The sequence below is a fragment of the Devosia sp. genome, assembly GCF_028290435.1.
GTDB lineage: Bacteria > Pseudomonadota > Alphaproteobacteria > Rhizobiales > Devosiaceae > Devosia.
On sequence record NZ_JAQGJV010000074.1, the window covers coordinates 168,426 to 224,960 of the forward strand.

Annotated in this window: 55 protein-coding genes (2 of these 55 running past the window's edge); 41 read left to right on the plus strand and 14 right to left on the minus strand. The window is 63.0% G+C overall.

What is annotated here, in order from left to right; translation table 11 throughout:
* Window positions 1-258 carry the 3' end of a LysR substrate-binding domain-containing protein gene (locus JWP26_RS16150; RefSeq protein WP_299729930.1) on the plus strand. The gene continues 642 nt to the left of window position 1, outside the view, so the window shows 258 of its 900 coding nt (coding positions 643-900); the start codon falls outside the window, past its left edge; the stop codon is at window positions 256-258.
* Here the strand turns inward: JWP26_RS16150 and JWP26_RS16155 are convergent, their stop codons facing one another.
* On the minus strand, window positions 259-1,137 hold the full coding sequence (locus JWP26_RS16155) for a LysR family transcriptional regulator (protein WP_299729933.1): 879 nt from the start codon (window positions 1,135-1,137) through the stop codon (window positions 259-261).
* A gap of 94 nt (window positions 1,138-1,231) precedes the next feature.
* Between JWP26_RS16155 and JWP26_RS16160 the strand changes: the two genes are divergently transcribed.
* Window positions 1,232-2,728 (plus strand): CoA-acylating methylmalonate-semialdehyde dehydrogenase, encoded by a 1,497-nt coding sequence (locus JWP26_RS16160; protein WP_299729936.1) that lies wholly within the window; start codon window positions 1,232-1,234, stop codon window positions 2,726-2,728.
* Window positions 2,729-2,985: 257 nt separating this feature from the next.
* Here the strand turns inward: JWP26_RS16160 and rhaI are convergent, their stop codons facing one another.
* Together rhaI and JWP26_RS16170 are read right to left on the minus strand one after the other, a co-directional pair.
* Window positions 2,986-4,275: an L-rhamnose catabolism isomerase gene (gene rhaI / locus JWP26_RS16165; protein WP_299729939.1), complete on the minus strand. Its 1,290-nt coding sequence runs from the start codon at window positions 4,273-4,275 to the stop codon at window positions 2,986-2,988.
* 154 nt (window positions 4,276-4,429) lie between these two features.
* Window positions 4,430-6,529, minus strand: coding sequence for a bifunctional rhamnulose-1-phosphate aldolase/short-chain dehydrogenase (locus JWP26_RS16170; protein WP_299729942.1), 2,100 nt, complete (start codon window positions 6,527-6,529; stop codon window positions 4,430-4,432).
* A gap of 181 nt (window positions 6,530-6,710) precedes the next feature.
* Here JWP26_RS16170 and JWP26_RS16175 point away from each other — a divergent pair, with 181 nt between their 5' ends.
* The 5 genes from JWP26_RS16175 to JWP26_RS16195 all read left to right on the plus strand — a co-directional run bounded on the left by JWP26_RS16175 (window position 6,711) and on the right by JWP26_RS16195 (window position 12,220).
* Window positions 6,711-7,514, plus strand: coding sequence for a DeoR/GlpR family DNA-binding transcription regulator (locus JWP26_RS16175; protein ID WP_299729945.1), 804 nt, complete (start codon window positions 6,711-6,713; stop codon window positions 7,512-7,514).
* Window positions 7,515-7,550: 36 nt separating this feature from the next.
* Complete coding sequence (gene rhaS / locus JWP26_RS16180; RefSeq protein WP_299729948.1) at window positions 7,551-8,537, plus strand: rhamnose ABC transporter substrate-binding protein; 987 nt, start codon at window positions 7,551-7,553, stop codon at window positions 8,535-8,537.
* A gap of 208 nt (window positions 8,538-8,745) precedes the next feature.
* Window positions 8,746-10,251 carry a sugar ABC transporter ATP-binding protein gene (locus JWP26_RS16185; RefSeq protein ID WP_299729951.1) on the plus strand — a complete coding sequence of 502 codons (1,506 nt, stop codon included), beginning with the start codon at window positions 8,746-8,748 and terminating at the stop codon, window positions 10,249-10,251.
* Window positions 10,248-11,225: an ABC transporter permease gene (locus JWP26_RS16190; RefSeq protein ID WP_299729954.1), complete on the plus strand. Its 978-nt coding sequence runs from the start codon at window positions 10,248-10,250 to the stop codon at window positions 11,223-11,225. Before JWP26_RS16185 ends, JWP26_RS16190 begins: the two co-directional genes overlap by 4 nt.
* Window positions 11,222-12,220: an ABC transporter permease gene (locus JWP26_RS16195; protein WP_299729957.1), complete on the plus strand. Its 999-nt coding sequence runs from the start codon at window positions 11,222-11,224 to the stop codon at window positions 12,218-12,220. The genes JWP26_RS16190 and JWP26_RS16195 overlap by 4 nt, the downstream gene beginning before the upstream one ends.
* A gap of 154 nt (window positions 12,221-12,374) precedes the next feature.
* Here JWP26_RS16195 and JWP26_RS16200 read toward each other — a convergent pair whose 3' ends face one another.
* Both JWP26_RS16200 and JWP26_RS16205 read right to left on the minus strand, forming a co-directional pair.
* Window positions 12,375-13,646 carry a DUF3422 domain-containing protein gene (locus JWP26_RS16200; protein WP_299729960.1) on the minus strand — a complete coding sequence of 424 codons (1,272 nt, stop codon included), beginning with the start codon at window positions 13,644-13,646 and terminating at the stop codon, window positions 12,375-12,377.
* Between the two features lie 110 nt (window positions 13,647-13,756).
* Window positions 13,757-14,872: a LysR family transcriptional regulator gene (locus JWP26_RS16205; RefSeq protein ID WP_299729963.1), complete on the minus strand. Its 1,116-nt coding sequence runs from the start codon at window positions 14,870-14,872 to the stop codon at window positions 13,757-13,759.
* Between the two features lie 104 nt (window positions 14,873-14,976).
* Between JWP26_RS16205 and JWP26_RS16210 the strand changes: the two genes are divergently transcribed.
* From JWP26_RS16210 to JWP26_RS16255, 10 genes are all read left to right on the plus strand, one after another.
* Complete coding sequence (locus JWP26_RS16210; protein ID WP_299729966.1) at window positions 14,977-16,536, plus strand: aromatic amino acid ammonia-lyase; 1,560 nt, start codon at window positions 14,977-14,979, stop codon at window positions 16,534-16,536.
* Between the two features lie 82 nt (window positions 16,537-16,618).
* On the plus strand, window positions 16,619-17,539 hold the full coding sequence (locus tag JWP26_RS16215; protein WP_299729969.1) for an ABC transporter substrate-binding protein: 921 nt from the start codon (window positions 16,619-16,621) through the stop codon (window positions 17,537-17,539).
* A 185-nt stretch (window positions 17,540-17,724) separates the two neighbouring features.
* Complete coding sequence (locus tag JWP26_RS16220) at window positions 17,725-18,912, plus strand: ABC transporter permease (protein ID WP_299729973.1); 1,188 nt, start codon at window positions 17,725-17,727, stop codon at window positions 18,910-18,912.
* A complete protein-coding gene (locus JWP26_RS16225; RefSeq protein WP_299729976.1) occupies window positions 18,909-19,844 on the plus strand; it encodes an ABC transporter ATP-binding protein in 936 nt (311 codons plus the stop codon). The genes JWP26_RS16220 and JWP26_RS16225 overlap by 4 nt, the downstream gene beginning before the upstream one ends.
* Complete coding sequence (locus JWP26_RS16230; protein WP_299729979.1) at window positions 19,841-20,593, plus strand: ABC transporter permease; 753 nt, start codon at window positions 19,841-19,843, stop codon at window positions 20,591-20,593. The genes JWP26_RS16225 and JWP26_RS16230 overlap by 4 nt, the downstream gene beginning before the upstream one ends.
* A 258-nt stretch (window positions 20,594-20,851) precedes the next feature.
* Entirely contained in the window at window positions 20,852-22,213 is a 1,362-nt protein-coding gene (locus JWP26_RS16235; protein WP_299729982.1) for an amidohydrolase family protein, read from the plus strand.
* A gap of 103 nt (window positions 22,214-22,316) precedes the next feature.
* The gene (locus JWP26_RS16240; protein WP_299729985.1) at window positions 22,317-23,570 is read left to right on the plus strand and encodes a Zn-dependent hydrolase; all 1,254 of its coding nucleotides are present in this window, start codon (window positions 22,317-22,319) and stop codon (window positions 23,568-23,570) included.
* Window position 23,571: 1 nt separating this feature from the next.
* On the plus strand, window positions 23,572-24,672 hold the full coding sequence (locus JWP26_RS16245; RefSeq protein ID WP_299729988.1) for a DUF917 domain-containing protein: 1,101 nt from the start codon (window positions 23,572-23,574) through the stop codon (window positions 24,670-24,672).
* A 1-nt stretch (window position 24,673) separates the two neighbouring features.
* Window positions 24,674-25,006 carry a TfoX/Sxy family protein gene (locus JWP26_RS16250; protein ID WP_299729991.1) on the plus strand — a complete coding sequence of 111 codons (333 nt, stop codon included), beginning with the start codon at window positions 24,674-24,676 and terminating at the stop codon, window positions 25,004-25,006.
* Window positions 25,007-25,039: 33 nt separating this feature from the next.
* Entirely contained in the window at window positions 25,040-26,701 is a 1,662-nt protein-coding gene (locus JWP26_RS16255; RefSeq protein ID WP_299729994.1) for a urocanate hydratase, read from the plus strand.
* A gap of 6 nt (window positions 26,702-26,707) precedes the next feature.
* On the opposite strand, the gene JWP26_RS16260 is transcribed toward JWP26_RS16255, so the two are convergent.
* Window positions 26,708-27,565 carry an NAD(P)-dependent oxidoreductase gene (locus tag JWP26_RS16260; protein ID WP_299729997.1) on the minus strand — a complete coding sequence of 286 codons (858 nt, stop codon included), beginning with the start codon at window positions 27,563-27,565 and terminating at the stop codon, window positions 26,708-26,710.
* 220 nt (window positions 27,566-27,785) lie between these two features.
* Between JWP26_RS16260 and JWP26_RS16265 the strand changes: the two genes are divergently transcribed.
* The 4 genes from JWP26_RS16265 (at window position 27,786) to JWP26_RS16280 (ending at window position 31,008) form a co-directional block, all read left to right on the plus strand.
* Entirely contained in the window at window positions 27,786-28,208 is a 423-nt protein-coding gene (locus JWP26_RS16265) for a hypothetical protein (RefSeq protein WP_299730000.1), read from the plus strand.
* A gap of 123 nt (window positions 28,209-28,331) precedes the next feature.
* Entirely contained in the window at window positions 28,332-28,673 is a 342-nt protein-coding gene (locus JWP26_RS16270; protein WP_299730003.1) for an SH3 domain-containing protein, read from the plus strand.
* Window positions 28,674-28,859: 186 nt separating this feature from the next.
* Window positions 28,860-29,864 carry an asparaginase gene (locus tag JWP26_RS16275; protein WP_299730006.1) on the plus strand — a complete coding sequence of 335 codons (1,005 nt, stop codon included), beginning with the start codon at window positions 28,860-28,862 and terminating at the stop codon, window positions 29,862-29,864.
* A 109-nt stretch (window positions 29,865-29,973) separates the two neighbouring features.
* A complete protein-coding gene (locus JWP26_RS16280; RefSeq protein ID WP_299730009.1) occupies window positions 29,974-31,008 on the plus strand; it encodes a nucleotidyltransferase domain-containing protein in 1,035 nt (344 codons plus the stop codon).
* 19 nt (window positions 31,009-31,027) lie between these two features.
* Here JWP26_RS16280 and JWP26_RS16285 read toward each other — a convergent pair whose 3' ends face one another.
* On the minus strand, window positions 31,028-32,374 hold the full coding sequence (locus tag JWP26_RS16285; RefSeq protein WP_299730012.1) for a TIGR03808 family TAT-translocated repetitive protein: 1,347 nt from the start codon (window positions 32,372-32,374) through the stop codon (window positions 31,028-31,030).
* A 155-nt stretch (window positions 32,375-32,529) separates the two neighbouring features.
* Here JWP26_RS16285 and JWP26_RS16290 point away from each other — a divergent pair, with 155 nt between their 5' ends.
* From JWP26_RS16290 to JWP26_RS16300, 3 genes are all read left to right on the plus strand, one after another.
* On the plus strand, window positions 32,530-34,038 hold the full coding sequence (locus tag JWP26_RS16290; RefSeq protein ID WP_299730015.1) for a helicase HerA-like domain-containing protein: 1,509 nt from the start codon (window positions 32,530-32,532) through the stop codon (window positions 34,036-34,038).
* Between the two features lie 8 nt (window positions 34,039-34,046).
* Window positions 34,047-34,592: an LOG family protein gene (locus JWP26_RS16295; protein ID WP_299730018.1), complete on the plus strand. Its 546-nt coding sequence runs from the start codon at window positions 34,047-34,049 to the stop codon at window positions 34,590-34,592.
* 108 nt (window positions 34,593-34,700) lie between these two features.
* The gene (locus JWP26_RS16300; RefSeq protein ID WP_299730351.1) at window positions 34,701-35,138 is read left to right on the plus strand and encodes a DUF5680 domain-containing protein; all 438 of its coding nucleotides are present in this window, start codon (window positions 34,701-34,703) and stop codon (window positions 35,136-35,138) included.
* A gap of 18 nt (window positions 35,139-35,156) precedes the next feature.
* Here the strand turns inward: JWP26_RS16300 and JWP26_RS16305 are convergent, their stop codons facing one another.
* Window positions 35,157-35,852 (minus strand): YafY family protein, encoded by a 696-nt coding sequence (locus JWP26_RS16305; RefSeq protein WP_299730021.1) that lies wholly within the window; start codon window positions 35,850-35,852, stop codon window positions 35,157-35,159.
* A 72-nt stretch (window positions 35,853-35,924) separates the two neighbouring features.
* On the opposite strand from JWP26_RS16305, the gene JWP26_RS16310 reads away from it, so the two are divergent.
* Window positions 35,925-36,347, plus strand: coding sequence for a VOC family protein (locus tag JWP26_RS16310; protein ID WP_299730024.1), 423 nt, complete (start codon window positions 35,925-35,927; stop codon window positions 36,345-36,347).
* A gap of 54 nt (window positions 36,348-36,401) precedes the next feature.
* On the opposite strand, the gene JWP26_RS16315 is transcribed toward JWP26_RS16310, so the two are convergent.
* Both JWP26_RS16315 and JWP26_RS16320 read right to left on the minus strand, forming a co-directional pair.
* Complete coding sequence (locus tag JWP26_RS16315; protein WP_299730026.1) at window positions 36,402-36,947, minus strand: response regulator; 546 nt, start codon at window positions 36,945-36,947, stop codon at window positions 36,402-36,404.
* A 120-nt stretch (window positions 36,948-37,067) separates the two neighbouring features.
* A complete protein-coding gene (locus tag JWP26_RS16320) occupies window positions 37,068-39,137 on the minus strand; it encodes a S9 family peptidase (RefSeq protein WP_299730028.1) in 2,070 nt (689 codons plus the stop codon).
* A gap of 131 nt (window positions 39,138-39,268) precedes the next feature.
* Between JWP26_RS16320 and JWP26_RS16325 the strand changes: the two genes are divergently transcribed.
* From JWP26_RS16325 to JWP26_RS16375, 11 genes are all read left to right on the plus strand, one after another.
* Window positions 39,269-39,568 (plus strand): hypothetical protein, encoded by a 300-nt coding sequence (locus JWP26_RS16325; RefSeq protein ID WP_299730031.1) that lies wholly within the window; start codon window positions 39,269-39,271, stop codon window positions 39,566-39,568.
* A gap of 162 nt (window positions 39,569-39,730) precedes the next feature.
* Complete coding sequence (mbhE, locus tag JWP26_RS16330) at window positions 39,731-42,091, plus strand: hydrogen gas-evolving membrane-bound hydrogenase subunit E (protein ID WP_299730034.1); 2,361 nt, start codon at window positions 39,731-39,733, stop codon at window positions 42,089-42,091.
* Window positions 42,088-42,504 carry an MnhB domain-containing protein gene (locus JWP26_RS16335; RefSeq protein ID WP_299730037.1) on the plus strand — a complete coding sequence of 139 codons (417 nt, stop codon included), beginning with the start codon at window positions 42,088-42,090 and terminating at the stop codon, window positions 42,502-42,504. The genes mbhE and JWP26_RS16335 overlap by 4 nt, the downstream gene beginning before the upstream one ends.
* A complete protein-coding gene (locus tag JWP26_RS16340) occupies window positions 42,501-42,878 on the plus strand; it encodes a Na+/H+ antiporter subunit C (protein ID WP_299730040.1) in 378 nt (125 codons plus the stop codon). Before JWP26_RS16335 ends, JWP26_RS16340 begins: the two co-directional genes overlap by 4 nt.
* 70 nt (window positions 42,879-42,948) lie before the next feature.
* Complete coding sequence (locus tag JWP26_RS16345; RefSeq protein ID WP_299730043.1) at window positions 42,949-44,478, plus strand: proton-conducting transporter membrane subunit; 1,530 nt, start codon at window positions 42,949-42,951, stop codon at window positions 44,476-44,478.
* The gene (locus JWP26_RS16350) at window positions 44,475-44,954 is read left to right on the plus strand and encodes a Na+/H+ antiporter subunit E (RefSeq protein ID WP_299730046.1); all 480 of its coding nucleotides are present in this window, start codon (window positions 44,475-44,477) and stop codon (window positions 44,952-44,954) included. The genes JWP26_RS16345 and JWP26_RS16350 overlap by 4 nt, the downstream gene beginning before the upstream one ends.
* Window positions 44,951-45,265, plus strand: coding sequence for a cation:proton antiporter (locus JWP26_RS16355; RefSeq protein ID WP_299730049.1), 315 nt, complete (start codon window positions 44,951-44,953; stop codon window positions 45,263-45,265). Before JWP26_RS16350 ends, JWP26_RS16355 begins: the two co-directional genes overlap by 4 nt.
* Window positions 45,265-45,615, plus strand: coding sequence for a monovalent cation/H(+) antiporter subunit G (gene mnhG / locus JWP26_RS16360; protein WP_299730354.1), 351 nt, complete (start codon window positions 45,265-45,267; stop codon window positions 45,613-45,615). The genes JWP26_RS16355 and mnhG overlap by 1 nt, the downstream gene beginning before the upstream one ends.
* 125 nt (window positions 45,616-45,740) lie before the next feature.
* Window positions 45,741-46,163, plus strand: a complete 423-nt coding sequence (locus JWP26_RS16365) for a MucR family transcriptional regulator (protein ID WP_299730052.1) — start codon at window positions 45,741-45,743, stop codon at window positions 46,161-46,163.
* A 213-nt stretch (window positions 46,164-46,376) separates the two neighbouring features.
* Window positions 46,377-46,763, plus strand: a complete 387-nt coding sequence (locus JWP26_RS16370; protein ID WP_299730055.1) for a helix-turn-helix domain-containing protein — start codon at window positions 46,377-46,379, stop codon at window positions 46,761-46,763.
* Window positions 46,750-47,508: a DUF6456 domain-containing protein gene (locus tag JWP26_RS16375; protein WP_299730058.1), complete on the plus strand. Its 759-nt coding sequence runs from the start codon at window positions 46,750-46,752 to the stop codon at window positions 47,506-47,508. The genes JWP26_RS16370 and JWP26_RS16375 overlap by 14 nt, the downstream gene beginning before the upstream one ends.
* 7 nt (window positions 47,509-47,515) lie before the next feature.
* Here the strand turns inward: JWP26_RS16375 and JWP26_RS16380 are convergent, their stop codons facing one another.
* Complete coding sequence (locus tag JWP26_RS16380; RefSeq protein WP_299730061.1) at window positions 47,516-47,941, minus strand: SufE family protein; 426 nt, start codon at window positions 47,939-47,941, stop codon at window positions 47,516-47,518.
* Window positions 47,942-47,966: 25 nt separating this feature from the next.
* Entirely contained in the window at window positions 47,967-48,686 is a 720-nt protein-coding gene (locus tag JWP26_RS16385) for an MnmC family methyltransferase (protein WP_299730357.1), read from the minus strand.
* A gap of 224 nt (window positions 48,687-48,910) precedes the next feature.
* On the opposite strand from JWP26_RS16385, the gene JWP26_RS16390 reads away from it, so the two are divergent.
* Together JWP26_RS16390 and JWP26_RS16395 are read left to right on the plus strand one after the other, a co-directional pair.
* Window positions 48,911-50,257: a PQQ-dependent sugar dehydrogenase gene (locus JWP26_RS16390; RefSeq protein WP_299730063.1), complete on the plus strand. Its 1,347-nt coding sequence runs from the start codon at window positions 48,911-48,913 to the stop codon at window positions 50,255-50,257.
* 184 nt (window positions 50,258-50,441) lie between these two features.
* Window positions 50,442-51,791, plus strand: a complete 1,350-nt coding sequence (locus JWP26_RS16395) for a hypothetical protein (RefSeq protein ID WP_299730065.1) — start codon at window positions 50,442-50,444, stop codon at window positions 51,789-51,791.
* Between the two features lie 61 nt (window positions 51,792-51,852).
* Here JWP26_RS16395 and JWP26_RS16400 read toward each other — a convergent pair whose 3' ends face one another.
* Window positions 51,853-52,389, minus strand: a complete 537-nt coding sequence (locus tag JWP26_RS16400; protein WP_299730067.1) for a hypothetical protein — start codon at window positions 52,387-52,389, stop codon at window positions 51,853-51,855.
* A gap of 465 nt (window positions 52,390-52,854) precedes the next feature.
* Window positions 52,855-53,151, minus strand: a complete 297-nt coding sequence (locus tag JWP26_RS16405; RefSeq protein ID WP_299730069.1) for a hypothetical protein — start codon at window positions 53,149-53,151, stop codon at window positions 52,855-52,857.
* 376 nt (window positions 53,152-53,527) lie between these two features.
* On the opposite strand from JWP26_RS16405, the gene JWP26_RS16410 reads away from it, so the two are divergent.
* The 3 genes in view from JWP26_RS16410 to JWP26_RS16420 are tightly spaced (each overlapping or abutting the next) and all read left to right on the plus strand, a layout consistent with a single transcriptional unit that may run on beyond the window.
* Window positions 53,528-55,303, plus strand: a complete 1,776-nt coding sequence (locus tag JWP26_RS16410) for a PAS domain-containing sensor histidine kinase (RefSeq protein ID WP_299730072.1) — start codon at window positions 53,528-53,530, stop codon at window positions 55,301-55,303.
* Window positions 55,300-56,460 carry a peptidoglycan-binding protein gene (locus JWP26_RS16415; RefSeq protein ID WP_299730075.1) on the plus strand — a complete coding sequence of 387 codons (1,161 nt, stop codon included), beginning with the start codon at window positions 55,300-55,302 and terminating at the stop codon, window positions 56,458-56,460. The genes JWP26_RS16410 and JWP26_RS16415 overlap by 4 nt, the downstream gene beginning before the upstream one ends.
* Window positions 56,460-56,535 carry the beginning of a DUF1491 family protein gene (locus JWP26_RS16420; protein ID WP_299730078.1) on the plus strand. The gene runs 263 nt beyond the window's last position, so the window shows 76 of its 339 coding nt (coding positions 1-76); the start codon lies at window positions 56,460-56,462; the stop codon falls past the right edge of the window. Before JWP26_RS16415 ends, JWP26_RS16420 begins: the two co-directional genes overlap by 1 nt.

Below are 56,535 nucleotides of genomic sequence, written 5' to 3' on the forward strand. Positions count from 1 at the left end.
CGGCCGATCAGCCTCCTCGGATCGCAGAACCTGGAGGCGGCGGCAGCCGTTGCGGGGCGCGGTATTGCCATGCTGTCTGCTGGGTTTTACCGCGATGAACTGGCCTCCGGGCGCCTCATCCAGCCCTTCGACCTGCTGGCCACCGATGGCCACGGCTATTATCTGGTCTACCCCGAGACTCGCCGCAACTCCCCCAAGATTCGCGCCTTCCGCGATTGGATCGTGGCGGCCACCGCGCCGTTGCGCGGGGAGGGCTGATTAAGCGAAAATCGCCCGCTCTCGCGCCACAACTTCGCTCAGGAATTCGGCCACGACAGCCACCCTGCGAATCATCCGCAAATCCTCGTGCACCACGGTCCAATAGCTGCGCTTGAGCGTGTGCTCGGGCAGCACCGGCACCAGCGCGTCATCGCCCCGCGCCATGAACCCGTGCAGGATGCCGATGCCCGCGCCCGCTCGCACCGCTTCGGTCTGCCCCATGGCCGACGACACGGCGATGCTGGAGCGCCAGCCCTTGAGGAACTCGGCGGTGTAGTCGAGCGATGCGGTGAACAACAAATCCTCCACATACCCCACCAGCCGATGGCGCCCCAGATCGGCCAGCGTTTCCGGCGCGCCATGCCGCGCCAGGTAATCCGTCGAAGCATAAAGCCCCAGCCGATAATCAGTTAGTTTGAGCGCCACCAGCCGCCCTTCGCTCGGTCGCTCCAGCGTCACCGCGATATCGGCCTCCCGCCGCGACAGCGAGAACGTGCGCGGCACCGGCACCAGTTCGATGCGCAGCCCCTGATGCCGCTCGACCAGTTCCCCAATGCGCGGCGCCAGAAACGCCACCCCGAACCCGTCCGGCGCCCCAACCCGCACAGTCCCCGCAATACCGCTATCCGCCCCCGCCGCCTCACGCGCCGCCAGCATCTCGCTTTCGATGCGCTCCGCATGGATGAGGAATTTCTCGCCTTCCGACGACAGGTCGCTGCCATTGGTCTTGCGCACGAACAGCCGCGCCCCCAGCGCCTCCTCCAGTGCTGTCAGCCGCCGCGCCACAGTGGCATGGTTGAGCGCCAGCGCCTTGGCGGCCCCCAGAATCTGCCCTTGCCGCGCCACGGCGAGGAAAATCCGCACATCGTCCCAATTCATTGCGCTACACTTTCCGCACAACCGATGGAAAATATATCGTGTTGCTCCGCAAAATTTATAGCGGCATGACTGCTCCCCAACAAGAGGAGAGCGCATGCGCACGATCGGCCATTTCATCGACGGCGTCGAAACCACCGGCAACAGCGCCGAGTACCAGGACGTGTTCAATCCGGCGACCGGCGAAGTGCAGGCCCGCGTGGCGCTCGCCACGCAGGCTGATCTCGACGCCACCGTCGCCTCGGCGCTCGCCGCCCAGCCCGCCTGGGCCGCCACCAATCCGCAGCGCCGCGCCCGCGTCTTCTTCAACTTCGTCGCCCTGCTCAATCGCGACATTGACGCCTTGGCCGAACTGCTCAGTGCTGAACACGGCAAGACCTTCGATGACGCCAAGGGCGACATCATGCGCGGCCTCGAAGTCGCCGAATTCGTCACCGGCGGTCCGCACCTGCTCAAGGGCGAATTCACCGAAGGCGCCGGCCCGGGCATCGACATGTATTCCATGCGCCAGCCGGTCGGCGTCGGCGCCGGCATCACCCCGTTCAATTTCCCCGCGATGATCCCACTTTGGATGCTCGCGCCCGCGATCATGGCCGGCAATGCCTTCATCCTGAAGCCGTCGGAGCGCGACCCCTCCGTGCCCGTCAAGCTAGCCGAACTCATGCTCGAAGCCGGCCTGCCCAAGGGCGTTCTCAACGTCGTGCAGGGCGGTAAGCCGACCGTCGACGGCATCCTCGCCCATGAGGGCATCGACGCCGTTTCATTCGTCGGTTCCACCCCAATTGCCCGCTACGTCTACGCAACCGCTGCCGCCCACGGCAAGCGCGTCCAGGCCTTTGGCGGCGCCAAGAACCACATGATCATCATGCCTGATGCCGATATGGAAAAAGCCGCCGATGCCCTGATGGGCGCCGGCTACGGCGCTGCCGGCGAACGCTGCATGGCCGTCTCGGTCGCCGTCCCCGTGGGCGACGCCACCGCCGACAAGATCATCGCCGCTTTGCGCCCGCGCATCGAAAAGCTCAAGGTCGGCCCCGCGACCGACAGGGCCACTGAAATGGGTCCGCTGATCACCGCCGCCGCCAAGGAGCGCGTGCTCGGCCTCATCGACAAAGGCGTGGAGCAGGGCGCCATCCTTGCCGTCGACGGCCGCGGCCTCTCGCTACAGGGCTATGAAAACGGCTACTTCGTCGGCGCCACGCTGTTCGACCACGTCACCGCCGATATGGACATCTACAAGGAAGAAATCTTCGGCCCCGTCCTCTCGGTCGTCCGCGCCAAGACCTATGATGAAGCCCTCAAGCTGACCATGGACAACCCCTACGGCAATGGCACCGCCATCTTCACCCGCGACGGCGACGCCGCCCGCGACTTCGCCACCCGCGTCAATGTGGGCATGGTGGGCATCAATGTGCCCGTCCCGGTCCCGGTCGCCTATCACAGCTTCGGCGGCTGGAAGGCCAGCTCGTTCGGGGATTTGAACCAGTACGGCACCGACTCGATCCGCTTCTGGACCCGGGTGAAGACGGTGACCGCGCGCTGGCCCTTGGGCATCAAGGACGGGGCTGAGTTCCAGTTCCCGGTGATGAAGTAACAGGCTTCGCCCGGCAGGCTCAACACACTCGGTGTCACCCCGGCGAAGGCCGGGGCCCATCCCGAGATCAATCGGCAAGCCGTCAGGTCGCGGCATCTCAAGCGCTTAAGCCGGCGTTTGTGAGACACCCCCTCCCAGCCTCCCCCATCAAGGGGGAGGTGTCTGCTGGTGGGCGGGACTCCGATTGAGTTCAACGGGTGGAGAGAAACCTCCCCCTTGATGGGGGAGGTAGTAGGGGTGATCTGCTGAGCGCAGGATCAGACGATCCCGCTCGACCCAGCCTCAACCGCCGGCCGGATTTCCCCGACCTTCGCCCGATACCCAGCCTGCCGATACGCCGCCACCGGATCGATGGCCCCACCGGCCTCCAGCCGCGCCATCGCCAAAATCGGCTCCACGTCCGTGCGGAACGCCTGCTTCAGCGTCTGCGTCGCCGCCAGCGCGTCATTGCCGACCTGATACCCTTCCAACGCCTTGCGATCCACGATCAGCGACTGCGCATAAGCCCGCTGCACTTCCGTCGCCGACAGCATCAGCGACTCGATCGGATCAGTCACATTGTGCGACTGGTCCAGCATGTGCGCCGGGTTGAAATCCGCATACCGATTCTCAGCATCCACCAACTCGTTGAACACCAAGAACAGCCGATACGGATCGATCGAACCCGCATCCAGATCGTCATCGCCATACTTGCTGTCGTTGAAGTGGAACCCACCGAGTTTCCCAAACTGAGCCAGCCGCGCCACGATCATCTCGATGTTCACATTCGGCGCGTGGTGCCCCAGATCGACCAGGCAGAACGCCTTGTCGCCCAGTTCCTTGGCGATCAGGTAATTGGTGCCCCAATCCTGCACGACCGTCGAATAGAACGCCGGCTCATACATTTTGTGTTCGGTATAAAGCCGCCAATCGTCCGGCAGCTCGGCATAGATCGACTTCATCGCCTCGAGATAGAACTCGAATTGCTTGGTGAAATTGACCTGGCCGGGGAAGTTGGAGCCGTCGCCGATCCACACCGTCAGCGCCTTGGAGCCGATGGTCTGGCCGATCTCGATGCATTCCAGATTATGCTCGATCGCCTGGCTGCGCGTCCCTTTTTGATAAGCCGCCAGCGAGCCGAACTTGTAGCTCTGCAACTGCCCCTTGGCGTCGGCAAACGTGTTGGAATTCATTGCGTCGAACCCGAGGCCAAACCGCGACGCCGCCTGCTTGAGACGATTGGGATCAGCCTTGTCCCACGGAATATGCAACGACACGGTCTTGGTCGCCTGCGTCAGCTGCGCGATGACGGCGCAATCCTCGATCTTGTCAAAAATATCGCGCGGCTCGCCAATGCCCGGGAAGCGTGCAAACCGTGTCCCGCCCGTGCCCACGCCCCATGAGGGCACGGCAACGGAAAACGCCGCGATCTTGGCCTTGATCTCGTCAATGGCCACACCGCGACGGTCGAGCCGCTCGCCCAGCGTGTCATAATCGACATTGAGGTCAGCCAAGCGCTCGGCATTGCTGGCTTCGACGATGGATTGCTCGATGATGGTATCGGTCATGTGTTTCCTCCTAAGAACACCCCCACCCGTCTCGGCTTTGCCGATCCACCCTCTCCCCGACGGGGAGAGGAATAGAAAGCGCCGGGACCCTTTCCTCTCCCCGTCTGGGAGAGGGGGGCGCGTAGCGCCGGGTGAGCGTGTCTGCCCCCTCTTCTTACCGCGTGAACGACTGGGCGTTGCCCGCGTCCACATTGATGATGTTGCCCGTCGACTTGGCCGACATGTCCGAGGCCAGGAAGTAGATTGCCTCGGCGATATCTTCCGGGAATACCGAGCGCTTGAGCAGCGAGCGCTGGCGATACATTTCTTCGAGGCCATCCTTGTCGGTCTTGTAGGTCGATGCCCGCTGCTCAAGCCACTCGCCGGCCCAGATCTTGGAGCCGCGCAGCACCGCGTCCGGGTTCACCGTATTGACGCGGATTTGCTCGCCGGCGCCTTCCAGCGCCAGGCAGCGCGCCAGATGGATTTCGGCCGCCTTGGCGGTGCAATAGGCCGCCGCATTCGGCGAAGCGGCCAGACCATTCTTGGACGCCACGAACACCACATTGCCGCCGATCTTCTGGGCGCGGAACAGGCGGAAGGCTTCACGGCTCACGAGGAAATAGCCCGTGGACAGGATGTCCATGTTCTTGTTCCACAGCTCCAGCGTGGTGTCCTCGATCGGTGCCGATGAGGCCAACCCGGCGTTGGACACGAGAATATCCAGCCCGCCGAATTCTACTACCGCATGGGCGAAGCCCGAGATCACCGCGTCTTCCTTGGTCACGTTGATATTGACGGGGCGGACGAAGTCGGCACCAAACGCCTTGCCCAGCTCCTCATTGGCCGCAGCCAACGCCGTCTCGTCGATATCGGCCAGCACCACGCAGGCACCCTCGCGCAACAACCGCGCCGCGGTGGCCTTGCCGATACCGCCAGCGCCGCCGGTGACCAGCGCAATCTGCCCCGCCAGCGACTTCGGCTTGGGCATGCGGGCGAGCTTTGCCTCTTCAAGCAGCCAATATTCGATATCGAACGCTTCCTGCTCCTGCAGGCCCTGATAGGTCGAAACCGTCGAAGCGCCGCGCATCACGTTGATGGCGTTGACATAGAACTCGCCGGAAATCCGCGCCGTCGCCTTGTCTTTGGCGAAGGTGAACATGCCCACGCCCGGCATCAGGTACACCACCGCGTTCGGATCGCGCACGGCCGGCGAGCTGTCGTGCTTGCAGCGATCGTAATAGGCCTGATAGTCGACGCGATAGGCGGCGATATCCTCGGGAATCTTGGCGATCACGGCGTCCACATCCGGATTGGCCGGATCGAACTCGATCACCAGCGGACGGATTTTCGTGCGCAAAAAGTGGTCGGGGCAGGAGGTGCCCAGCGCTGCCAGCGGTCGCAGATTGTTGGAATTGACGAATTCCAGCACCGCCGCCGAGTCATCGAAATGCCCCAGCTTGTGGCTGTCTTCCGAGATCAGGCCGCGAATCTTCGGCATCAGTTTGGCCGCCACCGCGCGCCGCGCATCGGCGTCCAGCGACTTGACCGCTTCACCACCAAAAATGGTTTTGCCTTCGGTCTGCCCTTCGAACCATTCGATCGCCTGATTGATGATGGCGATGGTGGTCTCGTAGCATTCCTTGGGCGTATCGCCCCACGTGAACAGGCCATGCGACTCAAGGATCAGCCCCTTGGACTTCGGGTTCTCTTCGCAATATTTGCCCAGCCACAGGCCCAACTCAAAGCCCGGCTTCTTCCATGGCAGCCAGCCAATGCTGTCGCCGAAAATCTGCTTTGTCAGCTCTTTCGAATTGACCGAAGCCGCAATCGCGATGATCGCGTCCGGATGCATGTGGTCCACATAGGCATGGTTCACATAGGCATGCAGCGGCGTGTCTATCGAGGCGGCGCGCGGGTTCAGGTTGAACGTGGCGTGGGGCAGGTAGCCCACCATCTCGTCTTCAAAATCCAGCCCGCGATACAGCCCCTTCAGCGCCCGCAGTTTGTCCATATAGAGCGTCGAAAACCCGTCGAGCTTGATCGAGGCGCTATCGCCGCCCGAACCCTTGACCCACAGCACTTCGACCGTCTCGCCGGTCAGCGGGTCCTTCTGCATGATCTTGGATGAGGTATTGCCGCCGCCGTAGTTGGTGACGCGCTTGTCGCTGCCGAGCAGGTTAGAGCGATAGACGAGACGTTCGGGCTCGCTCATGGCGGCGGCTTTGGCGTCGTCCCAGAGGTTGGCGAGGCGCTTGGGCGCGGTGGTGGACATGAGGGTTCCTCCAAAGAGATTGGCAGCGAAATTGTTGGCCGGAGATGGCCACAGATCGCCGCGGGCTGTCAATCACAAACGATCAGGTTCAATCATGACGTTAGTATAACAATCAGGAACGCCAGAATCATGATTGACACTGATTGGAATTGATGGGAGCAAATGGCCAGGGAGAACGCTTTTGCACGAAACCGAGCGCCACAGGGTCATTCTGGCTGCCGTCCAATCGCGGCCGGTCGCCACCGTGACCGATCTGGTCGACATGACCGGAACGTCCGAGGCGACGATCCGTCGTGACATCGCGGCTTTGCATGTGCAGGGCCAGTTGCGCCGGGTGCGCGGCGGGGCCGAAGCGGTCAATCCGCCGGAGCAGGGCGGGCTGATGGGCCGGCCATTCTCGGTCAACGAAACCATCAACATGACCGCCAAGCGCGCCATCGCGCGGGTCGCCGCCGAAATGTGCAAGGATGGCGAGCCGATCATCATCAATGGCGGCACCACCACCTATCAGATGGTGCATCACCTGGCCTCGCGCCGGCTCAGCGTCTTCACCAACAGCTTCGCCATCGCCGAGCACCTGATCCACAATTCGCGCAATTCCGTCGTCATCCCCGGCGGCACGGTCTATCGCGAGCAGAACGTCATCCTGTCGCCCTTCGGCGGCGTCGTGGCCTCGCACTTCTACGCGCGAAAAATGTTCATCGGCTGCCAGGGCATCGGCAAGAACGGCCTGATGGAAGCCGATCCCATGGTCGTGCAGTCCGAACTCGGACTGATCGGGCAGGCCGACGAGCTGATCGTGCTCGCTGACTCATCAAAATTCACCTCTCATTCGAGCCTCATCTTGTGTGGGCTCGACCGAATAGCCTCCGTCATCACCGACGGCGGCATACGCGACGAAGACCGCCAAATGCTCGAAACGGCAGGCGTGCGGCTCATCGTGGCGGACACCAGCGCCCAGAGCGATCGCCAAGCCATCGCCTGAGCCAACGAAAACCAAAAGTCCCAGGGAGGGATCCTCATGAAACTGCTGAAAACTCTGGCCATCACCACCGCGCTCGCCGCGCTATTTGCCACCCCGTCCTTTGCCGCGACCCGCATCGCGCTGGTCGTCAAGTCGCTCGGCAACGGCTTCTTCGATGCCGCCAACAAGGGCGCCCAGGAAGCCGCCAAGGAACTCGGTGACGTCGAAGTCATCTATACCGGCCCGACCGCCGCCACTGCCGAAGCCCAAATCGAAGTCATCAACTCGCTGATCGCCCAGCAGGTCGACGCCATCGCCATCTCCGCCAACGATCCCGACGCGCTGGTTCCGGTCCTTAAGAAGGCCATGGAACGCGGCATCAAGGTGATCTCGTTCGACTCGGGCGTCGCTCCCGAAGGCCGCCAGGTTCACCTCAACCCGTCCGAAACCAACCTGATCGGCGAGACCATCATCAAGCTGGCTGCCGATTACCTGCCAGACGGCGGCGACGTGGCCATCCTGTCGGCTTCCTCGACCGCGACCAACCAGAACGCCTGGATCGAAGCCGCCAAGAAGGCCCTGCCGACCGAGTTCCCCAAGATCAACCTCGTCGCCACCGTTTATGGCGATGATGACTCTGTGAAGTCGACCGACGAAGCCAAGGGCCTGATCGCTTCCTACCCGAACCTCAAGGCCATCATTGCTCCGACGACCGTCGGCGTCGTGGCTGCTGCCCAGGTCGTCACCGACATGGGCCTGATCGGCAAGGTCAACGTGACCGGCCTGGCGCTCCCCTCCGAGTTCAAGCAGTTCATCGACAATGGCGCCAGCCAGGCCGTTGCCCTGTGGAACCCGATCGATCTGGGCTACTCGGCCGTGATGATTGCCGATGACCTGGTCAAGGGCGGCGAAGCCAAGCCAGGCGCAACCCTAGCCATCGGCCGCATGGGCTCGATCACGCTGGACGACACCAACTCGGCTGCGATGGCTCCTCCGTTCACCTTCGACAAGTCCAACATCGAAGAATTTTCGAAGATCTATTGAGACTTCAGGTCCGGCGCCTGGCCGGGTCATAGGAATGGACTGCGATCCAGTCCGCTCACCGGACGGCACCTCCCCCTTGACGGGGGAGGTTGGGAGGGGGTGTGGGACGGCCCCGATATTCGGGCTAACCTCCCCCTCCCTTGATCCCTCCCCGCGAGGGGGAGGGTGTCGACTGACGCCTCACGGCCAGAACGAGACCAAGTCATCAATGACCCCACCCGTCCTCACCCTCTCCGGCATCACGAAAACCTTCCCCGGCGTGCGTGCCCTGCACAACGTCGCGCTGGAGCTGTTTGCCGGCCAGGTCACCGCCCTCATCGGCGAAAACGGCGCGGGCAAATCCACCCTGGTCAAGGTCATGACCGGCATCTACCAGCCCGACGCGGGCGAAATCACCGTCGCCGGAAAACCCGTCACCCTGCCGACCGCCCACGCCGCCTTCGAGGCCGGCGTCACCGCGATCCATCAGGAAACCGTGCTGTTCGACGAGCTGACGGTGGCGGAAAACATCTATCTCGGCCACGCGCCGCGCAATCGTTTCGGGATGATCGATTGGCGCAAGATGCGTTCTGAGGCCAAGGAAACCCTCGACTCCATGGCGGCCGGCATCGATCCGGACATCAAGCTCAAGGAACTCGGCATCGCCAAGAAGCACCTCGTCGCCGTCGCCCGTGCGCTCTCCATCGACGCCCAGATCGTCATCATGGACGAGCCGACCGCCGCCCTCAGCCAGAAGGAAATCGAGGAGCTTTACGTGCTCATCGAACTGCTCAAGGCCGACGGCAAGGCGATCCTCTTCATCTCCCACAAATTCGATGAAATCTACCGCATCGCCGATCGCTTCACCGTGTTCCGCGATGGCGAGCAGGTCGGCACCGGCTTCATCAAGGACACGACCCAAAGCCAGATCGTGCAGATGATGGTCGGCCGCTCCGTCGATCACATCTTCCCCGCCCGCAATGCCGTGATCGGCGAAACCGTGTTCGAAGCCAAGGGCCTCAGCCACCCGACCGAATTCGACGACATCTCCTTCTCAGTCCGCAAGGGCGAAATCCTGGGCTTTTACGGTCTGGTCGGCGCCGGCCGCAGCGAAGTCATGCAGGCCGTCTTCGGCATGACGACCCCATCCTCGGGCTCCATGACCCTCAACGGCCAGTCCATCGCCCCCAAATCCGCCGCCGACGCCGTCGAAGCCGGCATCGTCTACGTCCCCGAAGAACGCGGCAAGCAGGGCGTCATCACCGGCCAACCGATTTTCCAGAACGTCTCGCTGCCCTCGCTCAAGAAAACCTCCAGCAACGGCTTCCTCCGCGCCGCCCAGGAGTTCGATCTCGCCCGCACCTATACCGAGCGCCTCGACCTGCGTGCCTCCTCGCTCAGCCAGAACGTCTCGACCCTCTCCGGCGGCAACCAGCAGAAGGTGGTCATTGCCAAATGGCTGGCCACCAACCCCAAACTGATCATCCTCGATGAGCCCACCAAAGGCATCGACATCGGCTCCAAGGCCGCCGTCCACGGCTTCATGGGCGAATTGGTGGAGCAGGGCCTCTCCGTAATCATGGTCACCTCCGAACTCCCCGAAGTGCTCGGCATGGCCGACCGCATCGTCGTCATGCGCGAAGGCCGCATCATCGCCACGCTCGACAACAAGGGCCTTAAGCCCGAAACGCTGGTGCGTCTTGCCGCCGGTATCGCCGAGGAAGAAGCAGCATGAACCGCCTTCTGAAACACCGCGAAATCTTCCTGGCGCTGGCCATCCTGCTGGTCCTGGTGCTGGTCACCATCCGCTTTCCCCGCTTCGCCCAACCTGGCAATCTGCTGACCATTTTCAACGACAGCTCGATCCTGATGATGCTGGCCCTCGGCCAGATGACGGTGATCCTGACCCGCTCGATTGATCTCAGCATGGCCGCCAATCTGGCCCTGACCGGCATGATCGTCGCCATGACCAACGCCGCATTCCCGGGCGTGCCGATCCCGGTGTTGATCCTGGGTTGCATCGCGGTCGGCGGCGTCTTGGGCGCGTTCAACGGCGTGCTGGTGTGGAAGCTGAACATTCCCCCCATCGTCGTAACGCTGGGCACCTTGACCATTTATCGCGGCCTGATTTTCGTCATTTCCCGCGGCGCCTGGGTCAACGCCGCCCAGATGAGCCCAGATTTCGTGGCGCTCCAGCGCGGCGCCTTCCTCGGTCTGCCCATCCTGTCCTGGTTCGCCATCGTCGTCGCGCTGCTGTTCTGGCTCCTGATGACCCGCACCCCACTCGGCCGCTCGCTCTACGCCATTGGCGTCAACCCGACCGCCTCGGTCTATACCGGCATCGATGTTGGCCGCACCAAATTCCTCGCCTTCACCATTGCCGGCGCCGTCTCGGGCCTAGCCGGTTACCTGTGGATTTCGCGCTACGTTATCGCCTCCACCGAGGTCGCCAGCGGCTATGAACTCACCATCATCGCCGCCTGCGTCATCGGCGGCGTTTCCATCGCCGGCGGCATTGGCACCGTCACCGGTGTCCTGCTCGGCGCCATCTTCCTCGGCGTCATCAACAATGCCCTGCCGGTCATCAACATTTCGCCCTTCTGGCAAATGGCCATTTCCGGTTCCGCTATCCTCCTCGCCGTCATCCTCAACGCCCGCGGCGAACGCCAAAAAGGCCGCGTGATCCTGAAGAAGGCGGAAGCCGCATGACCGACACTACAACCCGCCATCTCCCCAATCGCCTCGACAATCCCCTCCGCTCCTCCATCCTGAGCTGGGAGAGCCTGCTGATTGCCGTGGCAGTGGTGATCTTCATCATCAACTCATTTGCGTCGCCCTATTTCCTCAACGCCTATTCGCTGAGCGACCTGACCTTCAATTTCACCGAAAAGGCGCTGATCGCGCTGGCGATGGCATTGCTCATCATCTCGGGTGAGATCGATCTGTCGGTCGCCGCGATCATCGCCCTGGCCTCCACCCTCATGGGTTTTGCGCTACAATTCGGCGCCGATACGCCGGCGCTCGTCGCCATCGGCATTGGTACCGGCATCGTCTGCGGCGCCTTCAACGGCTTCCTCGTGACCGGGCTCAAGCTGCCCTCCATCGTGGTCACCATCGGCACCATGAGCCTGTTCCGGGGCATCTCCTTCATCATCCTGGGCGACCAGAGCTACAAGGGCTATCCGGCCAGCTTCGCCTGGTTTGGGCAGGGCTATGTCTATTGGGTGATCTCGTTCGAGCTGGTGCTCTTCCTCGTCATGGCCGTGCTCTATTACGTGCTGCTGCACCGCACTAATTTCGGCCGCCGCGTCTACGCCATCGGCAATAACGACATTGCCGCGCAATTCTCAGGCGTGCGCGTGGCGCGCACCAAGTTCATCCTGTTCTGCCTCACCGGCGTCATGAGCGGCATCGCCGCGGTGCTGCTGACCGCGCGGCTCGGCTCCACGCGCCCCTCGATTGCCGAAGGTTTTGAGCTCGAAGCCATCACCATGGTGGTACTGGGCGGCGTGTCGATCCTGGGCGGTGCCGGCTCCATTCTCGGCGTGGTGCTGGCCGCGTTGATCGTCGGCCTCGTCACCTTCGGCCTTGGCCTACTCAACGTGCCGGGCATCGTCATGACCATATTCACCGGTTCGCTGCTGATTATTGTCATCGCGCTGCCGATCCTGTTCCGGCAGTGGCGGAACAGGCGTCCGGCCTAGAGCTTACCCGCGAGGAATGCGCCCAACCGATCCAGCCTGGCGATCCACTCGGCTTTGCGGCGTTCGATAATCTGGTGAAACAGTGCGGCCATGGCGATGTCTCCTTGTCGCTTAAGTATGTACCTAAGCGACGCCGCGTTCAACGCTTAAATCATCACTTAAGCGTTGGCGGCGTGTGCGAATTGCGCACTGCCCGCGCCATCAGCCACACCGCCAGCACCACGAACGGCGCCGCGATCGACAGCGTCATGGTCTTTTCAAAATGCCATTCCTCCAGCGGCCCGGCCAGCAGGTAGCTCAAAATGCCGAGCAGATAATAGCTGATGGCTATGGTCGACAGCCCCTCGACCGTCCGCTGCAAGTGAAACTGGCTGTTGGCCGTATGGGCGATATTGTCGAGCACCGACTTGTTCTGGATCTGCATGTCCAACCCGATGCGCACATTAAGCAGCCCGATGGCGCGCTCGATCTTGTCGGACAGCACGCTGAGCCGCTTTTCCATCGCCGCGCAGGTCGCCAGCCCCGGATCGACCCGGTTGCCGATATAGTGCGTCAGGCTGGAGCCCACGCCGGTCGCGCTTTCCCTCAACCCAGCAAGCCGCGTGCGCAAAATATCGCCATACGCATGGCTGGCGGCAAAACGATAACCCAGCCGCTCCGACAACTGCCCGGTGCGGACCGACAATGCATGCAGCGCCGCAAGCGCCGTTTGCACCGTCTCCGGCGTCGTCGCAGTCGATAGCGTTTCGATCAGCGCCGTCAATTCTATCTCGGTGGCGCGCAAGGCCGGCGATTGCTCGCGCGCCAATGGCAGGCCGAGCAGCGCCATGGTGCGATAGGTCTCCACCTCCAGCAGCCGCCGCACGATGATCGAGCGGCGCAACACGCTCAAGTCCCCCGCAGCCAGTTCAAACCGCGTGAAGTTTTCCGCGTCCGGCACGAAATCGGTCGCCACCTGGGCGCGTCCGGTATCGAGATCGGAGACGCACAGGCTGGCCAGCGCAAAGCCCGGCAGCAAGCGTTCCGGCACCTGCGCATCGGCAATCACGTCAATGCGCATGGCGCCAATCAGCAGGCTGTCGCCCAGCGCTTGCAGGCCGATATCTTCGGGCCAGTTCTCCATGTCATGCAAATCCGCGCGCCAGGTCACCGTCACAAATTCGGTATGGAATTCCCAGGTCACATGCCGCGGGCCAATATCGAAGCCATATTGCCGGCTGGCGACGGCAGGCGTCGGCACCCCGGCCGCGTGGCAGAACTCTTCGAAACGAGCGAAAACGCGCGTCATTGCGCCAGCTTCAGCCGGCATGACAAACACCAGCCGCCGAATACGGCCCGCGCCGGGCACGATTTCTACCGGGCGCGCATGAACCTCGTCCATGATGGCATGGCGATAAGGATGGTCGATCGGGCGCGGCAAGGCCATTTGTCTCTCCGAAAGCCAGAACGGAACGGCTGTCACATATGACAAGAGCCATGATCGCCCCATTTGGCAATGCGACCTTCGCGCAGGCGAGACAAGGCGTCGCAGGCGGCCTAGCCTTCGATCATCGCCGCAATCGCCTGCGCCGTGCCCTTGCCGCCCCTGGGCCAACACAGCCAAAAATTCATGTCATACCGCGCGGGCAGGGCCACTTGCCGCAAGTCCCCGGCAATGCGCGCGACCGAGGCCTGCGGCAGCACCGAGACGAAGCCGTGATGCAGCACCATGTTGAGAATGACCGGGATCGAGTCGATTTCCACCAGCCGCACTTTGGCCCGCTCCACCGGCGTCATGGTTTCCTCGATGATGCGGTTGATACGCTGCCGCAACCCGCTGCGCGAACTCGGCACGGCCAGCGGCGCCGAAAGCAGGGCAGTGGTGCTATCCCCGCCCGCCGCGCCAACGATAGCCAGCGAGGTCCTTGTAATAATGCGGCCATCAAGATCGGGCGGCAGTTCCTCGGTATCGAGCAGCGCCGCGTCGAACTGCCCATTCTTCAGCCCCCGCAACAGGTCCTCGGCCGTGGTCGAACTCACGAACAGCGGAATCCGCGGCCGTTCGCGATGCCACCGCGCCACGAGGCTCGCGAGCAGCCGCGCGATCTCGCTTTCATAGCCCAGCGGAATGACCGACCCCAACCGTGCCGTCGCCGCAGTCTTGCGAAACCGATCCTCCGACGCCAGCGACAGCCGCCGCCACGCGTCCAGCAAAGTCGTGGCCCGCTCGGCTAAGGCCATCCCCTCAGCGGTCAGCGACGAGCCATCCCGGCTCCGCTCCAGCAGCACCGCTCCAAACGCCAGCTCCAACTGCGCCAATTGCCGCGTCAACTGCGGCTGTCCCAGCCCCATCACCCGCGCCGCCCGCCTGATGCTGCCCTGCGCCGCCACCTGGGTAAACCGCTCCAGCGTTTCCAGCTTGATCGTCCCACTCGCCCCAAGCTGCCCCGCCAGCAATGCCGCCGCCGCAATCTCCGGCCCCAGCCGCACCGCCTCCAACGTCGTCACCAGTCCTGCGCCGGCCCGCTCCACCAGTTTCACCGAGATTTCGCCCTCCAGCCGCGCTATGGAAACGGCAATGCTGGAGACCGGCCGGCCTAACGCCCGCGCCGCGCCGCGTACGCTGCGCTCGCGTAGAACCACATCCATGGCGATCAGGGTCGCGGTATCCATTGTCCACCCTTTGGGCAGGCTGTGCGGTTGCCTAAGAAACCCGCATAGGCCTGTTCAACAATTGGGATATCCCATGAACCAGAACTATCCAATAGCGTGCTGACATGAACCACGTTGCGATCACGTCGACCGGTCCCGCCATCCGCCTCAACGGCAAGCCGCTGAGCTTTTCCGATATCGCCCGCATCGGCGCCCGCCGCGCCCGCCTCGTCGCGGACGAAGCCGCCCTGCAGCGCGTCGCCGAAGCCCGCATCGTGGTCGAGGACGCCATCGCCGCCGGCCAGCCGGTCTATGGCTCCACCACCGGCGTTGGCGCCATGAAGGATGTCGAGTGGTCCGCCGACGAACTCGACGCCTTCAATCTCGGCCTGGTTCGCGCCCATCATTTCGGCACCGGCGAAGCCTTTCCCGCCGATGTCATCCGCACCGCCATGGCCATCCGCGTCAACATGGCGCTGACCGGTCGCGTCGGCTGCACCGTCGACCTGGTCGAAGCCTATCTGGCTCTCCTCTCCAATGACGTCGTCCCCGTCGTCCGCCGCACCGGCTCCATCGGCTGCGCCGATATCGGCCTCATGGGCCAGATTGGCGCCGTCCTGACCGGTGCCGGCGAAGCGCAGTTCAAGGGCATCCGCATGCCCGCCGAGGACGCCCTTGCCGGCGCCGGCCTCAAGCCCTTCAAGCTCGCCCCACGCGATAGCCTCGCCTCCATCTCCACCAATGCCGTCGGTTATGCCGCCGCCGCCAACGCCCTGCGCAGCGCCGCCGATGTCACCCGCGTCCTGCTGGCGACCGGCCTCACCACCGCCGGCGCGCTCGGCGCTTCGCGCGATCCGTGGAAGGCCGTCGCCCATGTCGGCACCGACCGCGAGGCCGGCATCGGGGCCTGGCTCTATTTCAACGCCAAGGGCTGGGACTGGCCCAGCGCTACGCACATCCAGGACCCGCTCAGCCTGCGCATGATGAGCCAGGTCTTCGCCACCGGCTTTGAAACCCTCGTCGTCGCTGGCAAGATACTGCTCGCTGCGACCGGCCGCACCGACGACAATCCCGTAGTCGCCGGCGGCCAGGTGCTCACCTCCGGCGGTTCGCTCCCCCTCGACGTCAGCGTCTTCATGCAAACCGCGCAACTGGGCCTCACCCATATCGCCCGCAACTCCTTCAACCGCTGCGTCCTCCTGGGCAATGGCGGCCGCCGCGATCTCCCGGTCAATTTGGTCCCCCACGGCACCATCGCCACCGGCTTCGGTCCCATCATCAAGCTGGCCGGCGAGCTCTATACCCGCGTGCTGACCCTCACCAACCCGATCTCCGCCAACTCTCTGGTCGTCGCCGGCGGCATCGAGGATGAGGCCACCTTCCTCCCCCTCATCGTCGAGCGCCTCGAGCGCCAGGTGCTCGCGCTCCGCCGGCTTGCCGCCATCGAGGGCATTCTTTCCGCCCAGGCTATGGACATCTCCCATGACCGTCCGGGCAACGTGCCCGGCATCATCTACAACCTGGTCCGCCAGCATGCTGACAGCTATTGGCAGGACCGCCCGCTATCGGCGGAGGTGGAGGCAGTTGAACTCGCTCTGGGCTCCGATGAACTGATGAGCGAACTTATTTCCCACTCGAAGATTATGGAGTTGGACGAGTTTTTCGCCCTGGGGCCGGTTGCGTAGTATTTTCCGCCCTAGCTGAATGCCGACAAGACGATAGGTTAGGGACAGACCGGGTGGGAATCCGGACAACAAGGAGAATTCAATGCGCCTCTCTACCAAAATCCTGAGCGCCGCTCTCGCGCTCGCCATGACGGTGACCGCCGCGCAGGCCCAGGTCGTCGTTTCCTCCAAGATCGACACCGAAGGCGGGGTGTTGGGCAACATCATCAAGCAGGTGCTGGAAGCCAACGATATCGCCGTCACCGACAAGATTCAGCTCGGCGCCACTCCGATCGTGCGCGAAGCCATCACCGCTGGCGAAATCGACATCTATCCGGAATATACCGGCAATGGCGCATTCTTCCTGACCCAGGAAGAGGGTGCCGATCCGCTGCTGTGGAACGACGCCACCAAGGCCTATGAAGAGGTCAAGAAGCTCGATTACGCCCAGAACAAGATCGTCTGGCTGGCTCCCTCGCCGGCCAACAATACCTGGGCCGTCGCCATCCGAACCGATGTCGCCACCGCCAACAATATCAAGACCTTCTCCGAATTCGGCAAATGGGTTGCCGGCGGCGGCGAAGTCAAGCTGGCCGCATCGTCCGAGTTCGTGAACTCGCCCGGCGCGCTGCCCAAGTTCCAGGAAGTCTATGGCTTCACCCTGAAGCCCGAACAACTGGTAACGCTCTCCGGTGGTGATACTGCCGCCACCATCGCCGCCGCTGCCCAGCAGACCAACGGCGTCAACGCCGCCATGGTCTATGGCACCGACGGTGGCATCGCTCCCTCGGGCCTGACCGTGCTGGAAGACGACAAGGGCGTGCAGCCCGTTTACCAGCCCGCGCCGATCATCCGCGAAGCCGTGCTGAAGGAATATCCGCAGATCGAAACCCTCCTGGCCCCCGTCTTCGCCAAGCTCGATCTCGTGACCCTGCAGACCCTCAACGGCCGCGTCCAGGTCGGCGGCGAAGCCGCTGCCGCCGTGGCGACGGACTTCCTGAAGACGAACGGGTTTGTGAAGTAGGCTTGAACTTGGGGTGGGAGTTTGCGGAAGCCGACCCCCACCCTAACCCTCCCCTCAAGGGGGAGGGGACCGATCGTGCCTCTCCATCATCGGGCGTCATCCTGAACTCGATGAAATCCCCTCCCCCTTGAGGGGAGGGCTAGGGTGGGGGGAACTTCCCACAAACGCGAAGCAAGAGGGGCCGCATGAGCATCGCCGTTACCGCCGCTCCGTCCCGCCCCACTTGGCTGGCGCTCGACAAGCTGGGCGTCCTCATCGCCCTAATCGCCGCCTTCGCCGCAACGCAACCCTTCGCCCTGTTCCGCGCCAACCGCATCGTGCTCGGCGAACCGCGCACCCCGCTGACCGCACTGCCTGAATCTGCCGCCACCTTCGTTGCCGCCGTCCTGGTCATCGGCTTCATCATCGCCCTGCTGCGCTTCCCCACCATGGTCAAGCTCATCGGCGGCTTCCTCGTCCTGGCGGTGCTCTTCGTCTCCGTCGGCTGGTCCGGCCAATATCTCACCCCCGAAGGCGACACCTTCGCCCGCATTTCGCCCGGCGCCGGCTTCTGGCTGTTCGTCTTCGCCTTCGCGCTGCTCGTCACCGATGCGCTGACCCGCCTGCGCCTGAAACCCTGGCCGCGCATCGCCATCCTCGTCGGCGTCGCCCTCGCCCTCGCCGCGCTCCTGTGGAGCGGCGCCTGGAACGATCTCTCCATCCTCAAGGAATACTCCACCCGCGCTACCCCGTTCTGGCAGGAAGCGCGCACCCACCTCATCCTGGCCTTCGGCTCCGTCGCCATCGCCACCATCCTCGGCGTCCCGGTCGGCATTCTCTGCTACCGCGTCAAGCCAGTCCGGGCCGCCGTGCTCAACGTGTTCAACATCGTCCAGACCATCCCATCGATCGCCCTGTTCGGCCTCCTCATCGCGCCGCTCGCCTGGGTCGCCGCCACCGTGCCCGGCGCCAAAGCCATCGGCATTTCCGGCATCGGCATCGCCCCGGCTTTGGTCGCGCTGTTCGCCTATTCGCTGCTGCCCATCGTTTCCAATACCGTGGTTGGCCTCCAAAGCGTCTCGCCCGCCGCCATCGACGCGGCCAAGGGCATGGGCATGACCGGCCGCCAGCGCCTGTTCGGCGTCGAACTGCCACTGGCCTTCCCGGTCATCCTCACCGGCATCCGCATTGTGCTGGTGCAGAATATCGGCCTTGCCACCATTGCCGCCCTGATCGGCGGCGGCGGCTTCGGCGTCTTCGTCTTCCAGGGCATCGGTCAGACCGCGATGGACCTGGTGCTGCTCGGCGCCGTGCCCACCGTGGCCCTGGCCTTCGCCGCCGCCGTGGTGCTGGACGCAGCAGTGGAAATGACTTCAGCGGGGATGCGCGCATGATCGAAATCGACGACATCACCAAAATCTACGGCGAAACCGCCGTCGTCGACCGCGTCTCGCTGGTCATCGATCCGGGCACCATTTGCGTCATTGTCGGCACCTCCGGTTCCGGCAAGACCACCCTGATGCGCATGATCAACAAGCTGGTCGACCAAACCTCCGGCGCCATCCGCATCGACGGCGAAGACATCGCCGGCATCCCCGCCTATGAGCTGCGCCGCCGCATCGGCTACGCCATCCAGGGCCATGGCCTCTTCCCCCACCGCACCGTGGGCCAGAACATCGCCACCGTCCCCAAACTGCTCGGCTGGGACAAGGCTAAGATCGCCGACCGTGTCGAGGAACTGCTCACCCTGTTCCAGCTCGATCCGGCCCAGTATCGCGATCGCCTGCCCAATGAGCTCTCCGGCGGCCAGCAACAGCGCGTCGGCGTCGCCCGCGCCCTGGCGGCCAAGCCCAACATTCTCCTGATGGACGAGCCCTATGGCGCGCTTGATCCGGTCATTCGCGCCAAGGCGCAAGAGGACCTGCTCGCCGTCCAGCGCCAGTTCGAAACCACCATCGTGCTCGTCACGCACGACATGGAAGAGGCCATCCATCTCGGCACCAAGATCGCCGTGATGGACAAGGGCAAGCTGCTGCAGCACGACGTCCCGCAACAGATCATCGCCAACCCATCGACCCCCTTCGTCGCCGAACTGATCGGCAGCGCCGAACGCCCGTTCCGCCTGCTATCGCTCGGCAAGGTGGCCGATCACATCGAGCCCGGTGAAGTCGCCGGCACCCCGCTTGATGCCGGCGTCTCCCTACGCGACGCCTATGCCGAACTGCTCTGGTCCGGCCGTCCAGCTCTCCCGGTCACGCGCGACGGCAAGGTCATCGGGCAGGTGACACTGGCCCAGCTCGCCCGTCTGGCGGCGCGCCCACAATGAGGATCGGCCTGCTCATCCGCCTGATCGTGCTGGTCGTCCTGCTAGTGTTCCTGATCCATCCGGACACTTTCGCCGGCTTTTTCGCCCTGTTCGCCAAAGCCGGCCAACCGCCGATCTACAATCAGGGCAGCCTGCTCGATATCACGCTGAACCACCTCGCCATCGTGCTCACCGCCACCGTGGCCTCCACCATCATCGCCGTCGGCCTAGCCATCCTGGTAACCCGTCCCTTCGGCGCCGAATTCCTGCCGCTGTCCCGCTCGCTCGCCAATGTCGGCCAAACCTTCCCGCCCGTCGCCGTCCTGGCCCTCGCCGTGCCCGTGCTCGGCTTTGGCACCGCGCCCACGCTGGTGGCTTTGTTCCTCTACGGCCTCTTGCCCATCTTCGAGAACACCCTGACCGGCCTGACCAATCTTCCGCCTGCCGTCACCGATGCCGCCAAGGGCGTCGGCATGACCGGCTGGCAACGCCTGCTCAAGGTCGAACTGCCCCTGGCGCTCCCGGTGATCCTCTCCGGCATCCGCCTTTCGACGGTCATTTCTCTCGCCACCGCCACCATCGGCTCCACCGTCGCCGCGCGCACCCTGGGCGAAGTGATCATCGCCGGCCTCACCGCCAACAACACCGCCTTTGTGCTGCAAGGCGGCCTCATCGTCGGCGTCCTCGCGGTATTGATCTACGACGCCCTCTCCGCCCTCGAGCGCTTCCTCATGGCCCGCACCGGCCAGTTGGGGAGGGCGGCGGCATGAGTGACAATCTATCGGCCCCAGCGTCTCCCTCCCCCTTGTGGGGAGGGACGGCGCGCAGCGCCAAGGGTGGGGGTTTCTTCCTTGGCTTTTTGCCCAGCCCCACCCCCCTCCCAGCCTCCCCCGCAAGGGGGGAGGTGCCGTCTAGTGGTTGGGACTTGATCCAGTTCAACCCGCCGGCAGACACCTCCCCCTTGATGGGGGAGGCTGGGAGGGGGTGATGGGAGCCACGATGCAATTGGCCCAACTGGGAGCCTACTAATGTCCGATTTCGACCTCGTCCTTTCCGGCACCATCGTGCTGCCCACCACCATTATCGAAAACGGCTACGTCGCCGTCCGCGACGGCAAGGTCACCCACGTGGGCGAGGGCACGCCCCCGTCCGCCCATGAACGCCACCTGCTCGGCAATGCCCTGATCCTCCCCGGCGCCATCGACGCCCAAACTCATTCGCTCAGCCAGAAAAACCAGGAAGATTTCATCTGGTCCACCCGCTCCGCCGCCGCCGGTGGCGTCACCACCATCGTCGACATGCCCTATGACGAGGGCAACTTGGTCGCCTCCGCCGAAGCCGTCCGCATTAAGGTCGCCCACGCCTCACCACAGGCCCGCGTCGATTTCGCCCTCTACGGCACCGTCAACCCGGAGGAGGGCGCCGCCCGCATTCTCGAACAGGTTGAAGCTGGCGTCGCCGCCTTCAAATTCTCCACTTTCGGCACCGACCCGATCCGCTTCCCCCGCATTCCCCCCGCTTTGCTCGAGGAATGCTTCGCCGCCATCGCCCCCACCGGCCTCACTGCCGGCGTCCACAACGAAGATGACGAGGCCGTCCGCGCCGCCATGGCCAAGGTCAAGGCGCTCGGCATCACCGACTACCGCGCCCACGCCCTCAGCCGCCCCCCACTGACCGAACTGCTCGCGAGCCTGCAAATCTACGAAACCGGCGCCGCCACCGGCTGCCCCGCCCACGTCGTCCACTGCTCCCTCGGCCGCGGCTACGACATCGCCAAAAGCTACCGCGACCAAGGTTTTGCCGCGACTATCGAATGCTGCATCCACTATCTGGTCCTCGACGAGGAACACGACGTCGCCCGCCTCGTCGGCAAGGCCAAGATCAATCCCCCGATCCGCCCCCGCGCCGAAGTCGAAAAGCTCTGGGAACACGTCCGCGCCGGCAATGTCACCCTGATCTCCACCGACCACGTGAGTTGGTCAGAAAACCGCAAGACCAATCCCGACATGCTCGCCAACGCCTCCGGCGTCCCCGGCCTCGAAGCCATGGTGCCCCTCTTCGTCAAGGGCGCGCTGGAGCGCAACATCCCCCTGACCTGGGCTGCCAGGCTCATGTCCGAGAATCCCGCCCGCCATTTCCGCCTCGACCACGTCAAGGGTGCCCTGACCGCCGGCAAGGACGCCGACATCACCGTCCTCTTCGATCGCCCCAAAACCTACGACGCCGCCGCCAGCGGCAACAACGTCGTCGGCTGGTCGCCATACAATGGCATCAACCTCCCCTGGACCGTCGGCCTGACTTATCTGCGCGGCCAATTGGCCTTCGACGGAGCAACCGTTCTAAGCCAGCCCGGCACTGGTCGCTTCGTTCGACCGGAGGCACGGGCATGATTATGCGCCCAGCTCATCGATCACACTCGATCGGATTCCCCTCCCCCTTGAGGGGAGGGGTTAGGGGTGGGGGGAACTCTCACCCCGAGTGGAGTCCCCATTCATGATCCCCAATTCCCCCATCCGCCCCGACCGCATCGCCGCCGATATCGATGCCCTCGCCGCCATCACCGAACCGGGTCGTCCTTACACCCGCCGCGCCTTCACGCCGAAATTCCTCGAAGGTCGCGCCTGGCTGCAACAAGAAATCCAGCATGCTGGATTTTCCAGCCACATTGACGCCGCCGGAAACCTCATCGCTACCATTCCCGGCAACCGCCCGGAACTGGGCACAATCATGCTCGGCTCCCATTCCGATACCGTCCCCGACGGCGGCCGTTTCGACGGCATCGCCGGCGTCGTCGCCGCCCTCGAAGTCGCGAGAGCCCTGAAAGATCAAGGCATTACCCTCGATCACACCCTCGAAATCGTCGATTTCCTCGCCGAGGAAGTCTCCATCTTCGGCGTCTCCTGCATCGGCAGCCGGGGGATATCCGGCACGCGTCCCCCCGAATGGCTCGCCCGCGGCGGCGATGATCTGACCCTCGAAGCCGGCATCGCTCAGGTCGGTGGCAGCCCCGCCATCGATGCAATCCGCAATGATATCAAAGCCTTCCTCGAACTCCACATCGAGCAGGGCCCCGTCTTGCAGGACGAGTATCTCGATATCGGCGTCGTCACCGCCATCGCGGGGATAACGCGCATAGAAATCATCGTCACCGGCCGCGCCGACCACGCCGGCACCACGCCCATGGGCTCGCGCCAGGATGCTCTGACCACCGCCGCCTGGATCGCCCTCGGTGTCGAAGAGCTCGGTAAGGCCTTGTCCCAAAACGAGTTTCACTTTGCTGCCACTGTCGGCGAGTTCGTCATGGAGCCCAATGCCGCCAATGTCGTTCCCGCCAAAGTGCGCATGCTGATCGACGCCCGCGCCGAATCGCGTCCGGACATGGATCGCTTCATCGACGAACTGGGCCGCGGCATCGCCGCCATCGCGGATAAGACCGGCGTCACTGTCTCGGAACCGCGCATCGTCTCCGACAACCAGCCCACGCCCTGCGACGAAGACTTGCTCGATGTCCTTGATATTGCTTGTGATAATGCCGGCGCCACGCATCGTCGTATGGCTTCCGGCGCCGGCCACGACACCGCCTGGATGGCGAGAATAACGCGAGCAGCCATGATCTTCATCCCGTGCCGCGATGGCCGCAGCCATTCGCCGGACGAATTCACTACCACCGAAGCAATCGCCCAAGGCGCCGCCGTCCTGTTGGACGCCGTCATCGCGCTCGACAAAAATCTGCAAGAGGATCAATAGCATGGGTCGTATTCTGACCGAAAAGGACGTCGAACCCGCAGTCAAGGGCGGCTCCGTCTACGCCGCCGGCGGTGGCGGCTGGGCCGATCATGGCCGCATGCTCGGCTACGCCGCCGTCGGTATCGGCAAGCCGGAACTCGTTGATATCTCAGAATTTTCCGACAACGATTGGGTCGCCACCGCCGCCGCCATCGGCGCCCCGGCCTCCACCACCCCCTGGGAAATGCAGGGCGTCGACTACATCAAGGCCGTCTCGCTCCTCCAGGATACCCTCGGCGAAAAGCTCAGCGGCCTCATGGTCGGCCAGAACGGCAAATCCTCCACCCTCAACGGCTGGCTCCCCTCCGCCGCCCTCGGCACCAAGGTCGTCGACGCCGTCGGCGACATGCGCGCCCACCCCACCGGCGACATGGGTTCCATCGGCTTGGCCGGCTCCCCGCTCCAGATGATCCAGACCGCCGTCGGCGGCAACCGCAGCGAAAATCGCTATATAGAACTGGTAGTTAAGGGCGCGACCGCCAAGGTTTCGCCAGTCCTGCGCACCGCCGCCGACCAGTCCGGTGGCTTCATCGCCTCCTGCCGCAACCCTGTCCGCGCCAGCTATGTCCGCGACCACGCAGCCCTCGGCGGTATCTCCCTGGCATTGACTTTGGGCGAAGCCATCATCGCCGCCGAAGGCAAAGGACCCGGCTCGGTGATCGACGCCATCGTCAAAACCACCGGCGGCACCATCCTGACGCGCGGTACGGTCACCGCCAAGGCCGTGGTCTACACCAAGGATGCCTTCGATATTGGCACCATGACGCTGGGCGAGGGCGACAGTGCCTCCACCCTGCATTTGATGAACGAATACATGGCTGTAGACGACGCCGGCGGCACGCGGCTGGCGACCTTCCCCGACGTCATCACCACCCTCGACGCCTCCGGCACACCGCTCTCTGTCGGTCAGGTGCGGGTGGGCATGTACCTCTTCGTGCTGCATGTGCCCAAGACCATTATTCCCTTGAGTTCCAGCGTGTTAGATCCAACCGTCTATCCCTATGTCGAGAAATCCATGGGTATCGAGTTGGCAAAATACGCGTTGGATGGGGCCAGTCGCTGACATGGCACGCGACGCCGGCCTCGAGGAACTTGTCTGGGAGGACCTCAGCGGCCTGACCGGGCTGACCACTAAGGTCATGTTCGGCGGCCTCGCCTGGATGCTGGACGGCCACCTGCTCTGCGGCGCCCGCGATGTCGGTCTAATGGTCCGGCTCGGCAAGGGCAACGACACCTGGGCCCTGGACGAGCAAGACATCGAACCGCTCTCCATGTCCGAAAAGTCCATGCCCGGCTGGGTGCGCGCGGGTCTCGATACCTGCGCCGACGACGACTTGCGCAAGCGCCTGCTCGATGCGGCGGTGGCGTTCGTCAGGACACTGCCGCCCAAGCTTTGACGGCGGCACACGATAATTACCGAGGTTTTCAACATGCCCACACCCAATCCGCGCCACCCCAATTTCCCGATCCCCGGCGGCAGCGAACTGCGCGCCAAGGGCTGGCGGCAGGAAGCATTGCTGCGGCTGCTGGAAAACGTGCTGGCGGTTGGCGAGAACCCGGACCAACTCATCGTCTACGCGGCGCTGGGCAAAGCGGCGCGCAATTGGGCCAGCCACAAGGCCATCGTCGAAACGCTGCTGTCCATGGACGAAGATCAGACCCTGATCATTCAGTCCGGCAAGCCGATCGGCCTGCTCAAGACCCATGCCAAAGCGCCACTGGTGATTATGGCCAACTGCAACATCGTCGGGCAGTGGGCCAAGGCCGAGGTGTTCTACGAACTGGAGAAAAAAGGCCTGATCTGCTGGGGCGGACTGACCGCCGGGGCCTGGCAATACATCGGGTCGCAGGGCGTAATTCAGGGCACCTATGAGATTTTCATGCGCATCGCCGAGAACCGCTTCGGCGGCTCATTGGCCGGACGTTTCATCCTGACCGCCGGCCTTGGCGGCATGGGCGGCGCCCAGCCGCTGGCCGGGCGCATGGCGGGGGCGGCGATCCTTTGCGTCGATATCGATGCCGAGCGAGCCGAGAAACGCAAGCAGATCGGTTACCTTGAGGAGATCGCGCCGGACCTCGATACGGCTCTGGCGATGATCGATAAGGCGGTGGCCGAAAAGCGTGCGACCTCCATCGGGTTGGTCGGCAATGCCGCCGAGATTTATCCCGAGATTTTCCGTCGCGGCATCGTGCCCGATATCGTCACCGATCAGACCTCGGCGCATGACCTGATCTATGGCTATGTGCCCAAGGGCATGTCGCTAGCCGAAGTCCGGCGCCTGCGCGAGGAGGGCCCCGCCCAGTTGATGGCGGCCAGCCGCGCCTCCATCGTCGATCACGTCCGCGCCATGCTGGCCTTCCAGCAGGCGGGCAGCGAAGTGTTCGATAATGGCAATCTGATCCGCACCCATGCCAAGGCCGGCGGGGTCGAAAACGCCTTTGATATCAAGATTTTCACCGAGGCCTATCTGCGGCCGCTGTTCGCCAAGGCTATCGGTCCGTTCCGCTGGATGGCGCTGTCGGGTGATCCGCAGGACATCGCCAAGATCGACGACAAGCTGCTGGAGATGTTCCCGGACAATCACATTGTCACCAACTGGATCGCGTTGGCGCGGCAGCATGTGCCGTTCGAGGGCCTGCCGGCCCGCATCGCCTGGCTTGGCCACGGCGAGCGCACGGCATTGGCGCGGGCGGTTAATGCCATGGTGGCGGATGGCACGCTGGCCGGGCCGGTCGCCTTCAGCCGCGACCACCTCGATGCCGGCGCCATGGCGCATCCCAATATCATGACCGAGCGGATGAAAGACGGCTCCGACGCCATCGCCGATTGGCCACTGCTCGACGCGATGTTGTTGTGCTCTTCGATGGCCGACCTTGTGGTGGTCCATTCGGGCGGCGGCGGCTATGCGGGCTACATGACGTCAGCCGGCGTTACCGTAGTCGCCGACGGCACCGAAGCTGCCGATGAACGGCTAGAACGGGCGCTCACCAACGATACGGCGCTTGGCGTCATGCGCTACGCGGACGCGGGATATGAGGAGAGTTTCGAGGAAATCGCGGCCAAGGGGATTGGCCATATAGCCGTCGACTGACGGCCGCTAAACCTCATTCCGCCAGCTATATTGCGGCGAATAGCCGAGCATTTTCTTGGCTTTTTCGATCGAGAGCAGGGTGCCGTTCTGCGTGAGATTGCCCTTGGTCGGCACGCCGGGAAACACTTCGGCCAGCAGCGACATATTGGAGCGGCTCATCACCGTATCGGCATTGGCGATGATGAAAGCCTCAAAGCCGGTGAAATCAGCCTGGATCGAGCGGCGGACGGCCTGGGCGCCGTCGCGGGCATCGATATAGCCCCATAGGTTCCACTTGCGGCCGCGCGGATCGGCGTCGAATTTGGGGAAGGCAGCGTAGTCTTCGGGGTTCATCACATTGGAGAAGCGCAGGCCGACAATGCGCAATGACGGGTCCCAGCGGCAGAACTGGGCGGCCATGGTTTCGTCCAGCAGCTTGCCGAGCGAATAGGCGCTTTCGGGGCGGGGGAAGTATTCCTCGTCCACCGGCGCGTAGGGCGGCGGCGTATCAAACGGTAGGCCGAGTACGGTCTCGCTGGAGGCGAAGACGATGTTCTTGATGCCGGCGAGGCGGCTGGCCTCGAACACATTGTAGGTGGTCGGCACATTGTTGGCGAAGGTCTTGGCATTGGCTGCTAGGCCCGGCGCGGGAATCGCTGCCAGATGCACCACTGCCTCGAACGGTCCGCCGCGCTCGTCGACGCCGCCCAGGATGGCGCTGGCAACCTGGCCAAAATCAGTCAGATCGACGCGCACGCTTTTGCAGATCGGCTCCGCCAAAGCCTGCTGATCGATGTTGAGAACATCGTAGCCATGGGCGACGAGGTCGCGCAGAACCGCTCGTCCAAGCTTGCCGCTGCCGCCCGTCACCAGAACCTTGGCCATCGTTTCCTCCAGTTTTTTGAAGCACTTGGCTGCGTGCCTTGGCATCAGCTTAGGCTCGAATAGCAGTGCTGCCAACCCGGCTCCACGGTAAACGAGCTATGAACGGGCCCCTCAGAAGGGGTTCAAGGCCCTGGGCGCTTTATGGCGATCAAGGGCGGCCGGACGGTCGCCAGAACCGGCGGTTGCTCCAAGTGGGCGCTGCCTACCAGAGGAGCCTCAAATGCAAAAGTTCGCCATCATCACCGTTCTCGCTGGCCTTACCATGGCCTTCACCACGATCGCCAGCTCGGCTGCCATCGTGCGGCCTCGCCATCCTACAGCCGTGTCGCAGACCAGCCATACCGAATGCATCGAAAGCCTGGGTCATTTTCGCAGCGTTCACCGCGACGATATCGATGCCATCGACGGCCAGTCCGTCATGGTCATCCATGTCTGCGACGAGAATTCCCTGCTCAGCGACGCCTCCTATGGTTCGCTGTTCATCGACGGCAATGTCAACACGTTGCGCCGGCCGATCGCCCACAACTACACGCTGATGAGCGCTCTCGATGAGGAAGGCCTCGACCAGAATGACGTCGTCTCGCTGCGCTTCGGCGGCAATGACTCCATCGTCCTCTACGTCTATGACCGCGATATGCGCTAGGCGGCAATCGGAGAGTTTGCCGCCCGGATGAACGCTTTCTGAACATCGATTTCAGCATGGGTTCAAGGCGGATGCGGCAAACTCCAATCATCGAAACCACCACGCCGTTGAGGGAGACATGAAATGAACAAGCATCAGGAAAAAGTTTTGGTCGCCACGCTCTGCGGCCTGGTTATCACCGCCGCCGCCGCTTTCGCCGTGCAGCCTGCAATGGCCGCCGGATATGGCGTCGATCAGCTGGCCCAAGTCAGTGGCGTCGCCGGCTGGGATCATCTGAACGTGCGCAAATGGCCCGCTGCCTATTCGCAGAAAGTCGGCGCGTTTGATGCCCAAACCCATGTGTGGGTCGATCGCTGCGTCGAAGTTACCAATAGCGCCGACTGGTGCCTGGTCGATCGCGGCGGGCTCAAGGGCTGGGTCAACTCGAAATTCCTCACCCTGGCCGGCGACGACTGGGATATCTGACCACGCTGCCGCAGGGGCGGTGGTCCATCTGCCGGATCAAGCGATCTTCGCCGCACGATCCGCACAGTCCGTGTAGATGGACTTCCACCCCTACGGGTTCTGCCACGTGCCTGCCTCTTCCCAAGCCTTGTTGACTTTTCCGGTCTGGTGCTGTTCGCAAGACAGCCTGGACCGGAGTTTTTTATCATGGATGCCAATCCCATTCTGGCCGAGCTGACGCGCGGCAACTGGGTCGAGAATATCTTCCGCGGCGCCTTCGCGGTGGTCGATGCGGACGGCACCGTCATCGCTGCCGCCGGCGATATCGAGCGGGCGGTGTTTCCGCGCTCGGCGATCAAATCCATGCAGGCGTTGCCGATTTTTGCGCGTCACGCCGAGGACAAGTTCCATCATAGCAACGAGGAACTGGCGCTGGCCTGTTCGTCCCATCATGGGCAGGACGTCCATGTGGCGGTCGCGTCTGGCCTGCTAAGCCGGCTGGGCCTGTCGGCGGCCGACCTGGAATGCGGCGCTCATGCGCCCACCAATGCGGTGGCGCGCGAGGCCTTGCGGGCCAGCGGCGGCGAGCCGAGCCCGTTGCACAACAATTGCTCGGGCAAGCATTCCGGCATGCTGAGCGTGGCGCTGGCCATGGGCGTGCCCACCGCCGGCTATGTGGGGCGCGAGCATGAGGTGCAGCGCGCCGTGCGCACGGCGGTCGAAACCGTGATCGGGGAGAACCTGACCGAAGGCAAATGCGGCACCGACGGCTGTTCTATCCCCACTTACGCCGCGCCGCTGCGAGCCTTCGCCTATGGCTTTGCGCGCATGGCGACGGGCAAGGGCCTGCCGGCCGAGTACGCCAATGCCGCCCAGCGCCTGTTTGACGCGGCGACAAGTCATCCGCATCTGGTTGCGGGCTCCGGCCATTCCGACACCCTGATCATGCAGGCCTTCGGCGGCCGCGTGATGCAGAAGATCGGCGCCGAAGGCGTGCAATGCGGGGCCATCCGCGACAAGGGCTGGGGCTATGCCATCAAATGCGACGACGGCAACACCGCTGCCTCGCAGGCCATGCTGGCCGGCCTGCTGCTGGCCATCGCCGATCCCGACGAGGCGCAGCGGGCGGTGCTGAACAAGTTCGCGAGCCAGACCATTCGCAGCGTGCGCGGGGCGGATGTGGGCGTATTGGAATCCCGGCTGGTGCTTTGAAGCAGGATTGTTCCAACAGTTTTTTAGATTTTCTAGAAAACTGTTGGAACAATCGAAGCGACTATGCTAATTCTGTTCCAACAGAAAACCGCGGAAACAGAGAAAAGTGTTGGAACTTCGCGGGATAGAAGAGTTCAACAACGATCAGCGGCGAGAATTCGTCAATACCCAGCAACGCTTTAGCGCCTGGACGTCGGCGCGGCGTCGCTTGCTGGAAACACGCGGGTCCATGGTCTGGCAAACCAAAAAAGGGTCGGACTACCTCCTGCGCAGTTACTATGACAAATCCGGCCTCCGCCGCCAGCGTGGCTTAGGCGTGAGGTCGGAGCAAACCGAAACGCTCAAACGCGAGTACGAAAACAGTCGCGATGAAGCCAAGGCACGCTTCAAGGAGATTGACACGGTGCTGGCCCGACAGGCGGGAATAAACCGCGCGCTGGCTCTTGGGCGAGTTCCGATGCCAACCGCCCGGATCATGAGAGCGCTGGATGACATCGGAGTATTGGGTGCTGGCATTCGGGTCGTCGGCACGAACGCTATCTATGCCTATGAGGCCGCCGCTGGGGTCGTTGTTGATGCTGGCATCACCGCCACCGGTGATATCGATCTGTTGTTCGACAGCCGCGGGGGACTGCGCTTCGTTATTTCCGACGATATTTCGGAACCGTCCCTGCTTGCAGTGCTCCAAGGCGTCGACAAGACCTTCCACCGGACTGCCCAATCCTTCCGCGCGGAAAACGCCGAAGGCTATATGGTCGATCTGATCAAACCGATGCGCAATCCACCCTGGAAGCCGGACAGGACGAAGCTAGGGGACGATGACGCTGACATAGTCGCTTCGGAGATCGAAGGCTTGGTTTGGCTGGAGAATGCGCCCGTATTCGAAGCGATCGCCATCGATGAACGTGGCTTTCCGCTGCGGATCGTCGCCGCCGATCCACGCGTGTTCGCGGCGCATAAACACTGGGTGTCGCAGCGGGTTGATCGCGAACCGATCAAGCGCCGGCGAGACGCGGATCAGGCGGTGATCGTTGGTGGTATCGTCGGGCAATACTTGACCTATCTGCCGTTCGAGATCGCGGACTTGAAAATGCTGCCCAAGAAAGTTGCTGAAGCGGCTGCGCCTTTGTTCGCAACGGCATGAGCCGGCGACAAGTCGCCCGCTAAACGCCCTGCACTTCGCCCACTGTGTTGTTGGCGATCGTCAGCTGCGGGTATTTGGCGGCGTTGGCGATGAGGTCGGGTTCGACCATGTCGGCCCAGGCCATGCCGACTACGGCGTGTTCGGGATCGAAGATCATGTTGTTGGCGATTTGGGCATTGCCCGCGCCGGGCGCGACGCTGACGGCAACGCCAATAAGGATGTCGTACATGACATTACTGGCGATCAGCACATTGCTGAGATAGGGGCCGTAACCCGCGACGAAAGCCGGGCCGGGCACGCGCGTGACGGTATTCCCCGTGACTGCGGCTTCGGCCTCAGCGGCAATGCCGAAAGGCGTGGTGTCCGGATTGACCAGTGATCTGGGGGCAATGTTGCGCACGATATTGCCGGTGCAGATCGCGAGATGGCCGCCCTCGTTGTAATTGGTCATCGAGATGCCGCCAGCGGCCCCATCAACGATGTTGTTGGCAATGACCGAGCCGGAAAAGGCGAACTCGGAAAAGATCGCGACTTCGCCCGAGTTGAGGCAGGTATTTCCGCTCACTTGCGTATTGTTGGTGGTGTTGAGCCGCACGGCGGTGAAGGCGCAATCGGCGATGTGATTGTCGCTGACGATGACGTCGTCGGCCTTGAACACGTTGATGCCATTGCCGTTTTGACCGTTGCCGCCGTCATTGGCCTTGATATTCCAGATGCGGTTTTCGCTGATGATCGAGCCGTCAGATCCGCCCTCGCTGCGCCAGATGCGGATGCCGGCATTGCCGCAATCGCTGATGCGGTTGCCGGTTATCAGCAGGTCTCGATTGTCCAGCGCATGGATGGCGGCGTCGCCATGGCCGCGGAAATCGCAGTCGGAAATGGTGACGGCCGAATCCGTGATGAAGAGGCCGGTCGTCGGGCTATCGATGAAGCTGCACTGCGTGAAGCTGACAGACAGGCTGCTCACCACCGCTAGGATGGCGCTCAGGCCACCCGCCGCGTCGTCGGCGCTACCGGCGAAGATCACATTGGCGACCTTGGCGTCGCTGACACTGGTGAACGCGCCGATCGAGCCGCCATTCCAGCCGGTGAGTTGGGTGGAGCCGGGTGTGCCCTCGATGGCGACGCGGCTGGCAAACGCGATATCGGCAACGAAGATGGTGCCGGGCGGCAGGACCAGCTTTTGCCCGCTAGCGCTGGCGGCCACGATCGCGTCCTGCAGCGACTTGCTCTGGTCATCGGCAATGCCCGGGACAACGCCGAAATCGACGGCATGGAGCGCGTCGCTGGCGCGGGCGAGAGCCGGTGCGAGAACCCCGGTGGCGCCGAGGCTGGCAACGAAATGGCGGCGGGTCAGATGTGTCATGGCGGCAGTGTGCCGCGATGTCTGCAGCGAGGGAAGAGGTGAGGGGGCGGCATGGTAAAGCAGAGGGATTATCGGGCGCCGCCATCACACTGCCTTGTCCCGCGTCATCGCGAACGGCTATAAGCCATGCGAACGATTTGATAGGGGCGCCGGCCATGCTGCTTGATGACAAGATCTATCTCGGACAAAGCACGCGGCCGGAATATCTGGCGCTGAAATATGGCAATCGCCACGGACTGATCACCGGCGCGACCGGCACTGGCAAGACGGTGACGCTGCAGGTGCTGGCCGAGGGCTTTTCGGCCGCTGGCGTTCCGGTGTTCGCCGCCGATATCAAGGGCGACCTGTCGGGCATCAGCAAGATGGGAAAGGCACAGGGCTGGCAAACCCAGCGGGCGCAGGACATCGGTTTCGACGATTACAAGGATGACATATTCCCGGTGATTTTCTGGGACCTGTTCGGCCGGCAGGGGCACCCGATCCGTGCCACCATTTCGGAAATGGGGGCGCTGCTGCTCAGCCGGATTTTGCAGCTCAACGACACCCAGGAAGGGGTGTTGAACATCGCCTTCAAGCTAGCCGATGACGAGGGGCTGCTGCTGCTCGACCTGAAAGATCTGCGGGCGCTGCTGGTGGATATCCAGGAGCGGGCCAAGGACGTTTCGGTCCGCTACGGCAATGTCACCACCGCCTCGATCGGCTCGGTGCAGCGGGCGCTGCTGGTGCTGGAACAGCAGGGCGCGGAAAACTTCTTTGGTGAGCGGGCGCTCGACATCGCCGACCTGATGCGCACCGATCGCGATGGCAAGGGCTTCATCTCGATCCTGGCGGCGGACGAACTGATGCGCGCGCCGCGCCTCTACGCCACTTTCCTGCTGTGGCTGATGTCAGAACTGTTCGAGGCTCTGCCCGAAGTGGGTGACCTGGACAAACCCAAGCTGGTGTTCTTCTTCGATGAGGCACATCTGCTGTTCGATGACGCGCCCAAAGCGCTGGTCGATAAAGTCGAGCAGGTGGTCAAGCTGGTGCGCTCCAAGGGGGTCGGAATTTATTTCGTCACCCAGAACCCGGTCGATATTCCCGAGGCCGTGCTGGCCCAGCTCTCCAACCGGGTGCAGCACGCGCTGCGCGCTTACACGCCGCGTGAGCAGAAGGCGGTCAAGGTCGCGGCCGATACTTTCCGCCCCAATCCCGCATTCTCGACCGCCGAGGTCATCACCCAATTGGCGACCGGCGAGGCGCTGGTTTCGGTGCTGGAGGACAAGGGTATTCCCTCGATGGTCGGACGCACCCTGATCCGGCCGCCATCGGCGCAGGTTGGCCCGATCCTGCCCGAGGAGCGGCGCGCCATCATGGCCAACTCGCCGGTGGCGGGGCTATACGACACCGTGGTCGACCGCGACTCGGCGTTCGAGGTGCTGGCGCGCAAGACCCGCGACAAGCAACTGGCAGAGGAAAAGCAGCGCCAGGACGATGAGCTGGCCAAGGAGGCCAAGACCCAGCGCGCCGAACGCACCTATGACGATCGGCCGCCCGCGCGCCGCGCCTCGACCCGGCAGAGCCCGGCTGAGGCGGCGATGAACTCGCTGGCGCGCACCATGGCCAATCGCCTGGGGAGCGCCCTTGTGCGCGGCATCCTCGGCGGCCTGAAGCGCGGTCGTTGAGCATGGGTATGAGCAGCCCGGTACTGGCGGTTTTTGCCTCGGACAAAGGGCCGGGCGACGCAGAGCGCGCCAGCATCATGACGCAGGCGGGCATGTATTTCGCCCGCCACGGCGCCAGCATTATCTGCGTCGCCGAAAACGGCGTGATTCCGGTGCCGCTACTAACGGCGGCGCGCGCCGCGGGCGGCGTGGTGCAGATCATCGCCGATGAATCGATCGTGCTGCCATCGGCCCTGGCCGATGTCGCCATCGAAGTGGTGGCCGATCATTCCGAGCGCATGCAGCGGGTTGCGGCGCTGGCCGACGCCTTTGTGGCGCTGCCCGGCTCGCTAGCCTCGGCCTCGGCAATGTTCGGCGCCTGGAGCGCGGGCAAAGCGCTGGGCAAGGCCGCGCCCGTGGTGATGCTCAACCGGCATCGCGCCTTCGAGGTCATGCGCGGCTATGCGGGGGACGTGCTGTCCCATGGCCTGCCGGGCTACGAGCGCTCGGTGCAGTTCGCCGACACCATCGAAGACCTGTGGAGCCGGGTCAGCCGGCTGATCGGCGAGCGCTAAGTTGCACCCGCGCGCACGGCCGTTGCTGACAGCGCTTGTCACGAGCAGTGACTAGACACGTCCCGTCAGAACAGGGGCAAAACCGTGGACATAGCGCTGCTGAATACAATGATCGTGAAGGCCAAGGCCGATACCTATGTGGGTGGAGGGGTGAAGGTCGACCCAAGCCGATTGGGTTCGCACGACCTGAGCTGGTCGGAAGGTGCCTGGCGATATCTCGACAGCTATTTTGGTGGCACCGATTTCATCGGCCAAGAGACGCTCTGGCTCGAAGGCAGCCCGATCTGGGCCATGAACTACTATGGCTATATTCGATGCCCCGACCTGATAGACGGCAGCCGAGCCGGCGAGACGATCAAGGCGGCGCTGTCGTCCATGTATCGGGAAGGTCGGTTTTTGGGCGGCTTCCAGTGGCATGGCCCGCATGGCGAATACATAGACCAGAGCTCTGGCGATCCGACGCATTTCCACGGCCGGGAGGTCATTCTGGTCGATGGTGTTGAGGCATATGCCCTCGACTACTTCGGCGGTCTGGTGAAGCAGTAGCGGGCACGCTGCTTATCGTCATGCCTCTGCTTCACGCGCCCTCAGTTCGGCAAGATAGGTGCGCAGAAGCGCGGCGCGTCTGGGGCGAAAGCTGGTTCCCGGGGCAGTGAGGTCGATGATCCGCTCGACCCGGAACATCCGGAACGCCTCGCGCAGGCAGCACCAGGCCAGCACCGTCAGCACCCGGTCGGTATAGACGATCGCCAGCGGCAGGATGGTGCGCTCGGTGACCGCGTGGCCCTTGTCCGCATAGCGGATCACCAGGGCCTCCTCTTGCCAGCAGGCCTGCCTGATGGCGTTCAGATCACATGCTTGGCTGTAGCGCGCATCGGGGCGATAGACCTGCGAGATGGCGTGGAACAAGTGCTGTTCGCGATCATCTGGCAAGGTAGCGGCGACCTTGGCCAGCACCGAAATTGCGGCCTTCGCCAATGCCGGATCGCCCATGTGCTGAACCTCGGCTAAGCCGAGCGCGATGGCCTCGATCTCGGCGCGATCGAAAGTCTGCGGCGGAAGCGCATAGTCCTCGATCAACCGATAACCATAGCCCCGCTCTCCCTCGATGCGGGCGCCGGCAGCGCGCAGGCTGTCGATATCGCGATACAGCGAGCGCAGAGACACGCCGGTCTCCTCGGCTAGGCGCGCAGCTGTGATCGGCGCGGGCATGACGCGCATCGACTGGAGCAATCGGAAAAGTCGGTCGGATCGGGCCATCACTCAACTGTCGGAAACTGGCAGTTGGGCTCGGATATAACAGCTCCATCAGTTCAAACAAAGGAAGCTGTGATGACCATTCAATCGACGACGCACTTGAATTTCCGAGGCGACGCTCGCGCCGCGCTATCGTTCTACCAGTCTGTGTTCGGAGGCCATCAGATTGTGGTTTCCTACAAGGACGCCGGGCAGGTCCAGGACCCGGCCGAAGCCGACCAGGTGATGTGGGGCCAAGTGGCCGCTGACAATGGTTTCCGGGTGATGGCCTACGACGTGCCGTCGCGCATGGGGTGGAACCCGGGCGACATCCCGTTCTTTGTCTCGGTGCGCGGCAATGCCGCTGACGAAATTACGGGGTACTGGGAAAAACTCGTCGACGGCGCGACTATCGTGCAACCACTGGCGCCCTCAGGCTGGTCGCCGCTCTACGGGATGCTCAAGGATCGTTTTGGCGTGACCTGGGTGCTGGACGTCGAGAGCGCTTATGCAGCCTGATAGGCGGTGATTGAGGCGGCGCATGATCGATGCGCCGCATTCTGCCTGCCGGAGCTAGTGCTCCAGCCCAGGATGTCTCGGCTTACGTCGGTCGGGAAACAGCTGCACTACGTTGTCCGAGGCGCGGCGGCCTTGCTGGACCAGTGGCAACAGAGGCGGGAGCCGGTTGCGCCGCTCGGGGCCACGGTAGCCGCTGGGCGTGCTGATCACCGGGCGGGCACGCAGGCGAGCCTGGACGCGCTGCAGCAGGTGGCGCGGCGACATCGGCTTGATCAGCACTTCATCGATGCCGGCGCTGATCGACTGGTGACGCATCGGCGGGGTGATGGTGCGGGTCAAGGCTATGACCTGCACGTCCTGCGACTCAATTGAGTTATCCAGGCGAATGCCTTCGACCATCTCATAAGCCGGGCGGCCCTCGCGGTCGAAATCGCAGACCAGCACATCGACGGGGGCCAGCCGCATATAGGCCAGCAGAGCCAGATCGCTATCGAACTGGCGCACGCGCAGCCGTGCATCGCCCGCCAGCACCATCGTGAGGATGGACGATAGCGCCGGCGTTGCGGCGATGACGGCGACGGTCTTCAGCGAGTCAGACACCGATGTCCCCCAATGGTAAACAATCGGTTACCATGGCTGCGTGCGGGGCAGAAGAGGCGAGATCGGGGAATGGATAACGAGCGGGGGATATCGCCTCTCCGTTGAGGAGAGGCGAGAAGGTCAACCCTTGACTACTTCCACCGCGAACGCAAAGCACATGGCGGTTTCCTTGAGGCGGTCGAAGCGGCCGGAGGCGCCGCCATGGCCGGCGCCCATATTGGTACGCAGATATAGTGGCGAGTCCCCCGTGCGGGTGGCGCGTAGCTTGGCGACCCATTTGGCGGGTTCCCAATAGGTGACGCGCGGATCGGTGAGGCCGGCCAGAGCGAAGATCGGCGGGTAGTCCTGCGCGGCGACCTGCTCGTAGGGGGCGTAGGCGGCGATGCGGGCATAGTCCTCGGCGGAAGCCAGCGGATTGCCCCATTCGGGCCATTCGGGCGGAGTCAGCGGGAGGGTTTCGTCGAGCATGGTGTTGAGCACGTCCACGAACGGCACCTGGGCGATGATGCCGGCCCACAGGTCCGGGCGCAGATTGGCGATCGCTCCCATCAGCATGCCGCCGGCCGAGCCGCCCTGGGCAACGATTTTGCCTTTGGCGGTGAAGTTCTCGGCGATCAGCATTTCGGCCGAGGCGATGAAATCGGTGAAGGTGTTGGTCTTGTGCTCGCGTCGGCCCTGCACGTACCAGCGATAGCCCTTTTCCATGCCGCCGCGAATGTGGGCGGTGGCGTGGATGAAGCCGCGATCGACCAGCGACAGCGCCGAAATCGAGAACGCAGCGGGCATGGACATCCCATAGGCGCCGTAGCCGTAGAGCAGGGCTGGAGCGGTGCCGTCGAGCGGCGTGCCCTTGCGATAGAGCACTGTGACGGGGACCTGTTCGCCATCTGGCGCCGTGGCGAAGAGGCGGCGCGTGACATAGTCGTCGGGGTTATGGCCGGAGGGCACTTCCTGCTCCTTGAGCAGGGTGCGGGTGCCGGCCTCGAGATCGACATCATAGGTGCGCGACGGGGTGGTCGGCGAGGAATAGGTCAGGCGGAACACCGAGGTGTCGAACTCGTAGCCGACCGACATGCCCAGGGAATAGGCCTCCTCATCGAAGTTCACGGTCTGCTCGGCATTGGTGCGCAGGTCGCGGACGATGATGCGGGGCAGTCCCTCATAGCGTTCCAGCCGCAGCAAGTGGTTCTTGATGACCACGGTATCGAGGATCAGCACGCCCTGCTGATGCGGGACGAGATCGGTCCACTGCTCGGCGCCCGGTGTAGCGACGGGGGCAGTGACGACCTTGAAATCCTCGGCCCCATCGGCATTGGTGCGGATGAACAGCACGCCACCGCGCTCGTCGATATCGTATTCGCGATCGGTGAGGCGGGGCGCGACGAGGCGGGGCGCGCCGCCGGTTTCGGCATCGATCAGCCAGGATTCCGAAGTCTGGTGATCGTGGGCGTCGATGACGATGAACTTGTCGGAAAGGGTGCGGCCGACGCCGACGAAAAAGCCGGGATCGCGTTCTTCGAAAATGGTCGCGTCATCGTCCTGCGAGGTGCCGATGACGTGCAGCTTGACCCGGAACGGGCGGTGGTTGTCGTCGTACTCAGTGTAGTAGATCGCCGAGGAATCGTTAGTCCACACATAGGAGCCGGCGGTTTCGAGGATGACTTCCTCACTGTCCTTGCCGGTTTCCAGGTCACGGATGACGATGTCGTAATATTCGGAGCCGGCGCGATCCGCGGCCCAGGCCAGGTAGCGGTGGCTGCGGTCGTGCTCGGCGCCCGCAAAGCCGAAATAGCCCTCGCCGGCTTCGATATTGCAGTCGAGCAGCACGGTCTCGGGACCGCCATCGCGCGGCGTGCGCACGATCTGGGGGTATTGCTTGCCCTCAAGCATGCGCGAATTATAGGCGAACGGGCCGTCATTGCTGGGAATGCCGCTATCGTCCTCTTTGATACGGCCGCGGATTTCCTTGTATATCGTGTCCTGCAAATCCTGGGTGGGCTTGCCGAAATGCTCCTCAAAATAGGTGTTCTCGGCGTCGAGATAAGCGCGGATTTCGCCATCGAGCGTTTCGGGTGACTGCATCACCTCCTGCCAGTTTTCCGCGCGCAGCCAATCGTACGGGTCCTCGCGGACGATCGTGTGGTGCGCGGCGGAATGCGGCTTGCGGGCCGCGACGGGGGGATTGGTCATGGGCTGGGTCCAGTCAGGAGTTCAGGCAATGTTGGCGCAGATGTAAGCGGACAGGCGGGGGAATGCTACCCGGCAGGCTGGCAAAGCATGATCGAGCATGGCAAATAGCACTACGCAACAAGGAGAATGCCGTGCGATCCTGGGACCCGATGCGCAATTTTCCCGAACTCGACGCGCTGTCGGCGGCTGAGGCCAAGGCCCTGGTGGTCAAGACGCAGCGTGAAGTAACGCGGCAGCCGATGATCTTGCTTGGGCTGGCGGTGACGCTGGCGGTGGCGGGTGTCGCCATCTTTTATCTGGTGCCGCTCGGCGGCCTGACCGGCGGGGCTATCATGGGTGCAATGGTTGCCCTGTTCGGTGTTGTCTATATGGTCGTGGTGATTAAGCCGCGCATGCAGGCAGAATTCCGCAAGCAAGGATTTCCGCACTAAGGCAGCGCCGCGCGCCAAGAACTGTTGCCCTGTTGTGACGATGACCAGTGAACGGTGGAGACTGGGCCGGCCAGTCCGGTTTTGACTTGTTCCTGACTGCCCAGCCGCTAGTTTGATTTGCAGGCCGACCCCTTCAGAATCGGTCAATGCGAGAGCCACGATTTGGGACTGTCCCTCGACGCCAGCATAGTGCTGATGGCGCTAGCGCCATTCGCGGCCGCCCTCCTGGCGCCGCTGGTGCAGCGCATTGCCGCCCCATTCGCGGGCTGGGTTCTGGCGCTGGTCCCCGCCGCGATCTTTGTGTTCCTGCTCGGCTTCATCGAGCCGATTGCGGCGCGCCGCTTCGTACAGGCGAGCATTGATTGGGTGCCGGCATACGGGCTGACCCTGTCGTTTTTCATCGACGGATTGAGCCTAACCTTTGCGCTGGCGATTTCGGGGATCGGTACGCTGATCCTGATCTATTCGGGCGCCTATTTGCGCGGCCATCAGCATCTGGGGCGGTTTTTTGGCTTCATGCTGGCCTTCATGGGCGCCATGCTGGGGCTGGTTCTGTCCGATAACATGCTGGCACTGTTCAGCTTCTGGGAATTGACCACGGTCAGCTCGTTCCTGCTGATCGGCTTTGACCATTCCAGACAGGCCGCACGGCGCGGCGCCATCCAGGCGTTGGTGGTGACCAATATCGGCGGCATGGGGCTGTTGTTCGGCGTCATCCTCGCCCAGCAATTGACCGGCCAGTGGAACCTGAGCGGGTTGCGCGACTTCGGCGATGCGATGCGCGAAAACCCGGTCTATCCAGTGGTGTTGATCGCCTTTCTCGCCGCCGCCTTCACCAAATCAGCACAGTTTCCGTTCCACTTCTGGCTGCCCAACGCCATGGAGGCCCCCACCCCGGTTTCGGCGTTTCTGCACTCGGCCACCATGGTGCAGGGTGGGGTCTATCTGCTGCTGCGGCTGACGCCGTTCCTCGGCGGCACGCCGGCTTGGACCGTGACGCTGGTGGTGTTCGGCGGCTTTACGCTGGTCTGGGGCGCGCTGGGGGCGATCCGGCAGACCGATCTCAAGCAGGTGCTGGCGCAGAGCACGATTGCCTCGCTCGGGCTGCTGGTGCTGCTGATTGGGCTCGGCACCGAATTGGCAATCACCGCGGCCATCCTCTATTTCATCGCGCACGCTGCGTATAAAGCCGGGCTATTCATGGTGGTCGGCAATGTCGATCACGGCAGCGGCAGCCGCGATATCGTGGCGCTGGGAGGTCTCGGCGATCCGATGCCGGTGACCTTCATCGCGGCGGCACTGGCCGCCTTGTCGATGATCGGGCTGCCGGTGACCGCAGGGTTCCTCGCCAAGGAAGAGATGTATCTGGTGCTACTGGGGCCGGATTGGCCGCAAATCCTGGTGCTGATCATGCTGGTCATCGGCAATGCGCTGCTGGCCGGCGTGGCGCTGAGCATTGCGATTCGGCCGTTCCTCGGCGCCCTGTTGCCGACCCCGAAGGTGCCGCACGAAGCGCCGATCGCCATGCTGGCGGGACCGGTGGCGCTGGGCGCGGCGGGGATTTTGCTGGCGCTGAATGCGGGGCGATTGGGGCACGATATTGTGGTGCCGACGATCGCCGCGGTGCTTGGCGTGGCGGCGGAAAGCCACCTTACCCCGGCAGTCGATTTTACCAGCCTGGCGCTGTGGCTATCAGCTGCGACCATCGCACTGGGCATTCTGGTGCATCTGCAGATGGCGGCGATCCGCAGCATCTTGCGCCGGATTGGCACGGCGCTGGGATGGACCTTCGATCACGGCTTCGATGTCGCCATGTTCGGGCTGATCCGTCTCGCCGGAGCGATGACGCGGCTGCTGCATCACGGGCGGCTCGAGCTGTATCTCGTGCTGGTATTTGCCGGCTTTGCGCTGGCGGTGCTGGTGCCGGTCTTCGGCATGGGTGGCCTCGAAGCGTTGTTGCCCAATGCTGAACTGGGCGATTGGTCGGCCAAGCTGGCCTGGCCAAACTTGCAGATCCATGAATGGGCAGTGCTGGCGTTGGCGGTTGTGGGTCTGGGTGCGGTGCTGTTTGCCCGCAGCCGGCTGGTGGCGATCCTGGCGCTCGGTGTGCAGGGCGCGGCGGTAGCGCTGATTTTCCTGTCATTCGGTGCACCGGACCTGGCATTCACCCAGTTCATGGTGGAAATTCTCTCCGTCGTGATCCTGGCGCTGGTGATGACGCGGCTCAAGCTGGACGAGGCAGATCACCGCCAGTTCGAGGATCTGGCACGCGACGGCACCCTGGCAGTGGTCGGCGGCGCCGGTGTCAGCCTGTTGCTGATGGTCGTGCTCGCAGGAACCTTCGATTCGCGCCTCAGTGATTTCTTCGCGGCCACCAGCGTGCCGATCGCGCACGGCGCCAATATCGTCAACGTCATCCTGGTCGACTATCGCGGCTTTGATACACTGGGCGAAATCTCAGTCGTGCTGGGCGCGGGGATTGCCATTCTGGCGCTGTTGCGGCGCAGGGGGGCCGCGCCATGAACACGCTGATTTTCCGCACCATGGTGGGCCCGATCGTCACCATCATGGTGATCTTTTCGGTGTTTATCTGCCTGCGCGGCCACAACGCCCCGGGCGGCGGCTTCATTGGCGGGCTAATCGCGGCGGCGGCTGTCGCGGTGCTTGGCATTGCGACCGGCGCAACCGCGGCGCGCAAGGCGTTGCGGGTCGATCCAATGGTGATCGCCAGTTTTGGCGTGGCGATCGCGGCGCTGTCGGGGTTGGCGTCCATGTTCACCGGATCGCCCTTCCTGACCAGCATTTGGGCCTATTGGTCGCTGGGCGAAACTACTGTCCCGCTGTCGACGCCGCTGGTCTTCGATATCGGGGTTTATTGCGTCGTGTTCGGCACCATCGCGGCGATTGCCCTGGCGCTGGCGGAGGAGGGGCCATGAATTTCCTTCTCGCCGGACTGGTCGGACTGTTCATCGCCACGGCGATCTATTTCCTGCTATCGCGCTCGTTGATCCGCATGCTGTTGGGGCTGGTGGTGCTGGGCAACGGCATCAACCTGCTGATCTTTACGGCGGGGCGCATCGGCAATGGCGCGCCGCCGATCGTGCCGGGCGGGCTGGAGCAGCCGGCCGGGGCGATCGCCAATCCGCTGCCGCAGGCGTTAATCCTGACGGCCATCGTCATCGGCTTTGCCATGTTCAGCTTCTTGCTGGTACTCGCGTTCCGCGCCTATCAGGCAATGGACGCCGAAAACACCGACAGCATGCGGCTGGCCGAGCCAGAGGACGCGCCGCGTCCGCCGCTGAGCTATTAGGGAAAGGGGCAGCGCTATTTTCGACCTTTCCCAAGCCATTTTTACTGGAACCACGGCGCTGGCCGATTGGGTGGTCGTGCTGCCAGTGGTGCTCGGGCTCCTCGGCGCGGCGCTGGCGCTGATGCTACGCCGTGCCAGGACTGGCATAGCGCTGGTGGTGGTCGCGGCCATCATCGTCTGCGATGTCCTGCTGGTGCAGCGCGTCCTCGATGGCGGGCCGGTCAGCATGACCATGGGGCGCTGGCTGCCGCCATTCGGTATCAGCTTCGCGGTCGATATGTTCGGCGCCGGCTTTGCACTGGCGGCGGCTTTGGTGACGCTGGTGGTGCTGGTTTATTCGCTCGGCGAGCGGGTGGAGGAAGGGTTTTATCCTCTGGTGCTGCTGCTACTGGCGGGTGTGAGCGGAGCGTTCCTGACCGGCGACCTGTTCAATCTCTATGTCTGGTTCGAGGTCATGCTGATTGCCTCGTTCGGGTTGATCGTACTGGGCGGACGACCGCTGCAGCTCGATGGCGCGGTCAAATACGGATTCATCAATTTTCTCGCCACCAGCTTTTTCCTCGCGGCACTCGGACTGCTCTATGGGCTGGTGGGCACGCTCAATATGGCCGACATCATCGGGCGCGCGCCCAGTGCCAACCCTGCGGCGATAGCCGGTGTGGCTGCGTTGATGGTGCTTGCCTTCGGCATCAAGGCAGCGGTGTTTCCGCTCAATGCCTGGTTGCCGGCCAGTTATCATACGCCGCCGGCGGCGGTTTCGGCGCTGATGGCGGGCTTGCTGACCAAGGTCGGCGCCTACGCCATGCTGCGGGTGCTGGTGATGCTGCTGCCGGCGGCGCGCGAACAGCTTGATTGGGTGCTGGCGGCGCTGGCCATTGCCACGCTGGTGATCGGGCCGCTAGGCGCAATCGCGGAGACCAATCTGCGGCGGGCCATCGGCTTTCTGGTAATCGGCGGTATCGGCGCCATTATGGCGGGCATTGCCATGCCGAGCCTGCACGGCGTCGGCGGCGCGGGGCTCTATATCGTGCACGCCATGCTGACGCTCACGGCGCTGTATCTGGTGGCTGGGCTGGTGGAAAAACTGACCGGGCAAATAGACACCCGCAAGATGGGCGGGCTTTACGCGGCGCATGCTCCGGTCTCGATCCTGTTCTTCATCCTGGTGTTGGCGGTGGCCGGCGTGCCGCCGTTCCTGGGCTTCTGGCCCAAGCTGCTATTGCTGGAGGGAGGATTGGGCGATGCCGACCTGCGCGGGGCAGGGGAAGCAGGCGTGGACTGGTTGAGCCTGACGATCGTTTTCGCCCTACTGGTCAATGCGGTGCTGACGCTGATCGCCGGCACACGGCTGTGGGCGCATATCTTCTGGCGCGAAGGGCAGGAGGGGCAGCATTCTGAATACCGGAATGAGCCGCTCAAAATACTGTCGGCGCGGGAGCGCTGGTTCGGCTTTGGCGCGGTGACGGTGCTGGTGGCGGCCATCGTACTGGCAGGGCTGTGGCCGGACTGGCTGTTCCAGGCGGCCCTCAGCGGCGCGGGCGACATTGTCGAGCCAGCCGGATATATTGCCGCCGTCGGGCTGGCAGGAGGCGGGCCATGAATTTCGCGCTGCTGACGATAGTGCTGGCGCTGCTCTGGGCCGCGCTAACCGGCAGTTTCAGCGGGCCAAACCTGCTGTTGGGTGCGGTGATCGCGCTTGCAGCACTGCTCCTTTTGCGCGGCCGGATCGGCCAGCCGAGCGGCCTGCGCCGCGTCCTTCCGGCGGTCCTGCTGGCGGTGGTGTTCCTCTACGAACTGCTGCTCAGCGCCATCAAGGTGGCACTGGTGGTGATGGCGCCGAACCTGCGGGCGCAGTTGCGGCCGGCCATAGTGGCAGTTCCGTTGACGGTGAAATCGGATCTCGAAATCACCCTGCTGGCCAATCTGATCACGCTGACGCCGGGAACGCTCAGCATTGACGTGTCCGACGACAAGAGCGTGCTCTATGTCCATGTGTTGATGCTCGAGGACCGTGCCAAGCTGATCTCAGGGATCGCCGAAGGCTTTGAAAAGCGCATCATGGCGGTGTTCGCATGAGCGGCGCAGAGGCAATAGCGACGGCGAGTCTGATCGCGTTGGTGCTGTTGGGCGCCGGCTTGTTGCTTTCGACCATAAGAATCATAATCGGACCGACTGTGGCGGACCGCGTCTTGGCTTTGGACTTATTGACAACTGTCGCTTTGGGCTTTGTCGGCGCGCTGACGATCCGCACCGGATTTACGCTCTATCTCGACATCGCCATCGCGCTCGGCCTGCTGGGATTTTTGGCAACCGTCGCTTTTGCTCGCTATATCCTGGTGCGCTCGCGCCCTGTTGCTGAACAATCGAATCAGGAGCAAGCACCGTGATGGCTGAAATCGCGCTCTATGCCGGCGCTGTGCTGCTGCTGTCCGGCGCTTTATTTAGCCTTATTGCAGCTTTGGGTGTGCTGCGCCTGCCTGATCTCTATACGCGCATGCATGCCGCCTCCAAGGCGGGCGCCGTTGGCGGGGGCATGATCTTGCTGGCCGTGGCATTGGTATCGTTTGACGGCGCCATAACGGTGCGGGCGCTGATCGGCATAGCGTTTTTGCTGCTGACCACCCCAGTAGCGGCGCACCTTCTGGCGCGGGCGCATTACCAATCCGGGGGGCGGCCGGCGCAGATCACTGTCAGCAACGACCTCGATATTGTAAATAAGGCGGGCCGCGACAATTAATCCAGGTAGTTGGTAACATGTTAATTTGACATGCCGGGTTGCACGGAACAGTAAAGAACCGTACAAAAACACATGGCCTCGACTGCCCTCGTCCCGGCCCAATAAAAACAATGAAAGGTTGAATTATGAACGACACCGCTGGCGCGGCGACCGGTTACGAGAGCGACTTGATCGAACTCAGCACTGAAATCGTCTCAGCCTATGTTAGCCATAACGCTGTGAGCCCGACCGATCTGCCCAAGCTGATCGCCGAAATTCATGGCGCCCTTCGTGCCTTGCAGACCAACGAAGCACCGGTTCCGGTTGAAGAGTTGAAGCCTGCTGTCCCGGTCCGCAGGTCTGTTGCGGCCGACTACATCATCTGTCTCGAAGACGGCAAGAAGTTCAAATCGCTGAAGCGCCATCTTCGTACGCACTATAACCTCTCGCCCGAAGAATATCGCGAGAAGTGGGGCCTGCCGGCCGACTACCCGATGGTTGCCCCCAATTACTCGGCAACCCGCTCCAAGCTCGCCAAGGATAATGGTCTCGGCCGCAAGGCAAGCTAACGGGCGCTTTCCCCGGCCTACTGCCCCGCCGCTGTCCCCAAGGACCGATGCGGCGGGACTTGTTCTGTCGATCAAACGGCCGCTCAGTGAGCGGCCGTTTGATTTTCACGACCGCCCGGCCTGAAACAAATTAAGCTATCCTACTTATCCCCGTCTGGCTTTCTCGACCGCAATGTGTAGGAATAAATTCCTTTATTGCGACGGAGACTGACGATGTACGAGATGATGGGGAACGCTGGTGACGGGCGCTCGGGCCGTAGCCTCACTGGACTGGCGCACGGCCACGACGCGCAGTGCGATACTGTTATCGCTTTGGTTGCACAAGAGAAACGTATCCCGATTCGCCTGCTGATGCACAAATCGCGCTGCCGGACGGGCGCGGCGCGGGCTCGGCAATTGGCCATGTATCTCTGCCACGTGGCCCTGGGGCGCAGCCTGCAGGAGGTGGGAGATATCTTCGGTCGTGATAGGACAACAGTCTCATATGCCTGCGCGTTAATGGAAGATATGCGCGATGACCGCAGTTTCGATGACGCCGTGGCGGCGCTCGAACTGCGGATCGAGGCGGCTGTAGGAGCGGACGATCATGGCACGCGCTGATGTCCGTGCACTGCGGTTCGTGCGGGCACTGCTGCCCGACCATGCAGCGCGGATTGAAAATGGCAGCTATTCGGTCGAGCGGTCGGATCGAGTAGCACGGCTCGATCGCGGAGCGGCGGCGGAACTCGCCGGGGTAGGGGTGCTGATGCTGAGCGACGCGATCTGCGTGGCGGGGCCGCGAGCGCGCGATTGGCTGGCGGCCGAGGGACGCGGCAAGGGTGATCTGTCGCCCGAGACCGCGCCGCACGTCGCGCCTTCGGTGTTGTATTCGCTGGATGAAAGCCCGTTGGCGCGGCTGGCGGTGGCACGGGATGGGGAGGTGGCGTTCCTGCTGGCCCATCAGGTCGCGGCGGGTGAGCGGGTGCGGAAACTGGTGGAGCGGGCGCGGCTCAGCCCACGAATGACCATGAGCTATGACGCCAACCGCATCGCGGGTGGCGGCGGCCCGGCGGCGGCCAATGACCTGTCGGACAGCGCCGTCGATGCGCGGCGCAAACTGGACGCGGTGGCTGTGCTGCTACCGGCCGATTGCCGGGGCGTGGTCTTTGACGTGTGCGGACTGCTCAAAGGGCTGCAGACGGTGGAGACCGAGAGGGGCTGGCCGCGTCGCAGTGCCAAGATGGTGCTGCGGATCGGGCTGGAGCAGCTTGCTGTGTATTGGGGATTGTCGGCGCAGGCGCGTGGAAATGAGAGCGGACGGGTCGGCGGCTGGCTGGAGGCGAGGCCGCCGCTTTTCGGCGACTAACTCCGTTCTAACTCAGCGCCTTGGCTTCGGTGCGGATGCGGTTGACCATGGCGACCAGGCCATTGGAGCGCTGGGTGGTCAGGTGTTCGCGAAGGCCCATCTTATCGAATAGGGCGATGGCATCGGTCTCGGCGATTTCCCTGGCCGGGCGGTCGGAATAGAGCGCCAAGAGTATTGCGACCAGGCCTTGCACGATCATTGCGTCGCTCTCGCCGCGATATTTGAGCATAGTCTGGCCATCGCGCGGCTCGGTCTGCGCCGCCAGCCACACCTGCGAAACGCAGCCATGTACCTTGTTCTCGGCGGTCTTTTCGGCATCGCTCAGCTTGGGCAGGGCCTGGCCCAGCTCGATCAGATAACGGTAACGATCCTCCCAGTCGTCGAGAAAGGAGAGGTTTTCGGCAATGTCCTGGAAGGCTTTGGGTTCGCTCATAGCCTGTATCTAGTGCAAGCGTGGCTTAACTTCCAGACGGCTTGGCTCGAACTGGCGCGACAGGTCGCGGTGGGGTGTTGGTCGCCAGCCAAATGACATGACGCGAGCCACGGCTCTTGCCATTGGCGCGGACCCGTTCTTCCTCGACAGTGAAACCGGCGCGTTGCAGGCGCTGGGTGAACGCGCGGTCGGGTGCCGAGGCCCAGATTGCCAGCACGCCGCCCGGACGTAGCGCGGCCTTGGCCGCCTTGAGGCCGGCCATGCTGTAGAGCGCGTCATTGGTCTCGACGGTGAGCCCGTCGGGGCCGTTATCGACGTCGAGCAATATTGCGTCGTAGGTCGCCTTTGCGGAATTGATGACGCGGCGCACGTCATTGACCTTGATATCGACGCGCGGATCGTCGAGGCAGCCGGCAAAAATAGCCGCCATCGGGCCGCGCGCCCAGGCGACCACCGCAGGCATCAGTTCGGCCACGGTAATTTTGACGGTGGCGGGCAGTTCGGCGAGTGCGGCGCGCAGGGTGAACCCCATGCCGAGCCCGCCGATCAGCAGATGCGCTTTAGGGCGATCCCTAATGCGGGCCCAGGACAGGCCAGCCATGGCTTCTTCCGAACCGCTGAGGCGGCTGTTCATCAGCGCGATCGTGCCCAGCATGATGGAGAATTCATCAGCCCGCTGGATGAGGCGGATGTCGCCACGGCCATCGGGCAGGGGCACGGTATCGATCAGGACCCAGGGGTTCACGGCGGCGCTTTCGACGAGAAGGTTTTGTGCCTTGTCTCTATCGGCGGTGCGTTGGTCCTGCGCAAGCAAAAGCCGCACCTGGAACGGGGATGCCTCACCGGTTCTTGAACACCAGTGGCAGGGAAGGGCGCAACCGATCCGAGATAGGCCGCTTGATGTTGACTGGAGCAGCTCAGCCATTGCGCGGTGCGCTTCGACGCAAGCCAAAAAGCGGAGGAACTCTCATGAAACACTGGATATTTGCAGGCACGCTGTCGTTGGGTGCCCTGATGGTTGCGACTGCCATGGCGCAAGACGCCAAGGTATTGACTGGCAAGGATGCGTATGGCGATTGGGAAAAAGACGCGCCCGGCGTGACCCGACATCTCGTGCCCAGCGACCTCGAAGCGCCAAACTTGACCGAGTCGGCGTCCAATTCGCCCTCCACCGTGCCCATGCCCGAGGGCGCAATGCCCAAGGTGCCTGATGGCTTCAAGGTGGAAATGGTGGCCAGCGGCATCCAGAATCCGCGCGCCATTCGCTTTGCGCCCAACGGCGACCTGTTCGTGGGCAATTCGGAGGCCGGCAATGTGCTGGTCTATCATTTCGAGAACGGCGCTGCCAAACCGGCCTCGGAAGGCGTGTTTGCCGAGGGGCTCAACCAGCCCTATGGCGTGGCGTTCTATCCGGCGGGCAACGATCCGCAATGGGTCTATGTGGCGGAAAGCAACGGGTTGAAGCGCTTCCCCTATAAAAGCGGCGACATGAAAGCCAGCGGCGCGCCCGAGACGCTGTTCGACAACATCAACCCCGATCACCACTGGACCCGCGACGTGACGTTCTCGCCCGATGGCAAGACCATGTATTACTCGGTCGGCTCTGGCTCAAATGTCGGCGACGGCACCATGGACCCCGAACCCAAGGGTGGGGTTGATGCCTGGGCATCGGCCCATCCGCTCGGTGTTGCCTGGGGTGCAGAAGAACGCCGCGCGGCGGTGCTGGCCTTCGACCCGGATGGGAAGAACGAGCGCTACTTCGCCACCGGCCTCCGCAATTGCGCCGGCATGACCATGCAGCGATCGACCGGCGCACCATGGTGCGTGGTCAACAATGTCGATGAACTGGGCGACAACGTACCGTTCGAATTCGCCACCTCGGTGAAGGACGGGGCCTTCTATGGCTGGCCCTGGTACTACAATGGGGGCAACCCAGATCCGCGCTGGAAGGACAATCCGCGCGATGACCTGAAGGGAAAGGTCACCGTCGGCGACATGCAGTTCCAGGCGCACTCGGCGCCGTTGAATATCACCTTTTATGACAATGATGCCTGGGGTGCCGACTATAAGGGTGATGCGTTTGTGGCGATGCACGGCTCATGGAACCGTGGCCAGCGCACCGGCTATAAGGTGGTGCATCTGAATTTCGACGCCAGCGGCAAGCCTGACGGCACCTATGATGACTTCATGACCGGCTTCGTGATCGATGCCGACAGTGTCTGGGGTCGTCCGGTCGGTGTCGCGGTGGCGCCAGATTGTGCGCTGTTCGTTTCCGAAGATGGCAGCGGCACGATCTGGCGAGTCACCAAGCAGTAGTTAACCAATCATTACATTGAAGCCCGGGCGGTGCCCGGGTTTTTCTTTATCTAGTTCAACAGAAATCCGTCGTTTCGACCAATAAGCGAAAAGCATTTTTCAAGCAGTCATCGCAATTTAAGTAGCGATTAACCATTCTATTGCACTTTGAATTAACCATAAAAATTAATCCAGGGTCGAGTAGATGAGTGTGAAGTTGTACGCCGTGCTGTTGTCCGTATCCCTGGCATCTACTTCGGTTTTCGCCCAAGATGCTCCGGCGAGTGCGTTCGGTGCCACGCTTGGCGCGACGTTTTTCACCATGCCCCATATCGACAAGGGCATAGCCTTTGGGGCACCGGGGGCGACGTCCTCGTCGGTAGGCGGCGGCGGTGTTGGCGCCACCTTCGGGCTGAGCGGCGGCCTGAGCGTTGGGAAGTTCGGCGCTTTTGGTGCCGCGATCGGCGTGTCCGGCTTTGCGACCATAGGCCAATCGAATTCAACGGTCGTGGACACCTTTACTGGCCCCGGTACGGTCACCATCGGCGGCTATACGACGCCGGCAAACGCCAATGTCGTCCTGACGACCAATAGCGCTCCGGGCAACTCCGCCGCGAGCGCGGTTATCACGCACACCAATCCGCAGGGTGGCGGCGAGGCGATCAACGTCAACAATCCGGTCAATGCGGGCGGCGTTGTGAACGATTATGCCGCTTCCATCGCGGCCGGGGCCAACAGTTTCGCCTTGGGGGGCGTGGTGACGCAGCAGGGCGCCGTGAACAGCGCAGCCGCCTACGCGGCAGTGGCCGCATCGGATGGTGGCGTATTTTTCGCGGCGGGTGATCTGACCGGGCTCGCGATAACGACCAATGTCCGACGCAATGTGGTGTATACGGGCGCCGATCTCAGCGTTGCCATGTCGACCAATACCGGCGGAATGGCCATTCAGGGCTACGCGGGACCAAGCTATCGGCTGCTCGACCAATCGAGCAAGACCACCATCAGCGTGGACATCCCCGAGGCGAGCCCCACTGCGACGACCTTCCCGACCTATTCGATGGCTCGCGACGAGCAACTGACCTCGAACTATTTCGGCGGCGTGGTCGGTCTTAACCTCAGCAAGCCCATCGCCGACAATATGACGTTCTCGCTGGGCGTCGAGGGTGGTGTCTACTATGTGCATGACAATATGGAGGGCCGCGAAAGCTACTCCATCGCCGGCGGGGCGCTCACATCGGTGCCGTTGACGACCGTCAGCAACGCCAATGGCATCGGCATGGAGGCTGATGGCGTGGCTTGGTCGGCCAAGCTCGCGCCGTCAATTACCGTTGCCTTGGCGTCCAACCGCCAACTGACATTCGGTGGCACTGTCGATTATTTGTCGCGCGTCGCATCGGTGACGCGGGACGGTTCGGTCGCCTCGGCCACCAACACCTATTCGGGGACCGACGATGGTACGCTCAACTATAGCGCGTCATCGCAGACGGCACACTCGCTGAGTTTTGCGCCAATGTGGAGTTTTACGCCCACGGTGTCGTATACCGGCCAGTTTTGATCTGGGCGCATTTGAGAAATACGGCGGGGCAGTGCCCGCCGTATCCATTTAGGAAGATAGATCAGTAAGCGATCTGGGTCGTCGTCGAGACGTTGCCAAGGCCAGACTGGTCGATCGAAGAATAGTTATTGCCGCCACCGACCGCCAACTGGTTGGTCACCGACAGATTTGCGATACCGGTCTGGGTCGTGCCCGACTGATTGACGCCGCCGTTGACGGCGTGCTGATTGGTCACTGCCTGATTGAACAGGCCCAACTGGCGGATGCCCGCATCGTTAAGGCCCTTATCGGCCTGCTGATTCAACTGAGCGTTGTTGAGCACGCCAGTCTGGTATGTGCCGCCCAGGTTGATGCCACCAGGCGCAACCTGGGTCACGTTGGAATTATTCAGAGCGCCGTTCTGGCCGACGTTGAGCCAGTTGAAACCAGCAGTATTGACCTGCGTCTTTGTCGAGTTGTTCAGTACGCCATGCTGATCGACGCCCAAATCGTTGTGACCGGCAACGACGATGACCTTGCCAAGCAGCGCGATATTGGCTGCATTTGCACCCGATACGCCCAGAGCCAAAACGGTTGCGGCGATCAAAATGGTACGCATAACTATTCCCTCAATTTAACAATGAACGCAGGGTTTTCCCCAACCCGCGGCCTCGCCTTGGGTAATTAGAGATGCGCAGATGTTCAAAAATAAAGGAAGTCTTAACTATGTAGTACTGCGGGTAAAACAATTATTAACCTTACCTGCGCGAGAGATGCTTAACCGAGACAGTTTGATTCAAATTTTATATTGTTTGGGGCGCAAATCTGCCGGGTGGAGGTACACCAAAGCGGTGCGCCGTTAATCGGCACGCGTATGAACAATGTACGCGGCTTTGCTCGGCCCGCCGCTTGGAAGTACGTCCTTGGCTAGACATAGGAAGCCTTGGGCCGTCCGACGCGATGGTCTTTGCACCAAAAGAAAAGCCGCAAGCACGGGGCGCGTGCTTGCGGCAGGGGCCAGGGTCGCTTGGGCGTCTGGGGAAGACGCGAGCCCTGGGTTATTGGCGAGCGTTTTGGTCGCTCGCTATCCCGCCCGGCGCAGACGTGGCATGGGATATGGCACATCCTTGGCTGTCGGCTGCTCCTGCATGGTGGGGCCGACGGGCGTTGTATCTGGAAGACTGGGCAGCACCGAGGCGAGCACCGCTTTGCCCCCGAAGCACTGCAAACTATCGCACTGAATGGAATCGACCTGTTCGGACACGAGCTGCTGGCCAGCGGCCACGGCCTGATTGGCGGCGGCATGGGGATCAAAGTCCATCCCGGGCCGGATCACCATGTAGGCCACCAGAAGCCAAAACACTGAACGCACCAAAAACATCGTCTCATCCGAATCAGAGGCAGGCAAACTCGTCCTGCCTCACCAAGCTAGGCGGCCCGGTTTAAGCGCTGCTGCGCCAATTCGATAAAATTTGAGACAAATACCCACGATGTCCCGCGAGGTGAGGGCAAGACCTTGTTTACGCTAATCGGGGAAAGGGCGCGTTGTGGGCCCTCGATCGAGCTTGGGGAGTGTCGCATTTAAGGCCGTCTTAGTGTGTCGGACGCAGTGTGATCACCAACAAGACCTGAATCCAATTCAGGCAATTGCAGGCGAATGCCTGCCTGTGCGGCGTTGATTGGCACAGCAGTACAAGGCGTCGTGGAAGTGAGTATTGTGTATGCGTAGCCTGTTCTCTTTCGGCGCGAGCAAAGAGATGAGCCTAGCCGTCGCCGGCTCCGGTCACCGACCGGAAATGCTGCGGCGCAAGACTCTAGCCACCAATGCGCGCCTCGGCATTATCGCCAGCGCGATCCTCATGCTGCCAGCTATCATCTGCCTGGTCATGGGCACGGCATTGCCATTCGTCATCGCGGCGATTGGGTTGGCCGCCGGCATGATCAGCCTTGCCATGCACCAGCGCGCCCAGTTTGAACAGGCCGTCGCGGCGCAAGTCTACGCCATCATGGCGATCGGGTTGATCCTGACCCTGGCCGACGGGCAATTGGCCGATGCGGGCCTCGCCGTCGCCGTTCTTGGACCCGTGCATGCCTCGCTGCTGGCGCGCAACGTCATGCGCCGCCAGAGCTGGGTGGCGCTCGCCGTCATCTGCCTGCTGGCTTTCATCACCTCGCGCTTCGGGCTGCCGGCAATCACTGTCGGCGTGGCCCCGCTGATGGCCACCTGCGTGCTGGCTTTCACCGTTTGCGCCGGCATCGTGGCTCATTCGGCCAACCGGATTGGCGCCGCTTATGAAGTTTACGACCGCTCGCAAGTGACCGCCTACCGGCACCTCATCGAGCATGTGCAGGACGCGGTTTTGCGGTTTTCCAGTAGCGGCGAAGTGCTGCTCGCTTCCAAGACGTCGGAGGCCCTGTTCGGCTGCCCGCGCTATGAACTGACAGGCTCCGGACTGGGCGAGCGGCTGCATGTGCTTGACCGCCCGAGCTACCTAACGGCATTCGCCGACGCCAACCAGGGCGGCAAGACGCGCATGATCGAAGTGCGGATGCGCCAGGATGATCCGCGGGCCAGCGCGCGCGTGCCCCATTTCATCTGGGTCGAGATCAACCTGTCGCCGGTGATCGATCCCGATTCGAACGACCAGCGGCACGAAGTTGTGGCGCTGTTTCGCGACGTGACCGAGCGCAAGGATACCGAAGCCGCCATGACGGAAGCGCGGCGCGTTGCCGAAGACGCTTCCAACGCCAAGTCGCATTTCCTGGCCACTATCGGGCATGAGCTGCGCACGCCGCTGAACGCGGTGGTGGGCTTTTCCGAAATGATGACCACGGGCATTGGTGGCGACTTGTCGCCGACGCATAAGGAATATGCCGGCCTCATCCACCAGAGCGGCAAGCATCTGCTCGAAGTCGTGCGCATGCTACTCGATATGTCCAAGATCGAGGCCGGCAAGTTCGAAGTGCAGACTGAGCCATTTGCCCCCGATACCATGGTCGAGACCTGCTTCAAGATGGTCGAGGGACTGGCGCGCGAGCGCAATATCAAGCTGGTCGCCGATATCGCCAACAACCTGCCGGCGCTGGTGGCTGATGAACGGGCCTGCCGCCAGGTGCTGCTGAACCTGCTGTCGAACGCCATCAAGTTCAGCCATGACGGCGGCACCGTGACCGTGACCATGAAGCGCCAGGGGCAGAGCCTGAATATCTCGGTGGCCGATAACGGCATCGGCATGGCGCCCGAATCGCTGCAGCGCGTCGGCGAGCCGTTCTTCCAGGCCAATGAGGGGCTGTCGCGCCGCTATGAAGGCACGGGGTTGGGCTTGTCCATCGTCAAGGGCCTGGTCGATCTGCACGAGGGCACCCTGCGGGCAATGTCCGAAATTGGGGCAGGGACAACCATGACAGTTTTACTTCCTATAAACGGTCCGGCAATAAAGACGGAGGACAGTGCAGTGGTAACGCCGCTGCATCGTGAGCCGGCCCCATTGCAAGCGACCCCATGGCAAAACGAAAAAAGAAAAGCGCAATGATGGATTTCACCCTCACGCGCCTGCCGCTGTTGGCTGGTGGCGCTGTCGCGGCCTCTCTGAGCCGCGCCGGCCTCTGGACATTCTCCCGCTATATGCGAGCCCCGCTGGCCTCGACCGCACTGTTGGCCATGGTGACGCTGACGGCGCTGGCCGGCAGCAATGCGTTGTACTTCCAGACCGCGCGTCATCCCGCGCCGTTGTTTGCCCCGGCCCCCGACGTGCCGGAGACGGCTGCTATCGAGCAGGTGCCCGAAGCGCCGGCTTTGCCACAACTGCGTCAGGCCGAAGTGCCACAGCCGATTTCCCAGGAAACTACCAGCAGCGTGGCGCCGCCTTCGCCGGTGGTGCCCGATGCCCCGGTCGGCAACACCCAGGTTTTCGAGCTGCAAAAGAAGCTGACCGAACTCAAACTGTTCGACGGCACCGTCGATGGCTTTTACGGACCGATGACGGCCCGGGCGATCCGGGCGTTCGAGGAACGTAACGGCATGACGCCGAGCGGCGCGATCTCGCCCGGCCTGGTCGACGCGATTCTGCGCGCCGATACCATGGGCATGGCGCCGCAACGCGTGCAGGTGGCCGACGTCGCGCCGCAGCCCGCGCCGGTACGCACCATCCGCGCTGCCAAGGTGCAATTGCCGCCGATGCCGTTGGCGCCAGTCAACGCCGTGCAGGCCCCGACGCCGGTGGAAGATGCGTTCGACACGGTGACCAGTTCGGCGGCGCAGACGATTGATTCGATCGTCGCAGCGGTCGATGGCAGCCGCGTCACGCCCGCGACGTCCGCATTGCGACCAACGGCGGCGCTCCCCTTGATGGCCGCTACGGCTCAGCCGATGCCGGCGCCTGTGCAGCATGTCGCTTCGTTGGAGCCGGTTGCTCCCCCGGCCGTTATCATACCGCAGCCAGAAGTCACTCAGCAGGCAGCAATTGCCCCTGCCGCGGTGGCGAGCCCAACCAGCAATGCGCAACTGATTGAACAGGTTCAGCGAGGGCTGGCGAGCTTGGGCTTCCTGCAGGGTGCCATCGATGGCAAGCCCGGCGAGGCTACCGCCAAGGCCATCCGCGCGTTCGAGATTTTCCACAACTACGCCCCCACCGGCGAAGTGAACCCCCAATTGGTGGGTCTGCTACGAGACGCCGGCGCCTCGATCTGATGAGCGCGCTGCGCAGCGACCTGTGGTGCGCAGCCTTTGTGCGGCGGCACAATGATCTGGGCCATATGTGTGTGG

Coding starts and splice junctions, on each gene's coding strand:
- JWP26_RS16155 (WP_299729933.1), bottom strand. CDS start 1,137: ATGAATTGGGACGATGTGCGGATTTTCCTCGCCGTGGCGCGGCAAGGG.
- JWP26_RS16160 (WP_299729936.1), top strand. CDS start 1,232: ATGCGCACGATCGGCCATTTCATCGACGGCGTCGAAACCACCGGCAAC.
- rhaI (WP_299729939.1), bottom strand. CDS start 4,275: ATGACCGATACCATCATCGAGCAATCCATCGTCGAAGCCAGCAATGCC.
- JWP26_RS16170 (WP_299729942.1), bottom strand. CDS start 6,529: ATGTCCACCACCGCGCCCAAGCGCCTCGCCAACCTCTGGGACGACGCC.
- rhaS (WP_299729948.1), top strand. CDS start 7,551: ATGAAACTGCTGAAAACTCTGGCCATCACCACCGCGCTCGCCGCGCTA.
- JWP26_RS16185 (WP_299729951.1), top strand. CDS start 8,746: ATGACCCCACCCGTCCTCACCCTCTCCGGCATCACGAAAACCTTCCCC.
- JWP26_RS16190 (WP_299729954.1), top strand. CDS start 10,248: ATGAACCGCCTTCTGAAACACCGCGAAATCTTCCTGGCGCTGGCCATC.
- JWP26_RS16195 (WP_299729957.1), top strand. CDS start 11,222: ATGACCGACACTACAACCCGCCATCTCCCCAATCGCCTCGACAATCCC.
- JWP26_RS16200 (WP_299729960.1), bottom strand. CDS start 13,646: ATGGCCTTGCCGCGCCCGATCGACCATCCTTATCGCCATGCCATCATG.
- JWP26_RS16205 (WP_299729963.1), bottom strand. CDS start 14,872: ATGGATACCGCGACCCTGATCGCCATGGATGTGGTTCTACGCGAGCGC.
- JWP26_RS16210 (WP_299729966.1), top strand. CDS start 14,977: ATGAACCACGTTGCGATCACGTCGACCGGTCCCGCCATCCGCCTCAAC.
- JWP26_RS16215 (WP_299729969.1), top strand. CDS start 16,619: ATGCGCCTCTCTACCAAAATCCTGAGCGCCGCTCTCGCGCTCGCCATG.
- JWP26_RS16220 (WP_299729973.1), top strand. CDS start 17,725: ATGAGCATCGCCGTTACCGCCGCTCCGTCCCGCCCCACTTGGCTGGCG.
- JWP26_RS16225 (WP_299729976.1), top strand. CDS start 18,909: ATGATCGAAATCGACGACATCACCAAAATCTACGGCGAAACCGCCGTC.
- JWP26_RS16230 (WP_299729979.1), top strand. CDS start 19,841: ATGAGGATCGGCCTGCTCATCCGCCTGATCGTGCTGGTCGTCCTGCTA.
- JWP26_RS16235 (WP_299729982.1), top strand. CDS start 20,852: ATGTCCGATTTCGACCTCGTCCTTTCCGGCACCATCGTGCTGCCCACC.
- JWP26_RS16240 (WP_299729985.1), top strand. CDS start 22,317: ATGATCCCCAATTCCCCCATCCGCCCCGACCGCATCGCCGCCGATATC.
- JWP26_RS16245 (WP_299729988.1), top strand. CDS start 23,572: ATGGGTCGTATTCTGACCGAAAAGGACGTCGAACCCGCAGTCAAGGGC.
- JWP26_RS16250 (WP_299729991.1), top strand. CDS start 24,674: ATGGCACGCGACGCCGGCCTCGAGGAACTTGTCTGGGAGGACCTCAGC.
- JWP26_RS16255 (WP_299729994.1), top strand. CDS start 25,040: ATGCCCACACCCAATCCGCGCCACCCCAATTTCCCGATCCCCGGCGGC.
- JWP26_RS16260 (WP_299729997.1), bottom strand. CDS start 27,565: ATGGCCAAGGTTCTGGTGACGGGCGGCAGCGGCAAGCTTGGACGAGCG.
- JWP26_RS16265 (WP_299730000.1), top strand. CDS start 27,786: ATGCAAAAGTTCGCCATCATCACCGTTCTCGCTGGCCTTACCATGGCC.
- JWP26_RS16270 (WP_299730003.1), top strand. CDS start 28,332: ATGAACAAGCATCAGGAAAAAGTTTTGGTCGCCACGCTCTGCGGCCTG.
- JWP26_RS16275 (WP_299730006.1), top strand. CDS start 28,860: ATGGATGCCAATCCCATTCTGGCCGAGCTGACGCGCGGCAACTGGGTC.
- JWP26_RS16285 (WP_299730012.1), bottom strand. CDS start 32,374: ATGACACATCTGACCCGCCGCCATTTCGTTGCCAGCCTCGGCGCCACC.
- JWP26_RS16290 (WP_299730015.1), top strand. CDS start 32,530: ATGCTGCTTGATGACAAGATCTATCTCGGACAAAGCACGCGGCCGGAA.
- JWP26_RS16295 (WP_299730018.1), top strand. CDS start 34,047: ATGAGCAGCCCGGTACTGGCGGTTTTTGCCTCGGACAAAGGGCCGGGC.
- JWP26_RS16300 (WP_299730351.1), top strand. CDS start 34,701: ATGATCGTGAAGGCCAAGGCCGATACCTATGTGGGTGGAGGGGTGAAG.
- JWP26_RS16305 (WP_299730021.1), bottom strand. CDS start 35,852: ATGGCCCGATCCGACCGACTTTTCCGATTGCTCCAGTCGATGCGCGTC.
- JWP26_RS16310 (WP_299730024.1), top strand. CDS start 35,925: ATGACCATTCAATCGACGACGCACTTGAATTTCCGAGGCGACGCTCGC.
- JWP26_RS16320 (WP_299730028.1), bottom strand. CDS start 39,137: ATGACCAATCCCCCCGTCGCGGCCCGCAAGCCGCATTCCGCCGCGCAC.
- JWP26_RS16335 (WP_299730037.1), top strand. CDS start 42,088: ATGAACACGCTGATTTTCCGCACCATGGTGGGCCCGATCGTCACCATC.
- JWP26_RS16340 (WP_299730040.1), top strand. CDS start 42,501: ATGAATTTCCTTCTCGCCGGACTGGTCGGACTGTTCATCGCCACGGCG.
- JWP26_RS16350 (WP_299730046.1), top strand. CDS start 44,475: ATGAATTTCGCGCTGCTGACGATAGTGCTGGCGCTGCTCTGGGCCGCG.
- JWP26_RS16355 (WP_299730049.1), top strand. CDS start 44,951: ATGAGCGGCGCAGAGGCAATAGCGACGGCGAGTCTGATCGCGTTGGTG.
- mnhG (WP_299730354.1), top strand. CDS start 45,265: ATGGCTGAAATCGCGCTCTATGCCGGCGCTGTGCTGCTGCTGTCCGGC.
- JWP26_RS16365 (WP_299730052.1), top strand. CDS start 45,741: ATGAACGACACCGCTGGCGCGGCGACCGGTTACGAGAGCGACTTGATC.
- JWP26_RS16370 (WP_299730055.1), top strand. CDS start 46,377: ATGTACGAGATGATGGGGAACGCTGGTGACGGGCGCTCGGGCCGTAGC.
- JWP26_RS16375 (WP_299730058.1), top strand. CDS start 46,750: ATGGCACGCGCTGATGTCCGTGCACTGCGGTTCGTGCGGGCACTGCTG.
- JWP26_RS16380 (WP_299730061.1), bottom strand. CDS start 47,941: ATGAGCGAACCCAAAGCCTTCCAGGACATTGCCGAAAACCTCTCCTTT.
- JWP26_RS16390 (WP_299730063.1), top strand. CDS start 48,911: ATGAAACACTGGATATTTGCAGGCACGCTGTCGTTGGGTGCCCTGATG.
- JWP26_RS16395 (WP_299730065.1), top strand. CDS start 50,442: ATGAGTGTGAAGTTGTACGCCGTGCTGTTGTCCGTATCCCTGGCATCT.
- JWP26_RS16400 (WP_299730067.1), bottom strand. CDS start 52,389: ATGCGTACCATTTTGATCGCCGCAACCGTTTTGGCTCTGGGCGTATCG.
- JWP26_RS16405 (WP_299730069.1), bottom strand. CDS start 53,151: ATGTTTTTGGTGCGTTCAGTGTTTTGGCTTCTGGTGGCCTACATGGTG.
- JWP26_RS16410 (WP_299730072.1), top strand. CDS start 53,528: ATGAGCCTAGCCGTCGCCGGCTCCGGTCACCGACCGGAAATGCTGCGG.
- JWP26_RS16415 (WP_299730075.1), top strand. CDS start 55,300: ATGATGGATTTCACCCTCACGCGCCTGCCGCTGTTGGCTGGTGGCGCT.